At 66.7% G+C, this 57,671-nt stretch carries 43 protein-coding genes (2 of these 43 running past the window's edge); 25 read left to right on the top strand and 18 right to left on the bottom strand.

The genetic code is table 11. The annotated features are described in order from the left end of the window. Both hemH and hrcA read right to left on the bottom strand, forming a co-directional pair. Positions 1 to 1,096, bottom strand: partial view of a ferrochelatase gene (hemH, locus tag D7S86_RS21695; protein ID WP_121089225.1) — the 5' portion only. It extends 11 nt beyond the left edge of the window; 1,096 of the gene's 1,107 nt are visible here — the first part of the coding sequence; its start codon is at positions 1,094 to 1,096; its stop codon lies off the left edge, out of view. A gap of 82 nt (positions 1,097 to 1,178) precedes the next feature. Beyond that, entirely contained in the window at positions 1,179 to 2,198 is a 1,020-nt protein-coding gene (hrcA, locus tag D7S86_RS21690) for a heat-inducible transcriptional repressor HrcA (protein WP_121089223.1), read from the bottom strand. 111 nt (positions 2,199 to 2,309) lie between these two features. On the opposite strand from hrcA, the gene D7S86_RS21685 reads away from it, so the two are divergent. Both D7S86_RS21685 and recN read left to right on the top strand, forming a co-directional pair. After that, positions 2,310 to 3,248, top strand: coding sequence for an NAD kinase (locus D7S86_RS21685; RefSeq protein ID WP_121089221.1), 939 nt, complete (start codon positions 2,310 to 2,312; stop codon positions 3,246 to 3,248). A 274-nt stretch (positions 3,249 to 3,522) separates the two neighbouring features. After that, the gene (gene recN, locus D7S86_RS21680) at positions 3,523 to 5,172 is read left to right on the top strand and encodes a DNA repair protein RecN (RefSeq protein ID WP_121089219.1); all 1,650 of its coding nucleotides are present in this window, start codon (positions 3,523 to 3,525) and stop codon (positions 5,170 to 5,172) included. A gap of 104 nt (positions 5,173 to 5,276) precedes the next feature. Here recN and glnE read toward each other — a convergent pair whose 3' ends face one another. Beyond that, the gene (gene glnE, locus D7S86_RS21675) at positions 5,277 to 8,276 is read right to left on the bottom strand and encodes a bifunctional [glutamate--ammonia ligase]-adenylyl-L-tyrosine phosphorylase/[glutamate--ammonia-ligase] adenylyltransferase (RefSeq protein WP_121089217.1); all 3,000 of its coding nucleotides are present in this window, start codon (positions 8,274 to 8,276) and stop codon (positions 5,277 to 5,279) included. Between the two features lie 146 nt (positions 8,277 to 8,422). Here glnE and D7S86_RS21670 point away from each other — a divergent pair, with 146 nt between their 5' ends. The 4 genes from D7S86_RS21670 (at position 8,423) to aroG (ending at position 16,908) form a co-directional block, all read left to right on the top strand. After that, the gene (locus D7S86_RS21670) at positions 8,423 to 12,814 is read left to right on the top strand and encodes a YhdP family protein (RefSeq protein ID WP_121089214.1); all 4,392 of its coding nucleotides are present in this window, start codon (positions 8,423 to 8,425) and stop codon (positions 12,812 to 12,814) included. Positions 12,815 to 12,895: 81 nt separating this feature from the next. Continuing rightward, entirely contained in the window at positions 12,896 to 13,726 is an 831-nt protein-coding gene (locus tag D7S86_RS21665; protein WP_121089212.1) for a carbon-nitrogen hydrolase family protein, read from the top strand. Positions 13,727 to 13,785: 59 nt separating this feature from the next. Continuing rightward, entirely contained in the window at positions 13,786 to 15,258 is a 1,473-nt protein-coding gene (gene tldD, locus D7S86_RS21660; RefSeq protein WP_121089210.1) for a metalloprotease TldD, read from the top strand. A 576-nt stretch (positions 15,259 to 15,834) separates the two neighbouring features. Then, positions 15,835 to 16,908 (top strand): 3-deoxy-7-phosphoheptulonate synthase AroG, encoded by a 1,074-nt coding sequence (aroG, locus tag D7S86_RS21655; RefSeq protein ID WP_121089208.1) that lies wholly within the window; start codon positions 15,835 to 15,837, stop codon positions 16,906 to 16,908. Between the two features lie 58 nt (positions 16,909 to 16,966). Here the strand turns inward: aroG and D7S86_RS21650 are convergent, their stop codons facing one another. Continuing rightward, the gene (locus D7S86_RS21650; protein WP_121089206.1) at positions 16,967 to 17,518 is read right to left on the bottom strand and encodes a cob(I)yrinic acid a,c-diamide adenosyltransferase; all 552 of its coding nucleotides are present in this window, start codon (positions 17,516 to 17,518) and stop codon (positions 16,967 to 16,969) included. Positions 17,519 to 17,717: 199 nt separating this feature from the next. Here D7S86_RS21650 and D7S86_RS21645 point away from each other — a divergent pair, with 199 nt between their 5' ends. From D7S86_RS21645 to proC, 6 genes are all read left to right on the top strand, one after another. After that, positions 17,718 to 19,145, top strand: coding sequence for an FAD-binding oxidoreductase (locus tag D7S86_RS21645; RefSeq protein ID WP_121089204.1), 1,428 nt, complete (start codon positions 17,718 to 17,720; stop codon positions 19,143 to 19,145). Continuing rightward, positions 19,142 to 20,641 (top strand): FAD-linked oxidase C-terminal domain-containing protein, encoded by a 1,500-nt coding sequence (locus D7S86_RS21640; protein WP_121089202.1) that lies wholly within the window; start codon positions 19,142 to 19,144, stop codon positions 20,639 to 20,641. Before D7S86_RS21645 ends, D7S86_RS21640 begins: the two co-directional genes overlap by 4 nt. Before the next feature lie 3 nt (positions 20,642 to 20,644). Beyond that, entirely contained in the window at positions 20,645 to 21,754 is a 1,110-nt protein-coding gene (glcE, locus tag D7S86_RS21635) for a glycolate oxidase subunit GlcE (protein WP_420813295.1), read from the top strand. Between the two features lie 46 nt (positions 21,755 to 21,800). After that, the gene (glcF, locus tag D7S86_RS21630; RefSeq protein WP_121089200.1) at positions 21,801 to 23,036 is read left to right on the top strand and encodes a glycolate oxidase subunit GlcF; all 1,236 of its coding nucleotides are present in this window, start codon (positions 21,801 to 21,803) and stop codon (positions 23,034 to 23,036) included. Between the two features lie 355 nt (positions 23,037 to 23,391). Further along, entirely contained in the window at positions 23,392 to 24,093 is a 702-nt protein-coding gene (locus D7S86_RS21620) for a YggS family pyridoxal phosphate-dependent enzyme (RefSeq protein WP_121089198.1), read from the top strand. A gap of 300 nt (positions 24,094 to 24,393) precedes the next feature. Further along, positions 24,394 to 25,209, top strand: coding sequence for a pyrroline-5-carboxylate reductase (proC, locus tag D7S86_RS21615; RefSeq protein WP_121089195.1), 816 nt, complete (start codon positions 24,394 to 24,396; stop codon positions 25,207 to 25,209). 82 nt (positions 25,210 to 25,291) lie between these two features. Here the strand turns inward: proC and ubiA are convergent, their stop codons facing one another. From ubiA to recG, 5 genes are all read right to left on the bottom strand, one after another. Beyond that, a complete protein-coding gene (ubiA, locus tag D7S86_RS21610) occupies positions 25,292 to 26,164 on the bottom strand; it encodes a 4-hydroxybenzoate octaprenyltransferase (protein WP_121089193.1) in 873 nt (290 codons plus the stop codon). Positions 26,165 to 26,212: 48 nt separating this feature from the next. Beyond that, the gene (locus tag D7S86_RS21605; RefSeq protein ID WP_121089191.1) at positions 26,213 to 26,707 is read right to left on the bottom strand and encodes a Dps family protein; all 495 of its coding nucleotides are present in this window, start codon (positions 26,705 to 26,707) and stop codon (positions 26,213 to 26,215) included. A 103-nt stretch (positions 26,708 to 26,810) separates the two neighbouring features. After that, positions 26,811 to 27,782, bottom strand: coding sequence for a LysR substrate-binding domain-containing protein (locus D7S86_RS21600; RefSeq protein ID WP_121089189.1), 972 nt, complete (start codon positions 27,780 to 27,782; stop codon positions 26,811 to 26,813). Positions 27,783 to 27,922: 140 nt separating this feature from the next. Further along, positions 27,923 to 28,660, bottom strand: coding sequence for a hypothetical protein (locus D7S86_RS21595; RefSeq protein ID WP_121089187.1), 738 nt, complete (start codon positions 28,658 to 28,660; stop codon positions 27,923 to 27,925). Positions 28,661 to 28,864: 204 nt separating this feature from the next. Beyond that, positions 28,865 to 31,300, bottom strand: coding sequence for an ATP-dependent DNA helicase RecG (gene recG / locus D7S86_RS21590; protein WP_240648344.1), 2,436 nt, complete (start codon positions 31,298 to 31,300; stop codon positions 28,865 to 28,867). A 402-nt stretch (positions 31,301 to 31,702) separates the two neighbouring features. Between recG and queA the strand changes: the two genes are divergently transcribed. Then, on the top strand, positions 31,703 to 32,842 hold the full coding sequence (gene queA, locus D7S86_RS21585) for a tRNA preQ1(34) S-adenosylmethionine ribosyltransferase-isomerase QueA (RefSeq protein WP_121089185.1): 1,140 nt from the start codon (positions 31,703 to 31,705) through the stop codon (positions 32,840 to 32,842). Next, a complete protein-coding gene (tgt, locus tag D7S86_RS21580; protein ID WP_121089183.1) occupies positions 32,835 to 33,965 on the top strand; it encodes a tRNA guanosine(34) transglycosylase Tgt in 1,131 nt (376 codons plus the stop codon). The genes queA and tgt overlap by 8 nt, the downstream gene beginning before the upstream one ends. A gap of 88 nt (positions 33,966 to 34,053) precedes the next feature. On the opposite strand, the gene D7S86_RS21575 is transcribed toward tgt, so the two are convergent. Both D7S86_RS21575 and D7S86_RS21570 read right to left on the bottom strand, forming a co-directional pair. Then, positions 34,054 to 34,770, bottom strand: a complete 717-nt coding sequence (locus tag D7S86_RS21575; RefSeq protein WP_121089181.1) for a hypothetical protein — start codon at positions 34,768 to 34,770, stop codon at positions 34,054 to 34,056. A gap of 131 nt (positions 34,771 to 34,901) precedes the next feature. Next, entirely contained in the window at positions 34,902 to 35,498 is a 597-nt protein-coding gene (locus tag D7S86_RS21570; RefSeq protein ID WP_158602047.1) for a hypothetical protein, read from the bottom strand. 810 nt (positions 35,499 to 36,308) lie between these two features. Here D7S86_RS21570 and yajC point away from each other — a divergent pair. The 3 genes from yajC to secF all read left to right on the top strand — a co-directional run bounded on the left by yajC (position 36,309) and on the right by secF (position 39,685). Then, positions 36,309 to 36,575 (top strand): preprotein translocase subunit YajC, encoded by a 267-nt coding sequence (gene yajC, locus D7S86_RS21565; protein WP_420813298.1) that lies wholly within the window; start codon positions 36,309 to 36,311, stop codon positions 36,573 to 36,575. Between the two features lie 129 nt (positions 36,576 to 36,704). Further along, complete coding sequence (gene secD, locus D7S86_RS21560) at positions 36,705 to 38,720, top strand: protein translocase subunit SecD (protein WP_121089175.1); 2,016 nt, start codon at positions 36,705 to 36,707, stop codon at positions 38,718 to 38,720. A gap of 14 nt (positions 38,721 to 38,734) precedes the next feature. Further along, entirely contained in the window at positions 38,735 to 39,685 is a 951-nt protein-coding gene (secF, locus tag D7S86_RS21555) for a protein translocase subunit SecF (protein WP_121089173.1), read from the top strand. Positions 39,686 to 39,859: 174 nt separating this feature from the next. Here secF and D7S86_RS21550 read toward each other — a convergent pair whose 3' ends face one another. Then, positions 39,860 to 41,266 (bottom strand): MFS transporter, encoded by a 1,407-nt coding sequence (locus tag D7S86_RS21550; RefSeq protein WP_276313526.1) that lies wholly within the window; start codon positions 41,264 to 41,266, stop codon positions 39,860 to 39,862. 255 nt (positions 41,267 to 41,521) lie between these two features. On the opposite strand from D7S86_RS21550, the gene D7S86_RS21545 reads away from it, so the two are divergent. The 4 genes from D7S86_RS21545 to D7S86_RS21530 all read left to right on the top strand — a co-directional run bounded on the left by D7S86_RS21545 (position 41,522) and on the right by D7S86_RS21530 (position 45,378). Continuing rightward, the gene (locus tag D7S86_RS21545; protein ID WP_121089169.1) at positions 41,522 to 42,232 is read left to right on the top strand and encodes a paraquat-inducible protein A; all 711 of its coding nucleotides are present in this window, start codon (positions 41,522 to 41,524) and stop codon (positions 42,230 to 42,232) included. Between the two features lie 140 nt (positions 42,233 to 42,372). Then, on the top strand, positions 42,373 to 42,978 hold the full coding sequence (locus D7S86_RS21540; RefSeq protein WP_240648342.1) for a paraquat-inducible protein A: 606 nt from the start codon (positions 42,373 to 42,375) through the stop codon (positions 42,976 to 42,978). Further along, positions 42,971 to 44,626 (top strand): PqiB family protein, encoded by a 1,656-nt coding sequence (locus tag D7S86_RS21535; protein WP_121089165.1) that lies wholly within the window; start codon positions 42,971 to 42,973, stop codon positions 44,624 to 44,626. Before D7S86_RS21540 ends, D7S86_RS21535 begins: the two co-directional genes overlap by 8 nt. Then, a complete protein-coding gene (locus D7S86_RS21530) occupies positions 44,623 to 45,378 on the top strand; it encodes a PqiC family protein (RefSeq protein WP_121089164.1) in 756 nt (251 codons plus the stop codon). Before D7S86_RS21535 ends, D7S86_RS21530 begins: the two co-directional genes overlap by 4 nt. Positions 45,379 to 45,556: 178 nt before the next feature. Here D7S86_RS21530 and purB read toward each other — a convergent pair whose 3' ends face one another. Beyond that, the gene (gene purB / locus D7S86_RS21525; protein ID WP_121089162.1) at positions 45,557 to 46,942 is read right to left on the bottom strand and encodes an adenylosuccinate lyase; all 1,386 of its coding nucleotides are present in this window, start codon (positions 46,940 to 46,942) and stop codon (positions 45,557 to 45,559) included. 538 nt (positions 46,943 to 47,480) lie between these two features. On the opposite strand from purB, the gene D7S86_RS21520 reads away from it, so the two are divergent. After that, complete coding sequence (locus tag D7S86_RS21520; protein WP_121089160.1) at positions 47,481 to 48,092, top strand: glutathione S-transferase N-terminal domain-containing protein; 612 nt, start codon at positions 47,481 to 47,483, stop codon at positions 48,090 to 48,092. Positions 48,093 to 48,268: 176 nt separating this feature from the next. On the opposite strand, the gene mnmA is transcribed toward D7S86_RS21520, so the two are convergent. Continuing rightward, the gene (mnmA, locus tag D7S86_RS21515; RefSeq protein ID WP_276313531.1) at positions 48,269 to 49,441 is read right to left on the bottom strand and encodes a tRNA 2-thiouridine(34) synthase MnmA; all 1,173 of its coding nucleotides are present in this window, start codon (positions 49,439 to 49,441) and stop codon (positions 48,269 to 48,271) included. A 304-nt stretch (positions 49,442 to 49,745) separates the two neighbouring features. Between mnmA and D7S86_RS21510 the strand changes: the two genes are divergently transcribed. The 3 genes from D7S86_RS21510 to D7S86_RS21500 are packed head-to-tail and all read left to right on the top strand — an operon-like array spanning position 49,746 to position 52,657. Then, the gene (locus D7S86_RS21510; protein ID WP_121089156.1) at positions 49,746 to 50,888 is read left to right on the top strand and encodes a Re/Si-specific NAD(P)(+) transhydrogenase subunit alpha; all 1,143 of its coding nucleotides are present in this window, start codon (positions 49,746 to 49,748) and stop codon (positions 50,886 to 50,888) included. A gap of 18 nt (positions 50,889 to 50,906) precedes the next feature. Further along, the gene (locus D7S86_RS21505; RefSeq protein ID WP_121089154.1) at positions 50,907 to 51,221 is read left to right on the top strand and encodes an NAD(P) transhydrogenase subunit alpha part 2; all 315 of its coding nucleotides are present in this window, start codon (positions 50,907 to 50,909) and stop codon (positions 51,219 to 51,221) included. Next, entirely contained in the window at positions 51,218 to 52,657 is a 1,440-nt protein-coding gene (locus D7S86_RS21500) for an NAD(P)(+) transhydrogenase (Re/Si-specific) subunit beta (protein WP_121089152.1), read from the top strand. Before D7S86_RS21505 ends, D7S86_RS21500 begins: the two co-directional genes overlap by 4 nt. A gap of 43 nt (positions 52,658 to 52,700) precedes the next feature. Here the strand turns inward: D7S86_RS21500 and D7S86_RS21495 are convergent, their stop codons facing one another. The 4 genes from D7S86_RS21495 to D7S86_RS21480 all read right to left on the bottom strand — a co-directional run. Continuing rightward, positions 52,701 to 54,548 carry a S8 family serine peptidase gene (locus D7S86_RS21495; protein ID WP_121089150.1) on the bottom strand — a complete coding sequence of 616 codons (1,848 nt, stop codon included), beginning with the start codon at positions 54,546 to 54,548 and terminating at the stop codon, positions 52,701 to 52,703. A gap of 230 nt (positions 54,549 to 54,778) precedes the next feature. Continuing rightward, positions 54,779 to 56,128 (bottom strand): THUMP domain-containing class I SAM-dependent RNA methyltransferase, encoded by a 1,350-nt coding sequence (locus D7S86_RS21490; RefSeq protein WP_121089147.1) that lies wholly within the window; start codon positions 56,126 to 56,128, stop codon positions 54,779 to 54,781. A 198-nt stretch (positions 56,129 to 56,326) separates the two neighbouring features. Further along, entirely contained in the window at positions 56,327 to 56,842 is a 516-nt protein-coding gene (locus D7S86_RS21485) for a gluconokinase (RefSeq protein ID WP_121089398.1), read from the bottom strand. 101 nt (positions 56,843 to 56,943) lie between these two features. Continuing rightward, positions 56,944 to 57,671: the end of a GntT/GntP/DsdX family permease gene (locus D7S86_RS21480; protein ID WP_121089145.1), read on the bottom strand. Its footprint extends 745 nt past the window's final position; the window shows 728 of its 1,473 coding nt (coding positions 746-1,473); the start codon falls outside the window, past its right edge — the gene reads right to left on this strand; it ends in the stop codon at positions 56,944 to 56,946.

Here is a 57,671-nt window from a genome sequence, read left to right as displayed (position 1 = left end):
CCTGCGCATAATCTTGCGCGGGCGCGCGCCGCTCGTGCGCAGGCGCGGCGCTCGGCTCGATCCAGCCGCCGAGATGCGCGAGCGCGAGATGCCCGAGCGCGTCGATAAACGCGGGCGACGCATTGAGGCACGGCACGCGGTGATAGACCTTGCCGCCTGCCTTCAGAAACGCATCGCGGCCTTCCATGCCGATTTCCTCGATCGTTTCGAGACAATCGGCCGTGAATCCCGGACACATCACGTCGACGCGGCGCACGCCAGCCGCGCCGAGTTCGGCGAGCGTCGGCGCCGTGTAGGGCTGGAGCCATTCCTCGCGTCCGAAGCGCGACTGGAACGTGATGCGGCAACTCGCTTCGTCGAGCCCGAGCGCCTGCGCGAGCAGCGTGCCCGTGAGCTGGCACTGGTTGTGATACGGGTCGCCGAGATTGAGCGTGCGCTTGGGCAGGCCGTGGAAACTCAGGAGCAGACGATCGCCCGCGGCGAAATCGGGCGTGCCGTGCGTGGCCCAGAACTCGCGGAGCTGGGCCACGAGCGCGCCGATATAGCCGGGTGCGTCGGGGTATTGCTTGATCGCGCGGATCTCGGGTTGATTGCGCATGCGGCGCAGCGCGTCGGAGGCTTTGTCGAACGCCGTCGCGACCGTCGAGGCCGCGTACTGCGGATACATCGGCAACAGCAGGATGCGGTCGGCGCCCGCGCGCTTGAGTTGGCCGAGCACGTCGGGAATCGACGGCGAGCCGTAGCGCATCGCATGATCAACGAGGACGGGCACGCCGCGCGCCGCGAACCAGACGCGCAGCGCGTTCGTCTGCTGTTCCGTATAGACGCGCAACGGCGACCCTTCGGGCATCCAGACCGACGCATATTTATGCGCCGACGCGCGGCTGCGCAAGGGCAGGATCGCGCCGTGCAGGATCGGTTGCCAGATCCATGGCGGGATTTCGACGACGCGGGGGTCCGACAGAAATTCGGCGAGATAGCGGCGCACGGCCGATGGCGTCGGCGCGTCGGGCGTGCCGAGATTGATCAGCAGCACCGCGGTGCGCTGAGCCGTCGCGTTCGGGTCCTGGGAAGGCAGTTCGAGATCGAATCGCATCAGTTCGGCTTGCGGAAATCGGGCAAGCGCTCATTGTGCACCGGGATGGCTATGTAAGCGACGATCACGCCGCCCCGATGCGTCAGTGCTGACTCAACGCATTCGACAACAGCCGCGCCGTGATATCGACGATCGGGATCACGCGCTGGTAAGCCATGCGCGTCGGCCCGATGACGCCAAGCGTCCCCACGATCTTGCCGTCGACCTCGTACGGCGCCGTCACGACGCTCATCTCCTCGATCGGCACGAGATTCGACTCGCCGCCGATAAAGATCTGCACGCCTTGCGCATGACTCGACACGTCAAGCAACTGCAACAGACTCGTGCGCTGGTCGAACACGTCGAACAGCTTGCGCAGCCGCGCCATGTCCGACGACAGATCGGCGACCTCGAGCAGATTGCGCTCACCCGAAATCAGCACGGTCTCGCCGGGATCGCTTTCGTCGGTGCTCGCCGCGACGGCCTGCTGCATGAGCACGGTCATGTCGCCGCGCAACTGATCGATCTCGCTGCGCAAACGCCGCCGGACCTCGTCGAAGCTCAAGCCCGCGAAATTGCTGTTGATATAGTTCGACGCCTCGATCAGTTGCGCAGGCGTGTACTCGCGCTGCGTCGCCATGATGCGATTCTGGACGTCACCCTCGGGCGTCACGATGATCAGCAGAATCCGCTTCTCCGAGAGCCGCATGAATTCGATCTGCTTGAACACATGGCTGCGGCGCGGCGTCAGCACGACCCCGGCGAATTGCGACAGATTCGAGAGCACGCTCGCGGCGGCCGCCACGAGCTTCGTCGGCTCGGCCGGCGTCAGGCGCTGCTGGACGTTCTGCTTGACCTGTTCGTCGTCGGACAGCGGCTGCACGGTCAACATCGTGTCGACGAACAACCGGTACGCGCGCGGCGTCGGCACGCGACCCGCCGACGTGTGCGGACTCGACACGAGCCCGAGCTCCTCGAGATCGGACATCACGTTGCGTATCGTCGCGGGCGACAGTTCGAGACCCGAAAACTTCGAAAGCGTGCGCGAGCCGACCGGCTGACCTTCGGCGATATACCGTTCGATCAGGGTCTTGAGCAGGGTTTGGGCGCGAGGATCGAGCATGCGCCGATTGTAACCGGACAGCCGATCGATGCATCCGGTTTAAAAACATCCCTCGCGCACGGCGCCGGCATGCCCCGCGAACGCCCCCGTGCTCGCCCTAGCCTGCGCCCCATGTGCGCCCGCCGGTTCCTATGGTGTAATTCGGGGCATGGAAAAAAGGGGAGACGATTGAAGACTGTCGCGCTGATCGGCCGGGCCAACACGCCGGGCATCGCTGAACCCCTCAAGACGCTGGCGGCATGCATCGCCGGCAAAGGCTATACGGTCGTCTTCGAGGCCGAGACGGGCGCCGACATCGGCCTCGACGGCTACGATCGCCTGACGCCGCCCCAGATCGGCGAACGCGCGGACGTCGCGGTCGTCGTCGGCGGCGACGGCACGATGCTCGGCATCGGCCGCGAACTCGCGCCGTTCGGCACGCCCCTGATCGGCATCAACGCCGGCCGGCTCGGCTTCATCACCGATATCCCGCTCGGCGAAATGCTGACCGTCGTGCCGCAGATGCTCGCGGGCGCATTCGAGCGCGAGGAACGCAAACTGCTCGAATCGCGGATCCGACGCGACGGACAGACGATCTTCCGCGCCGTCGCGCTCAACGACGTCGTCGTCAACCGCTCGGGCTTCTCGGGCATGGCCGAACTCCGCGTCTCGGTCGACGGGCGCTTCATGTACAACCAGCGCTCCGACGGCCTGATCGTGGCAACGCCGACCGGCTCGACCGCCTACGCGCTGTCGTCGCAGGGCCCGATCCTGCATCCGCAACTCGGCGGCATCGTGCTCGTGCCGATCGCACCGCACGCGCTGTCGAATCGGCCGATCGTGCTCCCCGACGACTCGGAAATCGCGATCCAGATCGTCGCGGGCCGCGACGTCAACGTGAACTTCGACATGCAGGCCTTCACCGCGCTCGAACTCAACGACGTCATCGAGGTCCGGCGCGCCACACATACGGTACCGTTCCTGCATCCGGTCGGTCACAGCCACTTCGCGACGCTGCGCAAAAAGCTCCACTGGAACGAATACCCGTCGCACGAAGACGACGACGCCTGAGCCGCAGGCCCCGCGCGAGGTGCATCGCGGCGTTGCGCTGCACGCTTCGCCTCTCCCGCGCTGACGATGACGCCTGAGCGACGACGCCCGAGCCGCGAGCCCCCGCGTGAGGTGCGTCGCCGCGTTTCATCGCGCGCCTCGCCTCCGCGGCCCTGACGGCGGCGCAGGCGTGCGCGGCAGTCCCCGAACACGCGGTTCCGTTTGTCTGTCATGCAGTCTCGGGTACATTCCTGTTTTCGGTTTCCTGCTCGTGCCCCCGGAGCGTCTCTCTGCCATGCTGCGTCACCTTTCGATTCGCGATTTCGTCGTCGTCGATACGCTCGACCTCGAGTTCGATCCCGGCTTCACGGTGTTCTCGGGTGAAACCGGGGCCGGCAAATCGATTCTGATCGACGCGCTCGCCCTGACGCTCGGCGCGCGCGGCGATGCATCGGTCGTGCGGACCGGTCAGGCGCGCGCCGACATCACGGCCGGATTCGCGACCTACGACGCGGTCGATGCATGGCTGGCCGCGCAAGCGCTCGAAGGCGAGCCGGGCACGGTGCTGCTGCGCCGCGTGATCGACGCGGGCGGCCGTTCGCGCGCGTTCATCAACGGCACGGCCGCGACGCTCGCGCAGCTCCGCGATCTCGGCGACATGCTCGTCGAAATCCACGGACAGCACGCGCACCAATTACTGATGCGCGCCGACGCGCAGCGCGACCTGTTCGACACACATGCGGGTCTCGGCGCGCTCGCGGCAGACACCGCGCGTGCATGGCGCGCGGTTCGCGACGCGAACGCGGCGATCGAAGCGGCCGTCTCGCGCGACCGCGAAATCCAGCTCGAACGCGAACGCCTCGCCTGGCAACTCGCCGAACTCGACAAGCTCAAACCGCAACCCGGCGAGTGGGAGGAGATCAACGTCGAGCACCGCCGTCTGTCGAACGCGGCGAATCTGATCGGCGGCGTCCAGGCCGCGCTCGGGGCCTTGTCCGAATCGGATGATGCGATGCTCCATCAGCTCACGGCCGTCATCGCGCGGCTGCGCGACCTCGCCGATCTCGACGCGGGTCTCGCCGATGCGCTCGCGGCGCTCGAACCCGCCGAAATTCAGATCCAGGAAGCCGTCTACTCGCTGAATCACTATGCGCAGCGGCTCGACCTCGACCCCGACCGGCTCGCCGAAGTCGATCAGCGGCTCGACGCGCTGCACTCGGCGGCGCGCAAATTCAGGCTGCAGCCCGAGTCGCTGCCCGACGAGCACACGCAACGCCGCGCCCAGCTCGACGCGCTCGACGCCGCCGCCGATCTCGACGCGCTGCGCGCGGCCGAGGCCGCCGCGCAACGCGCGTATCAGGACGTCGCGAAGCGGCTCTCGAAGGAACGCGCGCGACACGCGAAGGCGCTCGGCGAAGCGGTCACGACCGGCATGCAGGAGCTCTCGATGGCGGGCGGCCAGTTCGAGGTCGCGCTCGTGCCGCAGCCCCAGGGCGGGCCGCACGGTCTCGAACAGATCGAATTCCGCGTCGCGGGTCACGCGGGCGTGCCGCTGCGCCCGCTCGCCAAGGTGGCTTCGGGCGGCGAGCTCGCGCGGATCTCGCTCGCGCTCTCGGTCATCGCGAGCGCCGCGAGCCCCACGCCGACGCTGATCTTCGACGAAGTCGACACGGGCATCGGCGGCGCCGTCGCCGAAGTCGTCGGCCGGCTCCTGCATCAGCTCGGACGCATGCGCCAGGTGCTCTGCGTCACGCATCTGCCGCAGGTCGCGGCGCGCGGCGAATACCACTTCAAGGTCGCGAAGAAGACGGTCGACGCCGGCACGGTGTCGTCGGTCGATCCGCTCGACAAGCCGAGTCGCGTCGAAGAGATCGCGCGGATGCTCGGCGGCGTCGAAATCACGGCGACGACGCGCAAGCACGCGCGCGAAATGCTCGCGGCCTGACACGTTCACGGCCCGCCGATTTGCGGGTCTGCGGGTCTGCGGGTCTGCGGGTCTGCGGGTCTGCGGGTCTGCGGGCGGGTCGCGCACAGCGCGACCCGTCACCCCTACCGCTCGATCCCGATCGCGCCGAGCGGCGCCGGCTCGACGCCCGCGAAGATCCGATCCCAAAGTCCCTCGACCGCGGCCTTCTCGACCTCCACCGTCTCGGCCGGCACGCGCGCGGCGTCCATGCCGTCGAGCCGCATCTTGTGCTGGATCGCACGATACCGCCGGTACGCGTTGCCGACGGCTTCAGCCTCGCTCTCGGGCATCAGACCGAAATGCGCGAGCTCGCGCAGCAACGCGATATTGCCCGTGTTGCGCAGCAATTCCGGATGGCCCGACGCGTGCAGCAGCACGAGGTACTGAACGGTGAACTCGACGTCGACCATGCCGCCGCGATCGTGCTTGAGATCGAACAGCGCGCTGCGGTTCGGATGGCCTTCGTGCACGCGCTCGCGCATCGCGACGATTTCCCGCGCGAGCGGCAACGCCTCGCGATGCTGGGTCAGCACCTGCGTGCGGATGTCCTCGAACATCTCGCCGAGCCGCGGATCGCCGCACGCGAAACGCGCGCGCGAGAGCGCCTGATGCTCCCAAACCCAGGCCGTATTCGAGCCGTCGCCTTCGTGAAGCTGATAGCGGCGAAACGCGTCGAGCGACGTCACGAGCAGCCCCGACGACCCGTTCGGCCGTAGACGCAGATCGACATCGTAGAGCGCGCCCGCGCCCGTGGCCGTCGTGAGCCACGTGATGAGCCGCCGCGCGAACATCGCGTAGATCTCGTCGGCGTTTTCGTCGGGATCGTCGTACAGGAAGATCAGATCGAGATCGGACGCGTAACCGAGCTCCTTGCCCCCGAGCTTGCCGTACGCAATGACGGCGAAACGCGGCGCGTCGCGATGACGGCGCGGCAATTGCCGCCAGACGGCTTCGAGCGTCACCTCGACGACGGCATCGGCCAGTTCGGACAGCAAGTCGCTGATGCGCTCGACCGTGATATGCGCGGCGAGATCGAGCAGCAGGATCCGGAACGTCTCGGCGTGCTGCGCGTGCCGCAGCAGATCGAGTTGCTGTTCGACGCTGTCGGCATGCGCGAGCCGCCGCGCAAGCGACTGCTTGAACACGGTCCAGTCGGACGGCGCGGCAAGCGCCTCGTCGTCGAGCAGTTCGTCGAGCAGTTGCGGATGCTGCTGGAGATAGCCGGCCGCCCACCGCGAGGCGCCGATGACAGACAACACGCGCATCAGCGCGGCCGGATACTCGGCGAGCAGCGCGAGATACGCGCCGCGGCGCGCGACGCTTTCGAGCAGGTCGAGAAAACGCAGCACGATCGCGTCGCAATGATCGGCGGGCAGCGAGGGCGCCGCGTCGAGCACGCGCACGACGAGCAGATCGAAGCGCTCGCGGCTGCGCTCCGACAGGCTCGAATAGCGCGTCGAGCCGCGCACGGCCTGCAGACGCGCGAGCATGCCTTTCGCATCGGCGAAGCCGAGCCGCGCGGCCTGCGTCGCGAGCGCCGAGCCGACCTCGTCGTCGAGCAAGCCTTCGTTCCAGAGGTCGGCGCCCGAGACGAAGGGCTGGGTCTGGGTATTCGCGGTCGAGGCCGGGTCCGAGGTCTGAACGGTCTGCGCCGATTCCGACGCCTTGCCCGATTCACGCGCGTCCTGGGTCGTCATCGCCGACGTCACCGAGGCCGCCGCGGCGCCCGCGGCCGACGCGAATGCCGCGGGCGATGCGTTCGGCGGCACCGTGCCGGCCGGCGTCGATCCGTTGCCGTTCTTGTCCGCGAAGATCCGGTCGAACTGCGCTTCGGCCAGCGCGCGATGCCGGTTGATCTCGTCGAGCAACGACGCATAGTCGACATGACCGAGCGACGCCGCGAGCCGCGCACGCGCATCGGGATCGACGGGCAGCGCATGCGTCTGCGCGTCGTCGGCATACTGGAGCCGGTGCTCGACGCGGCGGAAAAACAAATACGCATCGGACAGCTGCGCGGCGACGGAAGCCGACAACAAGCCGCGCGCAACCGCATGGGCCAGCACCTCGAGCGTCGGCCGCACGCGGAACCCCGCATCCTGGCCGCCGCGAATGAGCTGGAACACCTGCGCCGAGAATTCGATCTCGCGAATGCCGCCGCGCCCGAGCTTGATATCGTCCGCCTTCTCGGGCCGCATCGTCGCGCGCTTGCTCGCTTCCCTGCGGATCTGTTCGTGCAGTGAGCGCAGCGCGCCGATCACGTTGAAGTCGAGATAGCGCCGGTAGACGAACGGCTTGACGAGCCGGTCGAGTTCGCCCGCGAGGTGCGCGCCGCTCGGCTCGTCGATCCGGCTCACGAGCCGTCCCTTGATCCACGCATAGCGCTCCCACTCGCGGCCCTGCACGTAGAAATATTCCTCGAGCATGCCGAGACTCGAAACGAGCGCGCCCGAATCGCCGTTCGGCCGCAGGCGCATGTCGACGCGAAAGACGAAGCCGTCGGCCGTGAGCTCCGACAGCGCGCCGATCAGCCGCCGGCCGAGCCGCGTGAAGTATTCGTGATTCGAAAGCGGCTTGCGCTGGCCGCCGGCCGTCTCCCCTTCCTCTTCGTAGACGAAGATCAGGTCGATATCGGACGAGACGTTGAGCTCGCGGCCGCCGAGCTTGCCCATGCCGACGACGCCGAGCGACAGCGGCGCACCGCTCGTCTGCGCGAGCGGTGCGCCGAACGTCGCGCGCAGATCCGCGTCGATCACGTCGAGCGCGCGCTGGATCGCGATCTCCGCGAGATCGGTCATCGCGCCCGTGACTTCGGCGACATCGGCGGCCCCCGCGAGGTCGCGCTCCATGACGATCAGATAGACCTCGGCGCGCAGACGCCGCAGCGCGCGCTTGAGCGCATCCTCGTCGGGCCATGCGGCCGGCGCCGCTCCGACGCCGAGTTCGGCCAGCCGGTCCTCCATCCACGCACGCGTGACGGGCGCCTCGGCGAGGCCGGGCAGCCGGCTCGCGAAATCCGGATTCGCGTGGAGCACGCGTGTGGCATAGGTCGAAAAGGATACGCAGAGCGGCGGGGTATCGGTCATTGCAAAACGAATAGGTGAACGCGGCCCGGATCGTCCCGGCGCGCGCCGCGAAAAACCGTCGAAGGCCGCAGCGCGGGGCGCACGGGGCCTGTGTTAAAGTGCCAACGACGCCCAGCAAACTACCATACGCATACGACCCCCGCAGCATGTCCGAACGCCCGGAAACGTCCGTCGCCATCGACGAGCCGCGCATCGACAGTTCTCAGCCGGGTGGCAACCGCCTGTTGCGGCGCATTTTCAAGGTGCTGCTTGTCGGCGCCCTCGTGTTGTACTTCGGTGCAACGCTCGCCATTCTGTCGCTCCGGTATGTTGTCCTACCGGATATCGGTTTGGCACGTCCGCGTCTCGAAACGGAACTCTCGCAAGCCCTCCACGCGCAGGTCCGCATCGCGCGCATCTCGGCGCGCTGGACCGGCCTGCAGCCCGGTCTCGATATCGAAGGCCTGACGATCACGAACGCGCGCGGCATCGAAGCGCTCAAGATCCCGCATGCGAACGCGCAACTCGCCTGGGAATCGTTCGTTCGCCTGCAGCTCGTGTTCTCGCGGCTCGTCGTCGATTCGCCCGACGTGCTGATCGAACGCGACGCGCAAGGCGGCCTGTCGATCGGCGGCGTCCATCTCGCGTTCAAGGGCAAGCGCAATCGCGCGTTTCCGAACTGGCTGCTGTCGCAGCGCGCGATCGTGCTGCGCGGCGGCACGCTGCGCTGGCGCGATCAGATGCGCGACGCGCCCGAATTGACGCTCTACGACATCCGCTTCGCGCTCCTCAACGACGGCCGCTCGCATGAAATCGGACTGCAGGCTCAGCCCGACAACTACGTGCTGCACGGCCCGCTCGATTTCCGCGCGAACTTCCGCAGCGCGCTGTTCGGCCAGGTCGGCGACGCGAGCGGCTGGGACGGCACGGCGTACGCGCAGGCCGGCCCGCTCGATCTGCATGTCGCGTCCCAATACATGGCCCTGCCGATTACGGTCGATGCGGGCAGCGTCGGCGGCCGGATCTGGTTCGACTTCAGCGACGGCCGGCTGTCGCAGGCGCGCGGCGCGATCTCGGGCCACACGCTCGCGCTTGAACTCGTCAAGGACCGCCCGGTGCTGAGCCTGCCCGCGGCCGAACTGCACTACGACCTCGAACAGGACAACGAGGGCGCGATCTTCAACGTCCACCAGCTCGCGCTCGAATTCGGCGGCGAGACGCCGCTGAGCGACGGCACGCCGTTGATCCGCCGGCTCGACGTGCAGCGGCTCAGCGCCGCGTATCAGGGTCCGAATCTCGGGCGGCGCGCGCTTGCGACCGCGAGCGGCGCCGAGGCGAGCAAGGCCATCGCCGCGCACGGCGAGCGTTTCAGCATCGACGGCGACGCCATGGACGTCGGGCTGCTCGCGGATATCGCGCGCACGCTGCCCTTGCCCGACCCCGTCGCCGAAGCGCTCGAACGCTTCGAGCCGCGCGGCATCCTGCGCGACTACGCGATCGCGTTCGCGCGCCCCGCGCCGTCGACCGAACAGGCCGAGATGGCCCAACGCAACAACAAGGTCCAGGCCATCGAGCACGTGCGCTTCAAGGCCGCATTCGAAGGGCTCGGCGTCTCGGCGCAGATGCCCAAACCGGGCCTCAACGCGCACCACCATCCGTACAGCGGCCTGCCCGGCTTCAATAATCTGCGCGGCGCGATCGACGCCGACGAAGGCAAGGGCGCGCTCGATCTCGACGCGGCCAACGCCTCGATCACGATCCGCGGTCTGTTCGACGAGCCCGAACTCGACTTCGACCAGCTTGCGGGACGCACGACCTGGTCGATCAAGGACACGGCCGATCCGAACCAGCCCGCGATCGACGTCAAGATCGAACGCCTGCGCTTCGCGAACGACGACGCGCACGGCGCATTGAGCGCCGCCTACCGCAAATCGGCGCCCGGGCGCGGCTGGCTCGATCTCGACGCCGGGCTCGACGAACTGTCGGTCGCGCGCGTGCCGCGCTATCTGCCGACCTCGATCTCCGACAAGCTGCGCGCCTATCTGGGCCACGCGCTCGTCGGCGGCACGGGTCGTCGCGCGACGATCGCGATCCACGGCAACCTCGACGAATTCCCGTACGCGCGGCCCGAACAGCACGGCCAATTCCGGATCGAGGCGCCCTTCACGTCCGCGCGTTTCGATCCGTCGCCTTGGCCCGCCAAACGCACGAGCTTCGGCAAGCTCGAAAGCTGGCCGCCGTTCGAGGACATCGACGGACGCTTCCTGATCGACAACCATCTGCTGCGTTTCGATATCGCCGCGGGCCGGTATCGCGGCATCAAGGTCGATGCGGTCCGCGGCGAGATCGCCGATCTGTCGGACCGGTCGCGCCCGTTGACGATCGAGGGCAACGCGCATGGACCGCTCGGCGACATGCTCGCCTATCTGAACGAGAGTCCGATCCCCGACTCGGTCGATCGCATGACGGAGAAGATCCGCGCAACCGGCGACGCGCGGCTCCTGTTCACGCTCGCGGTGCCGCGCGGCGAGCCCCACGGTCAATTGCAGACCAAGGGCCGCGTGACGCTCGACGGCAACGACCTCACGTATGCGAATCTCCCGACGGTCACGCATCTCGGCGGACCCGTCGATTTCACGGGACGCTCGGTCCACATGAGCGGCGTCGACGGCCAGTTTCTCGGCGGTCCGGTCCATGGAACCGGCGGACTCAACGAAGACGGCAGCGTCGCGGTCGATCTCGAAGGCCGCGTCGGAATCGACGCGCTGCGCTCGCTGGCGAATACACCGCGCGCGAACGGCATCTTCGACCGCCTGAACGGCACCGTGCCCTATACGCTGACCGCGCGCGCCGCGCCGCACACGATCCCGGATCTGAGCGTCAAATCGAATCTCGAAGGCCTCGCGATCGATCTGCCCGCGCCCGCGCACAAGACGCCGGGCGAGACCTGGCCGACCGTCGCGAGCCTGCACCGCGTGTCGGGCGGCCCCGGCACCGATCCGAATCAGAGCGTCTCGCAAATCGATATCACGAGCGGCAAGCTCGCCGCGAGTTATGTCATCCAGGGCGTCGCGCATCCGGTCGCGCTCAAAGGCGCGCTCGGCGTTGACAAGCCCGCGACGCTGCCGTCCGAAGGCGTCGTCGCGGCCGTCGATCTCGCGACGCTCGATCTCGACCAATGGCGCGTCGCGATCAACACGATGCTTCACCCGAACAGCACGCCGACGCGCAACGCGCCGCCGCCTGCCCCGCTGCCCGCGACTGCGAACGGGAACGACAGCGGGACGATCAGCGCAAGCGCGGAAGCCCCGACGGCCGCCTCCGGGGCCGAAGCCGACGGACATCCCGGCGCCGAAGCCGAGGCTGGCATGTCGGCGGGCCAGAGCTTCATGCCGACGCGGATCGCGGCACACGTCGAAACGCTGACGCTGCTCAAGCGGCACTGGGAAAACGTCGTCCTCGGCGCATCGCACGACGGCGACGTCTGGCAAGCCAATCTCGCGTCGAATCAGGTGTCGGGGCACGTTTCATGGCGCGCGCCGGCGCACGGCGCGCATGGCGAACTCGACGCGCGGCTCGCGAAGCTCGAAATCCCGAAGGTCACCGAAAACGACGTCGTCGGCCGCATGCTCGAACGCCAGTCGTCCGAATTCCCCGCGGTCGATCTCCAGGTCGACGACCTCATCGTCTACGGGCGCAGCCTCGGCAAACTGACGGTCAACGCGCGCAATACCAATATCGACGATGAACCCGTCTGGCTGCTCGACCGGCTCGAACTCGACAACCCGGCCGCGACGCTGACGGCGACGGGCAACTGGCGCACGTCGCGGCGCGCGCGGTTCATGTCCCCCGGCGAGGATTTCGACAACGACGACCCCGCGATACCGCGGCGCACCGTGCTCGATTTCAAGCTCGACGTCCATGACGCGGGCGCGTTGCTGACGAACCTCGGCTTGCCGCGCACGATCGAGAACGGCAAGGGCACGCTCGCGGGCAAGGTCGGCTGGCGCAGCGGACCGACGTCGATCAACTATCCGACGCTCAACGGCACGCTGTCGGCGGATCTCAGCGGCGGCACGCTCGTCAAGGTCGATCCCGGCGTCGCGAAGCTGCTCGGGCTGCTGTCGCTGCAGACGCTGCTCAAGGTGCTCACGCTGAACTTCCACGACGTGACGGGCCACGGCCTCGCGTTCGACTCGATCACGGCGACCGGCACGATCCACGACGGCGTCGCGCGCACGGACGACTTCAAGCTCGTCACACAGCCGGCGCGCGCGACGATGACCGGCACGATCAATCTCGTCGATCGCGAGGAGTCGCTGCACGTGAAGGTCATCCCGACGCTCAATTTCGGCGCGGCGTCGGTCGCGGTCGCGATCGTCAATCCGCTGCTCGGGCTGGCGACGTTCGCGGGCCAGTACCTGCTGTCCGAATCGATTTCGAACACGTTCGCGCGCGATTACGAAGTCACGGGCCCGTGGCACAAGCCCAAGATCGAGCGGATCCATCCCGATGGGGGTAAGATGGCCCAACCGGTCACCGAGGAAAGCGCGAACTGATGCGCCTCGCGCGCCTCACGTGCCGCGCCGTGCGGTTTTCCCCGCCGTCAGGCGGCACGCGGCGTCGCTGAAGCTGCCCACATGAACGATTCGATCGAAACCGCCTTGCATCCGTACCGCGTTGCAGCAATCCAGATGGTCAGCACGCCGAGCGTCGAGCGCAATCTCGCCGACGCGGCGGTCCTTATCGAGCAGGCGGCGCGCGAGGGCGCGCGGCTCGTGCTGCTGCCCGAATACTTCTGCTTCATGGGCCGCGCGGACACGGACAAGGTCGCGCTGCGCGAACCGGCCGGCGACGGACCGATCCAGACCTTCCTCAAGGACATCGCGCGACGGCTCGAAATCTGGGTCGTCGGCGGCACGCTGCCCGTCGCGGCGCCCGAGCCCGAACGCGTGCTCAACGCGACCTTCGTGTTCGATCCGCAAGGCCGCGAGGTCGTCCGCTACGACAAGATTCACCTGTTCAACTTCGTCAAGGGCGCCGAGGCCTTCGACGAGGCGCGCACGATCCGTCCGGGCACCGAGGTCCGCGGGTTCGACGCGCCGTTCGGCCGCGTCGGGCTGTCGGTCTGCTACGACCTGCGGTTCCCCGAACTCTATCGGGCGCTCGGCGATTGCACGCTGATCGTCGTGCCCTCCGCGTTCACCTACACGACGGGACACGCCCATTGGGAGATGCTGCTGCGCGCGCGCGCAGTCGAAAACCAGTGTTACGTGCTGGCCGCCGCGCAAGGCGGCAAGCATGAGAACGGCAGACGCACATGGGGTCACAGCATGCTGATCGATCCCTGGGGCACGATCGTCGCACAACGCGACGAAGGGCCCGGCGTGGTCGCCGCAGACATCGATCCCGCGCGGATCGCCGAGGTCCGGCAGAGTCTGCCGGCGCTGCGGCACCGCGTGCTCGCCTAGGCCGCGCGCGGCGCGCGACGGCGGATCGCCGAATTCAAGAACGTTAACTTTTGCTGCGCATGAAGATCATCGAACCCGGAATCCAGAATCTCGCCCTTGCCAAGGACGTCCTGCTCACGCCGTATGGACTCGACGAAGGGCTGCTGCTGCGCACGCTCGGCGAGATCTTCACGCACCGCGTCGACTACGCCGATCTCTACTTCCAGGCGACGCGCAGCGAAGCATGGAGTCTCGAGGAAGGCATCGTGAAGTCGGGCAGTTTCTCGATCGACCAGGGCGTCGGCGTGCGCGCCGTCGCCGGCGACCGGACAGCGTTCGCGTATTCCGACGACCTGTCGGCCGACGCGCTGCGCCAGGCCGCGCTCGCGACGCGCGCGATCGGCCGCGAGGGCGGTTCGGGCAAGACGCGCGTCAAGGTCGCGAACACGCTGCGCGGCGTCGCCGGACGCGATCTGTATCTGCGCGCCGACCCGCTCGCGTCGCTCGACGCGACGCAAAAAGTCGCGCTGCTCGAACGCGTCGAGGCCATCGCGCGCAAGCGCGACCCGCGCATCAAGCAGGTCATGGCGGGGCTCGCGGGCGAATACGATGTCGTGCTCGTCGCGCGCAGCGACGGCGCGCTGGCCGCGGACGTGCGCCCGCTCGTGCGCCTGTCGGTGACGGTCATCGCCGAACAGAACGGCCGCCGCGAAATCGGCAGCGGCGGCGGCGGCGGCCGTTACGACTACGGCTACTTCACCGACGATCTGCTCGAACGCTATGTCGACGACGCGGTGCGCGGCGCGCTCGTCAATCTCGAAGCGCGTCCGGCACCGGCCGGCGGCATGACCGTCGTGCTCGGTCCTGGCTGGCCCGGCGTGCTGCTGCACGAGGCGATCGGCCACGGTCTCGAAGGCGATTTCAACCGCAAGGGATCGTCGGCGTTCGCGGGACGCGTCGGCGAACGCGTCGCGGCGCCCGGCGTCACGGTCGTCGACGACGGCACGCTGCCGAATCGCCGCGGCTCGCTGAACATCGACGACGAAGGCAATCCGACGCAATGCACGACGCTCATCGAGGACGGCGTGCTCAAGGGCTATATCCAGGACTCGCTGAACGCGCGGCTCATGAAGGTGCCGGTCACGGGCAACGCGCGCCGCGAGTCGTATGCGGCGCTGCCGATGCCGCGCATGACGAACACCTATATGCTCGGCGGCGACAAGGATCCGCAGGAAATCATCGCGTCGGTCAAGAACGGCCTCTACGCGGTCAATTTCGGCGGCGGACAGGTCGACATCACGAACGGCAAGTTCGTGTTCTCGGCGTCCGAGGCGTACATGATCGAGAACGGCAAGATCACCTATCCGGTCAAGGGCGCGACGCTGATCGGCAACGGTCCCGAGTCGCTCAAGTTCGTGAGCATGATCGGCAACGACATGGCGCTCGACACGGGCGTCGGCGTCTGCGGCAAGGAAGGCCAGAGCGTGCCCGTCGGCGTCGGACAGCCGACGCTGCGCATCGATCAGATGACGGTCGGCGGCACCGCGCAGTAACGCGGCCGGTCCGCATGGACGGTACATCCGGCCGGTACGTGCGGCCGGATGTGCAGTCCATTCGTGCGGACGCCCCTCGAACACCCACGCGGAATCGCTGCATGCGCACGGGGCCGGTTTCCCCTCGGTGACCCGCGTTCGCGGGACCGCGCGAGTCCGTGTTCTCCCGCGCACGCGCGGGTTCCCGGCGCCCGGGCCCGCAGCGCCGAACCGTTTGAAGCCCGCCGAACCTCATCGCAAATTTCGTGCATCGATCCGCAATAAATTGCAGATTTATCGCATTTTAGTGTTGCGATACTTGCATTCCGCGCTTGCCATCGGTATAAAGCGGGATCTGCTTCATTTTTAGCCGCCTTCGATTCCATGTTCGCCAGCCGCTTTTACTTTTGGTTTTATGCGTTTCTCGCACCGCTGGCGGATGGAGAGGGTCGCTGCTGAACTGAAAGCAACCGAAACCGAAAAAACCGCCAGCCGAGTCTGGCGGTTTTTTTATGCCCGAATTTTCCCAACACTCACTTAAACGAATCTGTCAGCGGTGCCTGCATCGCGGATCCGATGGCAAGCCAGGAGAACACAATGATTCCGCACAATACCGATGACGTTCGCATCCGCGAATTGAAAGAACTCACGCCCCCTTCGCATCTGATTCGGGAACTGCCGTGCCGCGACGAATCGGCCGAGCTCATCTATCAGACGCGCAATGCGATTCATCGCATTCTCCACGGCATGGACGATCGCCTCGTCGTGATCGTCGGGCCGTGCTCGATTCACGATCCGAAAGCGGCGCTCGACTACGCGGCGCGCCTCTCGGCGCTGCGCAAGACGCTCGCGGGCGAGCTCGAGATCGTCATGCGCGTCTATTTCGAAAAGCCGCGCACGACGGTCGGCTGGAAGGGACTCATCAACGACCCGCATCTCGACAACAGCTTCAAGATCAACGAAGGCCTGCGCACCGCGCGCGAATTGCTCGCCGGGATCAACGAACTCGGCCTGCCCGCGGCAACCGAATACCTCGACATGATCAGCCCGCAATACATCGCGGATCTGATTTCGTGGGGTGCGATCGGCGCGCGCACGACGGAGTCGCAGGTCCATCGCGAACTCGCATCCGGACTCTCGTGCCCGGTCGGATTCAAGAACGGCACCGACGGCAACGTGCGGATCGCCGTCGATGCGATCAAGGCCGCGTCGCAGCCCCACCACTTCTTGTCGGTCACGAAGGGCGGCCATTCGGCGATCGTCTCGACGTCGGGCAATGAGGATTGCCACGTGATTCTGCGCGGCGGCAAGGCACCGAACTATGACGCCGCGAGCGTCGACGCCGCGTGCGCCGACATCGGAAAAGCGGGCCTCGCGGCGCGCCTGATGATCGATGCGAGCCACGCGAACAGCCAGAAGAAGCACGAGAACCAGATCCCCGTCTGCGCCGACATCGGCCGGCAGGTCGCGGGCGGCGACGATCGCATCATCGGCGTCATGATCGAGTCGCACCTCGTCGCGGGCCGCCAGGATCTGACCCAGGGTTGCGCGTTGACCTACGGTCAGAGCATCACCGACGCGTGCATTTCGTGGGACGAGACCGTGCCCGTGCTCGAAGGGCTTGCCGACGCCGTGCGTCAGCGCCGCGTCAAGAGCGGTCGCGGCAACTAAGCCGGGGCCGGGCGAGACGGCGACGCAGACCTGCGCCGCCGATCGCCGGCCGCATGGGTCAACGCCGGTGTTCGTTGAGCCAGAGCACGTCGGTGCCGCCCGCCGCGCGATTGAGCACGCGCGCGAGCACGAACAGCAGATCGGACAACCGGTTCAGGTAGTGACGCGCATGTGCCTCGACGGCCGCCTGCGCGCCGAGGATCACGACCGAGCGCTCGGCGCGCCGGCAGACCGTGCGGCTCACGTGCGCGAGCGCCGCCGTACGCGATCCGCCCGGCAGGATGAACTCGGCAAGCGGCGGCAACGTCGCATTGAACTGTTCGAGCCAGGCATCGAGTTGTTCGACCTGCGCGTCGCGGAGCACCACTTGGCCCGGCATGCAGAGTTCGCCGCCCAGATCGAACAGATCGTGCTGGATGCGTGTCAGCGCCGCGCGCACTTCATCGGGCAAGGTCTCGCAGAGCAGCACGCCGAGCGTCGAATTCAATTCATCGACGTCGCCGATCGCCGCGATGCGCGCGTCCGCCTTGCTCACGCGCGAGCCGTCGCCAAGTCCCGTCGAACCGTCGTCGCCGACCCGCGTCGCGATCTTGCTCAACCGATTTCCCATCCTCCACCCCCTCCCGAATCCGTCACGCCCATGCATCACGCCGATGCGCGTGCATTATAGAACCCGCATCGTAGGCGCCCGCGATTCGCATTCGGCAGTAGAATCGTTTGAACCGGGCATGCACATGCATGCACAACAACGAAATCGCGTTCACGCGATCACACTGTCCCGTTGAAGCTCAACACGGGAGGAGGCAGCAGTGAATCACCCCGCACCACCCGCATCGGTGGGACGCGTCGCCCTGCCCGCGGCGTTGCTCGAAGCGTTGCGAGACCTGTACGGCGACCGCCTGTCGGTAGCCGAAGCCGTTCGCGCCCACCATGGCCGCGATGAATCGGCATTCGATCCGCACCTGCCCGACGCCGTCGTATTCGCGGAGCGAACGCACGAAATCGCCCGGACCCTCGCGCTTTGTGCACAGCACCAGATTCCCGTGATCCCGTACGGCGTGGGCTCGTCGCTCGAAGGTCACGTGCTCGCGGTCCGAGGCGGCATCTCGATCGATCTGTCGCGCATGAACCGGATCGTCTCGATCGATGCCGACGATCTCATCGCGACCGTCGAACCCGGCGTCACGCGCAAGCAGCTCAACGACGCGCTGCGCGGCACCGGCCTGTTCTTTCCGATCGATCCGGGCGCCGACGCGAGCCTCGGCGGCATGTGCGCGACGCGCGCCTCGGGCACCAATGCCGTGCGCTACGGCTCGATGCGCGAAAACGTGCTCGGCCTCGAAGTCGCGCTCGCCGACGGCCGCGTGATCCGGACCGGCACGCGCGCGCGCAAATCATCGGCCGGTTACGACCTCACGCGCTTGTTCGTCGGCTCCGAAGGCACGCTCGGCGTGATCAGCGAAGTCACCGTGCGCCTGCACCCGTTGCCCGAAGCCGTGTCCGCGGCGCGCTGCACGTTCGGCGGCATGGTCGACGCGGTCAATGCCGTGATCCAGACGATCCAGCTCGGCGTGCCGATCGCACGCGCCGAATTCGTCGATGCGCTCGCCGCGCGCTCGCTGAACCAGTATTCGCACCTGACGCTCAAGGAGGCGCCGCAGCTGTTCTTCGAATTTCACGGCTCCGAAGCGAGCGTCGCCGAGCAGGCCAAGGTCGTCGAACAGATCGTCGCGGACCACGGCGGCGAACAATTCGAGTGGGCGACCCAGCCCGAGGATCGCTCGCGCCTCTGGAACGCGCGCCATCATGCGTACTTCGCGATGCTCCAGCTCAAACCCGGCAGCCGCGCGATCACGACCGACGTCTGCGTGCCGATCTCACGGCTCGCCGAATGCATCGCCGGCACCGAGATCGATATCGCGGCGTCGGACTTGCCCTGCCCGATCGTCGGGCACGTCGGCGACGGCAATTTCCACGTCGCGATCCTCGTCGACCCGAACCGTCCCGAGGAATTCGACGAAGCCGAGCGGCTCAATGCGCTCATCGTGCGCCGCGCGCTCGCGCTCGGCGGCACGTGCACGGGCGAGCACGGCGTCGGCCTGCACAAGATCGGCTTCATGCGCGAGGAGCACGGCGAGGACGCGCTCGACGTCATGCGCGCGATCAAGCACGCACTCGATCCGTCGAACCTGTTGAATCCGGGCAAGATGTTCACCCCCGAGCGCACGCCATCATGACCCACCTGAGCGCCGGTGAACTGAGCCCCGTCGCCTTCGAGGCGCGCCAGCGCGAACTCGTCGCGGCGCTCTCGAACGTCGTGCCGCCGCGCGTGCTGCTGCATCGAAGCGAGGACACGATCCCCTACGAATGCGACGGCCTCGCGGCCTACCGGCGCGTGCCGCTCGCGGTCGCTTTGCCCGAGAACGAGATCCAGGTCCAGCGGATCCTGCAGGTCTGCCACCGGCTCAACGTGCCGGTCGTGCCGCGCGGCGCGGGCACCGGCTTGTCGGGCGGCGCGATGCCGATCGCCGACGGGCTCGTTCTGTCGCTCGCGCGCCTGCGCAACATCGTCGAGGTCGATCCGTACGCGCGGACGGTCACGGTTCAGCCGGGCGTGCGCAACGCGCAGATCTCGGAAGTCGCGGCGCCGTTCGGCCTCTACTACGCGCCGGATCCGTCGTCGCAGATCGCCTGCACGATCGGCGGCAACGTCGCCGAAAACTCGGGCGGCGTCCATTGCCTCAAGTACGGCCTGACCGTGCACAACGTGCTGCGCGTGCGCGCGGTGACGATGGACGGCCAGATCGTCGAATTCGGCTCGCTCGCGCCCGACGCGCCCGGGCTCGATCTGCTCGCCGTGCTGATCGGCAGTGAAGGCATGTTCGCCATCGTCACCGAGGTCACGGTCAAGCTGATCCCGAAGCCGCAGACCGCGCAGGTCATCATGGCGAGCTTCGACGACGTCGAGAAAGGCGGCGAGGCCGTCGCGGCGATCATCGCGGCGGGCCTGATTCCCGCGGGCCTCGAAATGATGGACAAACCCGCGACGCGCGCCGTCGAGGAATTCGTCGAGGCCGGCTACGACACCGACGCGGCGGCGATTCTGCTCTGCGAATCGGACGGCACGCCCGAGGAAGTCGCCGAGGAGATCGAGCGGATGACGGCTGTCCTCCGCGCGCACGGCGCGACGCGCATTCAGGTCTCGCGCTCCGAACCCGAGCGCTTGCGCTTCTGGTCGGGCCGCAAGAATGCGTTCCCGGCCGCGGGCCGCGTCTCGCCCGATTACTACTGCATGGACGGCACGATTCCCCGGCGCAGCATCGGCGTGCTGCTCAAGCGGATCGCCGAGTTGGAGGCGAAGTATCAATTGCGCTGCATGAACGTGTTCCATGCGGGCGACGGCAATATGCATCCGCTGATCCTGTTCAACGGCAACGATCTCGACGAATGGCATCGCGCCGAGGCGTTCGGCTGCGACATCCTCGAATGCTGCGTCGAACTCGGCGGCACGATCACGGGCGAACATGGCGTGGGGATCGAGAAAATCAATTCGATGTGCGTGCAGTTCTCGCCCGAGGAGCGCGATGCGTTCTTCGGCGTCAAGCGCGCCTTCGATCCCGAAGGGCTGCTGAATCCCGACAAGGGCATCCCCACGCGCGCACGCTGCGCCGACTACGGCAAGATGCACATCGTGCGCGGCCAGATGCCGTTTGCCGATTTGCCGAGGTTCTGATCGATGGAACGTTCACGGATCCCGGAAGCCAATGTGATCGACGCGTTTCGCTCGCAGATCACCGCAGCGACGGCGCAACGCCGGCCGCTGCGCATCCGCGGCGGCGGCACGAAGGACTGGTACGGGCAATCGCTCACGGGCGACGTGCTCGATACGCGCGCCTATTCCGGCATCATCGAGTACGACCCCGCCGAACTCGTGATCACGGCGCGCTGCGGCACGCCGCTCGCCGAGATCGAGCAGGTGCTCGCCGGCCGTCAGCAGATGCTCGCCTTCGAACCGCCGCATTTCACGCATCTCGGCGACGGCGGTCTCGCGACGATCGGCGGCGTCGTCGCCGCGGGACTCGCGGGTCCCCGCCGGCCCTTCGCGGGCGCGATCCGCGACTTCGTGCTCGGCGCGTCGATCCTCGACGGAAACGGTCAACGCTTGAACTTCGGCGGCCGCGTCATGAAAAACGTCGCGGGCTATGACGTCGCGCGGCTCATGGCGGGCTCGCTCGGCACGCTCGGCCTGATTCTCGACGTCTCGCTCAAGGTGCTGCCCGTCGCGGTCGCCGAGACCACGCTCAAGTTCGAATGCAATGCGAGCGATGCGGTGCGCAAGATCAACGAATGGGCGGGACGTCCGCTGCCGATCTCGGCGACGGCCTGGCGCAACGGCGTCATGGCGATCCGGCTTTCGGGCGCCGAAGCCGCGATCAAGTCCGCTCGAACCACCCTCGGCGGCGAAGCCGTCGACGCCGTCGAAGCCACGCGGTTCTGGGACGGCTTGCGCGAGCAGACCGACCCGTACTTCACCGATATCCCCGACGGCTGCGGTCTATGGCGTATCGCGGTGCCGCCGATCGCGGAGCCCGCGCCGCTGCAGGGACAACGTCTGATGGAATGGGGGTGCGCGCAGCGCTGGTGGGTCACCGACATCGATCCGCAGCAACTGCGCGTGAACGCCTACCAGGGCGGCGGCCATGCGACGCTGTTCCGCGGCGGCGACAAGCGGCTCGGGGTCTTCACGCCGCTCGCGCCCCCGTTGATGGCGATTCATCGGCGGCTCAAGCAACAGTTCGATCCCGCGAGCATCTTCAACCGGGGCCGCCTCTACCCTGACTTCTGACGCCGCGCGCGTGCGGCGCCTGCCAAGCAACCCAGACCGATCCTTCATGCAAACGAACCTTGCCGAATTCATGCGCTCGACGCCCGACGGCGACGAAGCCGAACGGATCCTGCGCAAGTGCGTGCATTGCGGCTTCTGCACCGCAACGTGTCCGACGTACCAGCTCCTCGGCGACGAGCTCGACGGGCCGCGCGGGCGGATCTATCTGATCAAGCAAATGGTCGAGGGCGCGCCGGTCACGCGCAGCACCCAGCAGCATCTCGATCGATGCCTGACGTGCCGCAGTTGCGAATCGACCTGTCCGTCGGGCGTGCAATACGGACGGCTCGTCGAAATCGGGCGCAAGCACGTCGAGCAGACGGTGCCGCGTACGCTCGCGCAGCGCGTGCTGCGGCGCGCGCTCGCAACCGTGCTGCCGCAGCCGACGCTGTTCGCGCCGATGTATCTCGTCGGACTCCGGTTTCGCCGCGTGCTGCCGCGCAAGCTCCGCGACAAGCTGCCCGCGCGCCGAGCGGCCGGCGTACGGCCCACGCGCTCGCATCCGCGCAAGATGTTGATGCTCGACGGCTGCGTGCAGCCTTCGATGATGCCCAATATCAATACGGCGACCGCGCGCGTATTCGACGCGCTCGGCGTGCAGCTCGTCAGCGCGCCGTCCGCGGGCTGCTGCGGCGCGTTGCGCCTGCATCTGAGCTACGAGGACGAGGCGCTCGAAGACATGCGCCGCAATATCGACGCGTGGTGGCCGCATATCGAGGCGGGCGTCGAGGCGATCGTCATGAACGCGTCGGGATGCGGCGCGACCGTACGCGAGTACGGACACCTGCTGCGCAACGATCCGCTCTATGCCGCCAAGGCGCGCCGCATCAGCGAACTCACGCGCGATGTCTGCGAAATCCTGCCGGGATTCGAGACCGAACTCGCCGAACGCGCGACCGAGCGCGGCGCGCGGCGCGATCTCCATGTCGTCGCCTACCATCCGCCGTGTACGCTCCAGCATGGCCAGCAGGTCCGCGGCAGCGTCGAGAACCTGCTCGCCGGCCTCGGCGTCGAAGTCCGCCTGCCTGCCGACAGCCATCTGTGCTGCGGATCCGCCGGCACCTATTCGATCCTCCAGCCGGGCCTGTCCTACCGCTTGCGCGATCAGAAGCTCGGCAAGCTCGCCGCGACCGAACCGCAAGCGATCGTTTCGGGCAATATCGGGTGTCTCGCCCATCTGCAAAGCGGCACGTCGAAGCCCGTCATGCACTGGATCGAACTCGTCGATCGCATGATCAGCTAGCGAGGCCGCGACGCCGCGCCCGTGCCCGCGTGTCGGGCGCATGGGTCATGTCGGTCGTATCTGGCGTATCTGGCGTATCTGGCGTATCTGGCGTATCTGGCGTATCTGGCGTATCTGGCGTATCTGGCGTATCTGGCGTATCTGGCGTATCTGGCGTATCCGGCGTATCCGGCGTATCCGGCGTATCCGGCGTATCCGGCGTATCCGGCGTATCCGGTGCGACGCGGCGGATACCCGACGGTTCGCACCAAGACGCGGACACGATCCGTCCTTAAGCGCCCCGTATAATTCGCCGTTATTGCCTGTATCGCCGACCAGGGGCCGACCGGCGCCCGCGTTTTCTCGCCGCATTTCCATGTCTGACATCGCAGTCCGCCTTGACACCGTCCGCCGCCGCATCGGACTCGCCGCCGCCGATGCGCACCGCAGTGCGTCGTCGGTCGAACTCATGGCGGTATCGAAGACCTTCCCCGCCGAGGCGATCCGGGATGCTCACCGGCATGGACAACGGATCTTCGGCGAAAGCTATCTGCAAGAAGCGCTCGCCAAGATCGAGGCGCTCGCCGATCTGAGGCCCGCGATCGAATGGCATTTCATCGGTCCCGTCCAAAGCAACAAGACGCGCCCGATCGCCGAACACTTCGACTGGGTCCACTCGGTGGATCGGCTCAAGATCGCCGAGCGCCTGTCGGCGCAGCGACCCGAGCATCTCGCGCCGCTCAACGTCTGTATCCAGGTCAATATCAGCGGCGAAGCGACCAAAAGCGGGCTTGCGGCCGACGCCGTCCCCGAGGTCGCGCGCGCCGTCGCCGCGCTCCCGAGACTGCGGCTGCGCGGACTCATGGCGATTCCCGAACCCGCGCAGACGCTTGAAGCGCAACGCATGCCGCACCGTGCGTTGCGCGCGTTGTTCGATGTCCTGCGCAACGACGGCCTCGCGCTCGACACGCTGTCGATCGGCATGTCCGACGATCTCGAAGCCGCGATTCTCGAAGGCGCGACGATCGTGCGCGTGGGGACGGCCGTGTTCGGCACGCGCGACTATGCAAGCCACTGAGCGCCCCGCAGAGCGCCCGCTTCAGCGAGCCATCGGGTGGCCCGCCGCGCCGCGCGCCATGGCGTCTCGCACGATCCGCCGCGGCCGCCATCCGGACCGCGAGCGGAAAAACACGCCGCATCGACGTCGTCACGATCGATCCGAAGCCGGCGGTCCGCGTGCAGGAATGCCACGGATCGCACGCGAAACTTCCTTCTATTGCGCTCCGACAGCACAATCGCGGGCGGACACAATGCAGCACCGGTCCGGCGTCCCCGGACGGAATTCCTCTTACGCACACTCACGCAGACACGTTCGACCATGAAAATTGCATTCATCGGTGGCGGCAACATGGCGTCCGCCCTGATCGGCGGCTTGATCAAGCAAGGCACCGCGGCAGCCTATATCTACGCGATCGACCCGATCGCCGAGACGCGCGAGCGCCTCGAGAAGGCGTTCCGGATCGTCACCGCCGATGCACCGACAGGCAAACTCGCCGACTACGATGCGATCGTGCTCGCGGTCAAACCGCAGACGCTCAAGGAAGCCGCGGAGGCAATCCGCCCGTTCATCGCCGAACGTCAGTTGATCATCAGCATCGCGGCCGGCGTGCGCTCCGGCGATGTCGCGCGCTGGCTCGGCGGCCATACGCGGATCGTGCGTGCGATGCCGAATACGCCGGCGCTCGTCGGGCTCGGCGTCACGGGACTGCTCGCCGCGCCGACCGTCAATCAGGACGGGCGCGAGCTCGCCGAGCAGGTGCTCGAGGCCGTCGGAGAAGTGGTCTGGTGCAACAGCGAGACAGAGATCGACAGCATCACGGCGCTCTCCGGCAGCGGACCCGCCTATGTCTTCTACTTCATGGAAGCGCTCGCGAAGGCGGCGCAGAATCTCGGCTTCCCGGCCGACGAGGCGCGCCGCCTCGCCGTGGGGACCTTCACGGGCGCCGCGCAACTCGCCGCGCAGTCCGACGAACCGCTGAGCCTGCTGCGCGAGCGCGTGACGTCCAAGGGCGGCACGACGGCGGCGGCGATCGCCTCGTTCATGGAATCGGGTATCGCCGAAGCGATCGTCAAAGGCACGTCAGCGGCCCGTGATCGCGCCTTCGAGATGGGCGAAGAATTCGGCCGCAGCTAAGACTGGCCAAACCGACGGGCGAACCGCGACGGGCGGACCGCGGCGCTCGATGCCGCGCGCCGCCCTGCCCCCTACGCGTCCCTTACGACAACGCGTAATGCGCGGCGATGCCCGCGAACAGGATGCCGCCGAGCCAGTTGTTATGGCGAAACGCGGCAAAACAGCCCTTCGGATCGCGCGTCCGGATCATCCGGTAGTGCATGATCACGCAGACGACTGCCCCCGCGAGACCGATCCAGTACGGCCACGTGTAGTGCAACGCCACGCCGATGCCCGCGTAGATCGCGCAGACCGCCGCATAGCAGAGCATGATCGCGAGCACGTCGAACCGGCCGAACGTGATCGCCGAGGTCCGGATGCCGATCTTGAGATCGTCCTCGCGATCGACCATCGCATATTCGGTGTCGTACGCGATCGACCAGAAGACATTCGCGGCGAGCATGAGCCATGCAAGCGGCGGCACCGCGTTCTGGACGGCCGCGAAGCCCATCGGAATGCCGAAGCCGAACGCGATGCCCAGATACGCCTGCGGGATCGCGAAAAACCGTTTCATGAACGGATAGGTGCCCGCGACGAACAGCGCGACGACCGACAACTGCTTCGTCAGGCCGTTGAGCGGCTGGATCAGCAGAAACGCGATCAGCGAGAGCACGATCGCGATGGTGATCGCTTCCCATGCGTGAATACGGCCCGAGGTCAGCGGACGTTGCGCGGTGCGCCGCACGTGCAGATCGAAATCGCGGTCGGCGTAATCGTTGATCGCGCAGCCGGCCGAGCGCATGAGCACCGTGCCGACGATGAAGATGACGAGCACGCCCGGCGTCGGATGTCCGTGCGCGGCGATCCACAGCGCGTTGAGCGTCGGCCAGAGCAGCAGCAAGCTGCCGATCGGCTTGTCCATCCGGATCAGCCGCAGATACTGCGGGAGCCGGGACGTCAGGGAAGCAGAACTCATGATGCGCTACGCCCCGCTTGCACGGGGCGTCGATACGTTAGAACAGGGTCAGGCGACGAGCAGCGAGCGCAGCATCCACGCGGTCTTCTCGTGCGTCTGCATGCGCTGGGTCAGCAAGTCGGCGCTCGGTTCGTCGGCTGCCGCGTCGGTCTCGGGGAAGGTCGCGCGCGCGGTCCGCGTCACGGCCTCGTGACCCTCGACGAGCTGGCGGATCATGTCTTCGGCCGACGGCACGCCGTCCGCTTCGGGAATCGACGACAGCTTCGCGAACTCCTTGTACGTACCCGGCGCCGGGAAGCCCAGCGCGCGAATGCGTTCGGCGATCGAATCGACGGCCAGCGCGAGTTCGTTGTACTGCCCCTCGAACATCAGGTGCAGCGTGTTGAACATCGGGCCCGTGACGTTCCAGTGGAAATTGTGCGTCTTCAGATAGAGCGTGTACGTATCGGCGAGCAGGCGGCTCAGGCCGTCCGCAATCTTCTTGCGGTCCTTGTCGCTGATACCGATATTGATCGAAGGGCTGCTTGCTTCTTTCTTGGCCATGCGGACTCCTCGGGGAACGGAAAACGGCGTGATCTTCAAGAGTGTAGCCGAAGCACCCGCGCCATCGGACCGCATGACGCAGGGTGCTTGATCGTCGTCAGACTCAGTTGACGTTCGCCGGCAAATCGAGACGCTTCACACCGGGGATTTGACACGCCATGACGGCGTCGAAAATGGCGTCGATGGCCTTCTGGCGCGTGAAGCTCTTGCGCCAGACGAGCACGACGCGGCGGTCGGGAACCGGCTCGCGGAACGGCACATAGCGCAGCAGCCCCGCATCGGTATTGGCGGCGGCGATATCGATCATCGCGCCGGCCTGGGGCAGCGACGTGCGCGGCAGCACCGTGATGCCGACGCCGCTCGCGACCATATGGCGGATCGTTTCGAGCGACGAGCCTTCGAACGTCTTCTGGATGCCGTCCGAGTTCTGCGAAAAACGCATGAGCTCGGGGCACACGCCGATCACATGGTCCCGGAAACAGTGGCCCGAGCCGAGCAGCAGCATCGTCTCCTGCTTGAGATCGTCGGCGTCGATCGCGTCGCGCGTTTCCCAGCGATGGCCGGCCGGCACCGCGACGACGAACGGTTCGTCGTACAGCGGCCGCACCATGAGTCCGGTCTCGGGAAACGGCAGCGCCAGGATCGCGGCGTCGATCTCGCCCTGCTTGAGCAGTTCGATGAGCTTGAGCGTGTAGTTTTCCTGAAGCATCAGCGGCATCTGCGGCACCGCGTCGATCATCTGCTTGACGAGCGTCGGCAGCAAATAGGGTCCGATCGTGTAGATCACGCCGAGCCGCAGCGATCCGATCAGCGGGTCTTTGCCCTGCTTCGCGATTTCCTTGATCGCGAGCGTCTGTTCGAGCACGCGCTGCGCTTGCGCGACGATCTGCTCGCCGACGGGCGTCACACTGACTTCACTCGTGCCGCGCTCGAAGATCTGAACATTGAGTTCGTCTTCGAGTTTCTTGATCGCAACGGACAGCGTCGGCTGGCTCACGAAGCAGGCCTCGGCCGCACGACCGAAGTGCCGTTCGCGGGCGACGGCCACGATATATTTGAGTTCCGTTAAAGTCATTGATTATCAACAAGGCGCTTCGATAGGTTTTCCCTCTTATACACCTTGCGGATGGCTTCGCCAAGAAGGCGCTCACATAAATCGGCGCCGACGTCGCGAGGACAGGGCCAAGCCGAGTCCTCGCGCCGGGTTTCGCCGCGTCACGTGCGCGCGCGTGACGTATTACGGTATTTGACCGTGCGGAATTCGATACGGCCCGACTCGATCGGGAAGACCTCGACGGTCACGGTTTTCTGACCCGCGACCTGTCCTTCGCGCACCGTCAGCGCAATCGTGCCGTCATCGCCCGCTTCGAGGACCTTGGTCGAACAGCCGATCCCCGCGAAAGTACGCATGACGAATTTGCACTTCCCGTCCGCAATAAGCTCGAGGTTGTACGGCTCCGACGATTGCGGCAGCTCCACGCGAATCCGGTAAAGCGTGCCGCGTTCGCCGCGCATCAGGATCGACTCCGAGGTCCCGATATCGCGCCGGCAAAATGTCAAATCGGTCTGCGTCTTGATCGGATAGGTTCGAAATCGCGCCCCGACGAACTGGGGCGCGCCGACGAAGCGATCTTGGGGATCCGCGTCCGGGCGGCGCGTCAAATAGCATTGGCCGGTCGCCGATAAATCGGTCCGGTGCGGCTCGCCCGTCACGCACGCACGTGTCTCGCGCCGCCAACGCGCGCCGTAGGCATCGAACGTGACATTTCGCATGCCACGGGCCGTCGAAAGCGTGCGTGCGAGGCCCTCCGCCTCGGCCTCCGAGAGATTGCCGAAGCGGCGCTCATCGACCGTGCGCGCCGACGCGGCGGCGGTTCTCGGCGACGGCGCCTGAGCGACCGGGTGGGATCGTTGGGACCATGTGGCCGTCGCCACCCGCGGATTCAGCATCATCGTGACACTCCTAAACCGATTTGAAGAGACGCGACCCGATCGAAGCGACGTCGCGTGCGCTTCGCGCTCGATGGCGGCAACGGTGCCGCTGCAACCACACGCTTCAAGCATCGAGTGAATACGCGTCGCGAGCTTAGTCAGCACGGACACTCGACATTTTCAAATTCCGAATCGGTCAATCGATCTCCAGGTGAGGCGTGCGCCTCACGCCTTCAGAAAATGTTCGCGCCCGCCAAGCCAGCGGTCGAGATGCGCTTGAGCGGCGGCGGGGAAATCACTGAGCAGACGCGTTGCCGCACTGCGCGCCGGCTCGATCATCCAGCCGTCTTCGTTGATATCCGCAAAGCGCAGCATGGCGGCGCCCGATTGCCGCGCGCCGAGAAATTCGCCGGGCCCGCGGATCTCGAGGTCGCGCCGCGCGATCTCGAAGCCGTCGGCCGTCTCGCGCATCGTCGACAGCCGCGCGCGCGCCGTCAACGACAGCGGATTCGCATACACGAGCACGCAGACCGAGGCCGCGGTCCCGCGACCCACGCGTCCGCGCAATTGATGAAGCTGCGCGAGGCCGAAACGCTCGGCGTGTTCGATGACCATCAGCGACGCATTCGGCACATCGACGCCGACTTCGATCACCGTCGTCGCGACGAGCAATTGAATGCGGTTATCGATAAACCCCGACATGACGGCCGCCTTGTCGGCGGGCGCGAGCTTGCCGTGCACGAGGCCGACCGCGAGTTCGGGCAGCGCGGCGACGAGCGTCGCATGCGTATCGACGGCCGTCTGAAGCTGCAGCGCCTCGCTTTCCTCGATCAACGGGCACACCCAGTAGACCTGCCGGCCGCCGAGCGCCGCCTGCCGCACGCGCGCGATGACCTCGTCGCGCCGCGCGTCCGAGACGAGCTTGGTCAGCACGGGCGTGCGGCCCGGCGGCAGCTCGTCGAGCGTCGAAACATCGAGATCCGCGTAGTACGTCATCGCGAGCGTCCGCGGGATCGGCGTCGCGCTCATCATGAGTTGGTGGGGCTGGAATGCGTCAGAATCCGCGTCCGGGTCGGCGTCCCGACGCGTCGCGGTCCGCGGATCGGGCGACGCGTGCCGCTTATCGGAACCGACCGCCGTTGCGCGCGCCTCGTCCGAGCGCGCGTGACCGGTATCGTCCGCGTTCGAGGCGCGCGCTCCTTTCGCCTTGCTCCTCAGGGCCAGCCGTTGCGCGACGCCGAATCGATGTTGTTCGTCGACGATGACCAATCCGAGTCGTGCGAAATCCACGGTGTCCTGCACGAGCGCATGCGTGCCGATGATCAGTTGCGCGGTCCCGTTCGCGGCGGCCTCGACCGCCGCGCGCTTCTCGCGCGCCTTGAGGCTGCCCGCGAGCCACGCGACCTGAACGCCGAGCGGTTCGAGCCAGCTTCGCAGCTTGCGCGCATGCTGTTCCGCGAGGATTTCCGTCGGGGCCATCAGCGCAGCCTGGTAACCCGCGTCGATCGCCTGCGCGGCCGCGAGCGCGGCGACGATCGTCTTGCCGCTGCCGACGTCGCCCTGAAGCAGTCGCTGCATCGGATGCGCGGCCTCGAGTTCGGCGCCGATCTCGCGCCAGACGCGCTGCTGCGCCTCGGTCAGTGCGAACGGCAGCGCGCGCTCGAAGCGCGCGACGAGCGAATCGGGCGCGTCCTGGCGGCGCGCCAGCAGCGGCGCGGACCGCGCGCGCCGCGCCGCGTGTGCGCGCTGCAGCGACAGTTGTTGCGCGAGCAGCTCCTCGAACTTGATCCGCAGCCACGCGGGATGCGATCCGTCCATCAGCGCGTGCTCGTTCTCCGCGGTACCCGGATGGTGAAGCATGCGGACTGCCTGCGCGAGCGGCGGCACGTTCATCGGATCGAGGTAGGCGGCGGCGATCGCGGCGGGCAGCAGCTCCGGCAAGGACGTATGTTCGAGCGCCCGGTCGATCGCCTTGCGCAGATAGGCCTGCGGCACGCCGGCCGTACTCGGGTAGACCGGCGTCAGCGATTGCGGCAACGGATCGCCTTCAGCGACGACGCGATAGGCCGGATGGACCATTTCCATACCGAAAAATCCGCCGCGCACATCGCCGCGCGCACGCACGCGCGTCCCGACGGCGAGCTGTTTGGTCTGACTGCCGTAGAAATTGAGAAACCGCAGCGTGAGTTCGCCGCGTGCGTCGTCGACGATCTTGACGACCATCTGGCGGCGCGGCCGGAACGCGATCTCGTTGTCGACGACGACGCCTTCGACCTGGGCCGATTGCCCCGGAAGCAGGTCGTCGATCGGCACAATGGCGGTTTCGTCCTCGTAGCGCATCGGCAGATGCAGAACGAGATCGATATCGCGCGATAGCCCCATGCGCGCAAGCTTGTCGGCCGTCGTCTCGGGTTTGCGAGGGACTTTGGCTGCTTTAGGGGCTTTAGGGGCCTTGGCTGCCTTGGCCGCTTTCGGGGCTTCAGGTGCCTTGGGCCCGTCCTCCGCCTTGGGGGTCTTCGGCGCGTTCTCAGCGGCTTTCGCTCCGCGCCCGATGGCGCGTGCCGACCCTTCCGGCCGTGCCGACGGCGCCGCATCCCCAGGCTCGGGATGCATCTCGGACAGCGAATCGGCAGTGGCGGTCGGCAGTTTGGGCACGGGCATCGAGACGAATTCACGCAAACCGAGATCCTGCCCGTGCCGGGCATGCACTGGCAAGGGTCCGCGCGAGGCCCGATTCTAATCCGACACACGCGCTCGCCGGATCGACACGTTCTCCACGTGCGGTCATCAACGCGCCGCCCTGTTCGTCGCCTTGCCGCCTCCGCTCCAACGCCCGCTCACCGTCGCCGCGCTCGTCTACATCGCCTTCGTGCCTCCCTTCCACGCCGCCTTCGCCGCCCCCCTTCGCCGCCCCCCTTCGCCGCCCCCCTTCGCCGCCCCTTCGACGCGCCTTCACGACCGCTTCCCGCGCCCTTCCTGCGTACGCGCGTCGCGCATCGTTACAATGTCGGTTTTCCGCACGATCCCCCCGCCCGACCGAGTGTCCGGCGCACGCGCCATTGCATGTACACGCTTTCCGATTTCGACTTTGATCTTCCGCCCGACCTCATCGCGCAGACCGCGCTTGCCGATCGCACGGCGAGCCGGCTGCTTGAAGTGACGCACGGGGGTACCGACGCGGGTACCGGCGCGGCGATAGACACAGGCCTCGCCGCAAACCCCGGCACAGGAACGGGCATCGATCCGACCCTGATCGACCGGCACTTCTCCGAACTCCTCGCGTGCGTATCGCCCGGCGACCTGCTCGTCTTCAACGATACGAAGGTGCTCAAGGCGCGCTTTCACGGCCACAAGGCCAGCGGCGGCAAGATCGAAGTCCTCATCGAACGCCTGACCGGTCCGCGCACGGCGCTCGCGCAGATCCGCGCGAGCAAGAGCCCCGGCGAAGGCACGACGATCCGTCTCGCCGATGCATTCGACGTCACGATCGGCCCGCGCGTCGAGCCGTTTTTCACGCTGCACTTCCCCGACGACTGCCTGACGCTGATCGAGCAATACGGCCGCCTGCCGCTGCCACCGTACATCACGCACGAAGCCGACGCGCTCGACGAAACGCGCTATCAGACGGTCTACGCGGCGAATCCGGGCGCGGTCGCCGCGCCCACCGCGGGTCTGCACTTCGATGCGACGCTGCTCGACGCGCTCGACGCCGCGGGCGTGCGGCGCGCGACGCTGACGCTGCACGTCGGCGCGGGCACGTTTCAGCCCGTGCGCACCGAAAAGCTTGCCGATCACACGATGCACACCGAGTGGTACGACATCCCGGCGTCGCTCGTCGACGAGATCGCCGCAACGCGCGCGTGCGGCGGCCGCGTGATCGCGGTCGGCACGACGTCGATGCGCGCGCTCGAAGCCGCCGCGCGCGACGCGATCCGGGCCGGCGCGGCGCCGGGCACGCTGCGCGCGGGCAGCGCCGAGACCGATATCTTCATCACGCCGGGCTATACGTTCAACATCGTGGACCGGCTCGTCACGAACTTCCATTTGCCCAAGTCGACCTTGCTCATGCTCGTGTCGGCCTTCGCCGGTTACGAGACGATCCGCGCGGCCTACCGCCACGCGATCGCGCAGCGCTACCGGTTCTTCAGCTACGGCGACGCGATGCTGCTCACGCGCGCCGCCCCGATCCCCGACCATGCTTAAATTCGACCTTCTGACGACCGACGGCCACGCGCGTCGCGGCCGCCTGACGCTCAATCACGGCGTCATCGAGACGCCGATCTTCATGCCCGTGGGCACCTACGGCACCGTCAAGGCGATGACGCCGCGCGATCTCGACGAGATCGGCGCGCAGATCATCCTCGGCAATACGTTTCACCTCTGGCTGCGGCCCGGCAACGAGATCATGGCCGCGCACGGCGGCCTGCACGGCTTCATGGGCTGGAACAAGCCGATCCTCACGGACTCGGGCGGCTTCCAGGTCTTCAGCCTCGGCGAGCTGCGCAAGATCAGCGAGGAAGGCGTGACGTTTGCGTCGCCGATCAACGGCGACCGTCTGTTCCTGTCGCCCGAAGTCTCGATGCAGATCCAGCGCGTGCTCAATTCGGACATCGTCATGCAGTTCGACGAGTGCACGCCGTACGCGACGGACGGCGTACCGACGAACCACAAGGACGCGGCCGACTCGATGCGCATGTCGATGCGCTGGGCGAAGCGCTCGATCGACGAATTCCGCCGGCTCGAGAACCCGAACGCGCTGTTCGGCATCGTCCAGGGCGGCATGTACGAGGATCTGCGCGACGAATCGCTCGCGGGCCTCGCCGATATCGGCTTCGACGGTCTCGCGATCGGCGGCCTCTCGGTCGGCGAACCGAAGGAAGACATGATGCGCGTGCTTTCGCACATCGGTCCGAAACTGCCCGCGCAGAAGCCGCACTATCTGATGGGCGTCGGCACGCCCGAAGATCTCGTCGAAAGCGTCGCGCTCGGCGTCGACATGCTCGACTGCGTGATGCCCACGCGCAATGCGCGCAACGGCTGGCTGTTCACGCGTTTCGGCGACGTCAAGATCAAGAACGCGTCGCACAAGGCCAGCCTGCGGCCGCTCGACGAATCGTGCGCATGCTACACATGCCGGAACTTCACGCGCAGCTATCTGCATCATCTGCATCGCGTCGGTGAAATCCTCGGCGCGCAGCTCAACACGATTCATAACCTCCACTACTACCTCGAACTCATGAGCGAGGTCCGCAAGGCGATCGAGGACCACGCGTTCGAGGCGTTCCGCGTGAAATTCCACGCGGAACGCGCACGCGGCGCAACGTAGCGGATCGACGCGCCGAACCCGACGGGCGCGTCGATCCCGGCCGACGGCGCCGACGGGCTTCGTGCGACGCCGTCAGCCAGGGCCCGCCTCAGCGATAACAGGTCTTGAAGTCGATCGGGTCGTTGGCCCCCTCGGGGTCGAACCGCAAGTCCAAGAACTGCCGCCCGACCGGGCGGTCCCGCGGGTCAAGCGTGACGCGACACAAGTGCACCTCCGTCACCGGCAGGCCCAAAGCGAGGCACCGGATTTTCGAATGCGTGACGCCCAGGATGCGCATGCTGAAGCCCGCGCTACGCGACGCCGCGATGGACAGTGCCGTCGCTGTTTTCGACACCGCAATGCGAATCCGGCTCTCGCGACCTTCGTTCATATTCAGCTTGCGAAACCCCGTCGCGCGACGACAGCGCAACTCGCCGTCTTGTCGCGTCACCTCGCGATGAAACTCCGACAGCTTGATTCGAATCGCTTCGCCGCGGCTGGCCCGCCCCGCTTTTAACTCGGCGGGGGCCGACCGCGCCGGGCGCGCCCCGTGTTCGATCGGCTCCCCATCGCCACTCGCCTGCTCCGGCGACATGTCGAAGGCCTTGGCGTAGTCGGCATAGCTCATCGTTTCGATGCGCCCGCTCGCCAGCGTACGCGTGAGGATGTCCGTATCGCGTTTCGACAGGTTCGACATCGGCGCGTCGGCGGAGGGGATCGAATGGATTCCCGTCACGTTCAACCCATCGAGCGGGGGACTGACGGCATGACCCGGGGACGTCTGGATACGCGCAGCGGAATAGGGCGTGATGGACTGGATCGGCATGATTGACCTCGTGATTGATCAGCTTCCGCGCACTATGAGCCGCAACGGACATACGCGTATTGCACAAAACATCGCAAGGGCGCGTGTTCTGACACGTCGGGGGCGCGTTCGAGCGCATCGACGCGCCGAGCCTATCTGCCGGCAGGCATCCGCGCGCCCAAGGACGCCCCCGCGAAGTCGGACGCCTTGATGCTCAGCGCGACCCGTTGAAACGACCGGACCTTCTCGAGCGTGGCGATACGCACGACCAGCGTGCCCTCGGTGGCGAGCGCCGCCGCGCGCAGATCGACGACGCACGCCTTGCTCGTTCCGTTATCGAGTCCCACACGCTCGCAGACAGGCACCACGCTGCCGTCGACCCGGTGCACGGAGAGCGCCGCCCCGCCGGTCCCGCCCGCGAGAGACACGAACAAATAGGCCGTATCGCGCGGCAGTTCCGCGCAATATTCGATCGGCCGCTCGCCGCGCCTGCCGTGCAACCCTCGCACGTAGGCGCCCGATGCAAGCGTACGCGCCGACAAACGCAACGGCCGACCCGCTGCCGGCGAGGTGTACAGATCGTCCGCCCGCGCATCCGCTTCGAGCAACCCGGGCCTGGCGATCGGACACGCGATCGGCGACGGTGCCGCCTCGATTTGCGATCGCGCGCCACGCACGATCTGTTCGAAGCTCAGACCGCGCCGAACCTGGTCGGATATCGTCGCGGCCAATTGCAGATCGGAACGCACCTCGAAGGGCCTCGCTTCGTCGGCCCGACGTGCGCGCCGAGACACGCCGCCGAGCGACGTCGCAAACCGCGGCGCCGGCGTGCGTGGCGCCCCGATCGTCGCGCGCGTGGGCGGCACGAGGCCACCCTGCGCGATCGACGGCATGACGGATGTCGTGAAGGAACCGGAGGATATCGACGAATTGAACGACGCAAGCATGGCGGTGCCTTTTTGATCGAATCGCCTTGCATCGTCGATGCCCGACCGGGCATCGCGCGGCAGACCGCGAGACGCGGTGCGCACGGAGCACGGACGGCAAGGCGGCGGCCGCGCTCCGTGACCGATCAGACCCGAAGTCCGCGCTCGGATCGGCCACGATCCGGCGCGATCCACGTGTTCGACGCGCGAACGAGACGCGTCCGAAGACGCTCAAGCGCCCATCGCACCGATGAGGCGCTGCTCGACGCGGCCGGGCGGTCGCATTCGTGCGGGACGCATCCCAAACCCACCCGGAGGCCGCCCCGGTGCCACACCCCGATGTCAGGCCCCAACGCCTCACCCCGACGCCAAGCCCCGACGCCCCGCCCCGCGCGATGCGGCGCGGCGCAACCGGTCTCCGAACGCGCCGCGTCAATGGACGGCCGCACCCGCGCAACGCCCCCGAGAACCCGAGCGGCGGCCGGGTTTCACATGAGTCCCGCGCTCAAATCGCGGCGCGGCGGCAGTGGTAGAATGCCTGGCTAATTCCAGCTTCAGTCGACGGAGACCTTAGTGTTTATTTCCAACGCATATGCGCAGTCCCTGGGTGGCGGCGGCGCAGAATCGAGCCTCATGACGTTCCTGCCGTTGCTGCTGATGTTCGCGGTGCTCTACTTCATCATGATTCGACCCCAGATGAAGCGGCAAAAGGAAGTCCGGAACATGTTGGCCGCCATGACCAAGGGCGATGAAGTCATCACGAACGGCGGTGTGGTCGGGAAGGTGTCGAAGGTCGGCGAAGCCTATGTGGGCGTCGAAATCGCCGATGGCGTCGAAATCACCGTCCAGAAGACGGCTGTGACGACGATCCTGCCCAAGGGCACGATCAAGTCGCTCTGAGCGACGCACCGATCGAGACCGGCCTCAAGAGTCGACGACGTGAAATGACCGGCGGTCGCGCCTTGCGCGGCCGCCCGCGTTTTCAGCCCCGGCCCCCCACCGCCCTGATATTTTTCGTTGGGCCATCCCATGAATCGTTATCCCCTCTGGAAGTACATCGTCATGCTGGTGGCGCTTGCCATCGGCCTGCTCTACACGCTGCCCAACTTCTTCGGTGAAGCCCCGGCGGTGCAGGTGTCGAGCGGCAAGGCGACCGCGAAGGTCGACGCCTCCGTGATGCAGAAGGTCGAGGACGCGCTCTCGGCGAGCCAGATCCACGCCGACGACATCACGTTCGACAACAGCTCGACCTCGGCGAACATCCGTGTGCGTCTGGCCACGACGGACGAACAACTCCACGCACGCGACGTGCTCGCGAAGGCGCTCAACGCCGATCCGAACGATCCGACCTATGTCGTCGCGCTGAACCTGCAAAGCAAGTCGCCGAAGTGGCTCACGGGCATGCACGCGTTGCCGATGTATCTCGGCCTCGATCTGCGCGGCGGCGTCCACTTCCTGCTCCAGGTCGACATGGACGGCGCGCTCGCGAAGCGCCTCGAAGCCGATGCGACCGACGCGCGCAACGCGCTGCGCGACAAGGAAATCCGCGACGGCGGCGTGAACCGCGTCGATCAATCGATCGTCATCGATTTCGCCGATGCGGCGACGGCCGATCAGGCCCGCGCGCTGCTCGCCGACCGTCTGACCGAGCTCCAGTGGAATACGCGTGCATCGGCCAACGGCGCGCAGCTCGTCGGCACGTTCTCGCCGGCCGCGATCAAGACCGTCCAGGACAACGCGCTCAAGCAGAACATGTCGACGCTGCATAACCGCGTCAATGAACTCGGCGTCGCCGAACCCGTGATCCAGCAGCAGGGCCCCGAGCGCATCGTCGTCGAGCTGCCCGGCGTGCAGGACACGGCGAAGGCCAAGAGCATCATCGGCCGGACCGCGACGCTCGAAGCGCGCCTCGCCGATCCGAACGGCCTGCGTCCGTCGCCGACCGATCCGGTCCCGCCGGGCGACCAGCTGTTCACGCAAGGCAACAGCGCACCGGTCCTGCTGCGCAAGCAGGTCATCTTCACGGGCGACCAGATCACCGACGCGGGCGCGACGTTCGACGAGCACCAGCGCCCGGCCGTCAAGATCCGGCTCAACTCGGCCGGCGGCCGGATCCTGCGCGATATCTCGCGCGACAACATCGGCAAGCCGATGGCGATCGTGCTGTTCGAACGCGGCTCCGGCGAAGTGCTGACCGTCGCGACGATCCAGTCCGAACTCGGCGAGAACTTCCAGATCACGGGCGCCGCCTCGACCGAAGCCGCGAACGACCTCGCGCTGCTGCTGCGCGCCGGCTCGCTCGCCGCGCCGATGAACATCATCGAGGAACGCACGATCGGCCCGAGCCTCGGCGCGGACAATATCCGCAAGGGCTTCGATTCGGTTCAGTACGGCTTCGCCGCGATCGCGATCTTCATGATCGCGTACTACCTGCTGTTCGGCGCGTTCTCGGTGATCGCGCTGTCGGTCAACCTGCTGCTGCTCGTCGCCGTGCTGTCGATGCTCCAGGCGACGCTGACGCTGCCGGGTATCGCGGCCATCGCGCTCGCGCTCGGGATGGCGATCGATTCGAACGTGCTGATCAACGAGCGCATCCGTGAAGAACTCCGGCGCGGCGCCGCGCCGCAGACGGCGATCTCCGAAGGCTTCCGGCATGCGTGGGGCACGATTCTCGACTCGAACGTGACGACGCTGATCGCGGGTCTCGCGCTGCTCGCGTTCGGCTCGGGTCCCGTGCGCGGTTTCGCGATCGTGCACTGCATCGGCATCCTGACCTCGATGTTCTCGGCCGTGTTCTTCTCGCGCGGCCTCGTGAACCTCTGGTACGGCGGCAAGAAGCGCCTCAAGTCGCTCGCGATCGGCCAGGTCTGGCGTCCGGGCGGCGCGACGGCGTCGATCGATCTCATCGATGACGACGGCGTCGAAGTCGCCGACGAAGTCATCGACGCGCCGACCCCGCCCGCCCGTCCTTCCGGCCTCGCGGCGAAAGCCGCGGCGGGTGCGAAGACGACCGGCGCGAAGCGCGCGCCGACCGCCAAGCGCTGAACTGGAGCTTCATCATGGAATTTTTCCGCATCCGTAAAGACATTCCGTTCATGCGCCACGCGCTGGTGTTCAACGTCGTCTCGTTGATCACCTTCCTCGCGGCCGTGTTCTTCCTGATTCACCGCGGCCTGCACCTGTCGATCGAGTTCACGGGCGGTACCGTGGTCGAGGTCCAGTACCCGCACGTCGCGCAGACCGATCCGATCCGCGGCACGCTCGACAAGCTCGGCTACACCGACGCGCAGGTCGCGAACTTCGGCGCGTCGAACAGCGTGATCATCCGGCTGCCGCTGCGTAACGGCCTGTCGTCGGCGCAGGAAAGCGACCAGGTCATGGCCGCGCTCCAGCAGCAGGATCCGGGCGCGAAGCTTCAGAGCGTCGAGTTCGTCGGACCGCAGGTCGGCAAGGAACTCGCGACGAACGGCTTGCTCGCGCTCGCCTGCGTCGTGATCGGCATCGTGATCTACCTGTCGTTCCGCTTCGAATGGAAATACGCGGTCGCGGGCGTCATCGCGAACCTGCACGACGTCGTGATCATCCTGGGCTTCTTCGCGTTCTTCCAGTGGGAGTTCTCGCTGTCGGTGCTCGCCGCCGTGCTCGCGGTGCTCGGCTACTCGGTCAACGAATCGGTCGTCATCTTCGACCGGATTCGCGAGACGTTCCGCCGCCAGCGCAAGATGAGCGTGACCGAAGTCATCAATCACGCGATCACGAGCACGATGTCGCGCACGATCATCACGCACGGTTCGACGCAGATGATGGTGCTCTCGATGTTCCTGTTCGGCGGTCCGTCGCTGCACTACTTCGCGCTCGCGCTGACGATCGGGATTCTGTTCGGGATCTATTCGTCGGTCTTCGTGGCCGCCGCGCTCGCGATGTGGCTCGGCGTGCGTCGTGAGGATCTGCTCAAGCAGTCGGTGGCCAAACACGATCCGAACGATCCGAACGCGGGAGCGCAAGTCTGAGTCGACGAATCGGATGCGCTGCATCCGAGGACCGCATCGGATGACCGAATCCGACGACTGATTTTCAGGGTCTCAGACCGCACAAGGGCCGAGTCCGTATTGCACGGAACTCGGCCCTTTTCGTTTGCGTCGCGATGTTTGAACGAGGTTGGCGACGTTGGCCACGTGGCCTCGCTAAGCCGACCGGCCCGAGATCTCGGCGCCCGCGTCCGCGGGCAGTTGCCGCAGGAAGCGCAGCGAACACAGCGAGAGCACGCCGATGAACACGAACGCGGGCCGGAAGTCCGATGCGACGAGCGTCGTATGACCCTGCAACGCGCTCGACGCCTGCAGCGCGAACGCCCCGATCGTCACGCCCATGCCGAGCGAAAGCTGCTGGACCGCGCTCGAGATGCTCGACGCCTGGCTGACGTCGGTGTGATCGATATCCGCGTACGAAATCGCGTTGAGGCTCGTGAACTGCAACGAACGAAACACGCCGCCGATCAGCAGCGTCAGCGCGATCGCACCATGCGGCGTACTCGCCGAGAACAGCGCGATCGCCATCAGCGACGCCGACGCGAACGCGATATTACCGACCAGCACCGCGCGAAATCCGAAGCGCCTGAGCACCTTGCGCGACAGCGTCTTCATGCACATCGAGCCCGCGGCGGCCGTGCAGGTCAGCAAGCCCGACTCGAACGGCGTCAGTCCGAATCCGAGCTGCAGGAACAACGGCAGCAGGAACGGCAACGCGCCGATTCCCGCGCGGAACAATGATCCGCCGAGCACGCCGATGCGAAACGTCTGAATCTTGAACAGTTCGAGCCTGAGCAACGGATGCGTCGCGCGCCGTGCATGCACGAAGTACGCGCCGAGCGCGAGCACGCCGACGACGATGCAGAGCGCCGATGCGCGGCCCGATACGAGATGCCGTCCGGCCGTCGCGAGACCCAGCATCGTCGCGCTGAGGCCGACCGCGGAGAACGCGAAGCCCGGCCAGTCGAGCGGCGGCGGCGCATCGCTGCGCAGATCGTCGATAAAGCGCGTCGCGAGCCAGATGCCGACGACGCTGATCGGCACGTTGATGAAGAAAATCCAGCGCCAATGCAGATAGGTCGTGATGAGTCCGCCGAGCGGCGGCCCGACGATCGGTCCGATCAGCGCGGGAATGGTGAGGTAGTTGAGCGCCTGGACGAGTTCGACCTTCGACACGCTGCGCAGGATCACCGTGCGGCCGACCGGCACCATCATGGCCCCGCCCATGCCCTGCACGAAGCGCGCGACGACGAATGCGCCGAGCGAGCCCGACAGCCCGCAGAGCACCGAACCCCCGACGAACACCGCGATCGCGGCGCGAAAGATCGTGCGTGAGCCGAACCGGTCGGCCATCCACCCCGAAATCGGAATGAATACCGCGAGACTCACGAGGTAGGATGTGAGCGCGAGCTTCAGCGCAATCGGGCTTTCATGCAGATCGGCCGCGATCATCGGCAGCGATGTCGCGATCACGGTCGCATCCATCTGCTCCATGAACAGCGCGCACGCCACGATCAGCGGAATCAGAACCGTACGGGGCAGCAAGGGCGCGCGATTCGGCAAGGCGAGACTCGAACTCGTGAAGGAAGGGCCAGCGGTCCCGAGGCGCCCACACGACGGCGCGCCGGTCGATCCGCAGCACATTAATCTTTGACGCAGCAACGAACGGCGTCCAGTATAGGCCGAAACGCGTGCCGGTGCGTGCGTGCCGAACGACCGTATGACGCGGTGTCATGGGTGTTTGGTACCATGGCGCGTGCTACCGAAGGCGCCCGTGTCATCGTTCCCAACCGATCGCCAGTCCGATCGACGAATTGCATGGACCAAGACAACTACGTCGCGTGTGAAGTCTGCGACGCGCTACATCACAAGCAGCACCTGATCGGCGTCGCATCCGCGCGCTGCACGCGATGCGGCTCGACGCTCTATCGGCACGTCGGCCTGCGTTCGGCCGACCGCGAGCTCGCGGTCGCGTTCGCGGCGCTCATCACGTTCGTGATCGCGAACGCGTTTCCGATCGTCGAACTCGAAACGAACGGACTGACGACGCGCACGACGCTCATCGGCGCGGTCATCAATCTGTTGAACGGCGACCGCACGCTGATCGCGGCCATGGTCGCGCTCGCGACGATCGTCTTTCCGGCCATCGAACTGATGGCGCTCATCTATCTGTTGTTGCCGCTGCGTCTCGGTCACAAGCCCGCGGGATTCGATCGCGTGCTGCGCACGGTTCAGGCCGTGCGGCCCTGGGGCATGATCGAAGTGTTCATGCTCGGCGTACTGATCACGGTCGTCAAAATGACGAGCATCGCGCGCGTGATCCCGGAAATCGCGATGTTCGCGTTCGGCGCGCTGACGTTCCTGAGCGCCTCGCTCGTGACGTTCGATCCGCGCGATCTCTGGGACCTCGCCGATGACACGATCGTGCGGCTGGCCGCGCTGCGCGCGAACGCCGCGCGCGATGCCACGGCATCGACGCCGGCCGCAGCCGTCCCCTCCTCCCGCGACGCGACCACGAGGCCCTCATGAATACGCCCGCGACGCCCGATCGATCGCCGACGCCCGAGGCAGCGACGTCCTCGACATCCCCGGCATCCACGCACCCGGCGCCCTCGCCCTCTCCGCAGGCGCCCGAATACGCGACCTATCTGACCGCGCGCCGCTGCGGCATGATTTCGTGCCATTCGTGCGGCCTGCTGAACCGGCACGTGCCCGGCGCCGAACGCGAAACGTGCCGCCGTTGCGGCGCGACGCTGCACTCGCGCAGACCCGACAGCCTGACGCGGACGTGGGCGCTGCTCATCTCCGCGGCGATCATGTATCTGCCGGCGAACCTGCTGCCCGTCATGCACACGTCGTCGCTGTTCGGCGACGAGGACGACACGATCATGAGCGGCATCGTCTATTTCTGGACCTCGGGCTCGTGGCCGCTCGCGATCATCGTGTTCATCGCGAGCTTCATGGTGCCGATGCTCAAGCTCGTCGTGCTCGCCCTCCTCGCGGGCACCGCGCAAGCGGGTGCGCGCTGGCGGCCGATGCAACGCACGCGCCTCTATCGGATCGTCGAGTTCATCGGCCGATGGTCGATGCTCGACGTCTTCGTGGTGACGCTGACCGTCGCGCTCGTCCATTTCCAGTCGCTCGCGACGATCTACGCGGGGCCGGGCGCCATCGCGTTCGGTCTCGTCGTGGTGCTCACGATGCTCGCTTCTCAACAGTTCGATCCGCGTCTGATCTGGGACACCATCGAAAACTCAGGACAACACCATGACTAACGGCGAACGGCCCGAACCGCCTGACTCAGACGATCCGCTGCCGTTGGCCGGCGATATTCCGACGCCCATCGTCCAGCGCCGCAGGCGCTGGCTGCCGTCGCTCGTCTGGCTGATCCCGCTGCTCGCGGCCGTGATCGGCATCACGCTCGCGATCAAGACCGTCGCCGACCGCGGTCCGACGATCACGATCAGCTTCCTGACCGCCGAAGGCATCGATGCGGGCAAGACGACGGTCAAGTACAAGAACGTCAACATCGGCGAGGTCAAGCGCATCACGCTCGCGCCCGATCGCTCGCATGTGCTCATCGAGGTCGAGCTCACGAAGCAGGCCGAGAATTTCGCGGTCGCCGACACGCGCTTCTGGGTCGTGCGTCCGCGCGTCGCCGCAAGCGGCATCTCCGGGCTGTCGACCTTGCTCTCGGGGTCGTATATCGGCGTCGACGCGGGCCGCTCGCACGACGAGCGCCGCGAATTCGTCGGCCTCGAACAGCCGCCGGCCGTCACGGGCGACCAGAAGGGCCGCCAGTTCGTGTTACGCGGCGACTCGCTCGGCTCGCTCGATATCGGCTCGCCCGTGTTCTACCGGCGCATCACGGTCGGCCAGGTCGTCGGCTACGACCTCAATCGCGACGGCAGCGGCGTGACCGTGCGCGTGTTCGTCAACGCGCCGTACGACCAGTACGTGCGCAGCAATACGCGCTTCTGGCAGGCGAGCGGCATCGACGTACGGCTCGACGCGAACGGCATCAAGCTCGATACGCAATCGCTCGCCGCGATCCTCGCGGGCGGCGTCGCGTTCGAAAGTCCGCAGGGCCAGCCGCCCGGCGACCCGATGGGCGAGAACACGTCGTACCGTCTCGCGACCGACGAGCCCGATGCGATGCGCGATCCCGACGGCATTCCGACGCGCGTGATCATGCGCTTCAACCAGTCGCTGCGCGGCCTCACGCCGGGCGCGCCGGTCGACTTCCGCGGCATCACGCTCGGACGTGTCGTCTCGATCGGCGTCGAGTACGACCGCGCGAGCAAGACGATCCAGATGCCCGTCGCCGTCGACATCTACCCGACGCGGCTCGGCTCGGGCTTCAACGCGGGCGCCCAACCGGGCACCGAAGCCGGGCGCTCGCGTCTGTCGGCGATGGTCAAGCACGGCCTGCGCGCGCAGCTCCGCAGCGGCAATCTGCTGACGGGCCAGCTCTATATCGCGCTCGACTTCTTCCCGCACGTCGAGCAGGCGCAGCTCGACTTCTCGAAGGATCCGGTCGAACTGCCGACGACGCCGAGCACGCTCGACGAACTCCAGCAGCAGGTCGCCGATATCGCGACGAAGCTCAACAAGATCCCGTTCGACCAGATCGGCAACAACCTCAACGACACGCTCAAGAACGCGAATCTGCTGTTCGGCCAGTTGAACACCGAACTCGCGCCCGAAGCGAAGGCGACGCTCGAAGAAGCGCAGAAGACGTTCCGTTCGGCGAACCAGGTGCTCCAGGCGGATTCGCCGCTCCAATCCGACGTGACGCATGCGATCCAGGAACTGAACCGCACGATGCAATCGCTCAACCAGCTTGCCGACTATCTCGAGCGGCATCCTGAATCGTTGCTGCGCGGCAAGCCGCAGGATCCCTCCGAGGACACCAAACCATGATGCCGATTCAAACAATAAAAGCCCTCGCCGCGCGGCGCGCCCACCGTCTCGCCGCGCCGCTCTGCGCGGCCGTGGCGGCGGCTTCGCTGATCGCGGGCTGCGCATCGACGCCGCCCGATCACTTCTACACGCTGCGCGGACGCGACGCGGCGACGCTCTACAAGCCGTCGGCGGCCGAGGCCGCGCCGTTCTACATCGAGGTCGGCGACGCCACCGTGCCTGACGAGGTCGCGCGCGCGCAGATGGTCGTCGATCTCGGCGACGGCCGCGTCAACGTCGCCGAACACCAGCGCTGGATCGCGCCGCTGCAGACGGAGATCTCGGCGGCCGTGTCGGAATATCTGACGCGCTCGCTGCATACGATCGACGTCTATCGCGCGGCCTATCCGGCCAAGCAGCCGGTCTACCGGATCGGCCTGACCGTGCGGCGCTTCATCTCGGTGCCCGGCTCGGCCACGTCGATCGACATGGTCTGGACCGTGCGGCGCACGGATGCGCAGAACCAGTCCGACCTGCCGGTCATGACGTGTCGTTCGGTCGTCAACGAAACGATCGGAGCGGGATACGATGCGATCGCGCAAGGCCATCGGCGCGCGCTCGATCAGATCGCGGCGGATATCGGCGGCGTGATCACGCAACTCGGCGACGTGCCCGGCACGCCGCCGTCGGCGGCGAAGGCCGTCGTGCCCACGGGCAAGACGCAGAAGCCCATCGCACAGGCCCCGGCAGTGCCGATGCCGACGTGCCCGTAACGGTCTAGGCGCGCCAGCGCGTCCGGCGGAAAAACCAAAGGGCCCCCGCGGCACTGCATGCCGCGGGGGCCCTTCTCGTTTCAACGGTCTTAATGTCTCGGCGCCCTTACGTCTCGGCGCCCTTACACCCTTATGTCTCTACGTCCTTGCGCCTCGGCGCTTCAACGTCTCGGACGTCTCAGATCCGGTTCGCGAGCTCGGTCGCCTTGCCGATGTACGAACCCGGCGTCATCTCGAGCAGGCGTTGCTTCGCTTCGTCGGGAATCGCAAGGCCGCGCACGAACGTCTGCAGCGCTTCGCGCGTGATGCCCTTGCCGCGCGTGAGTTCCTTGAGCTGCTCGTACGGGTTTTCGATGCCGTAGCGGCGCATGACGGTCTGTACCGGCTCGGCCAACACTTCCCAGCAATTGTCGAGATCTTCAGCGAGACGCTGCGGATTGACTTCGAGCTTGTCGAGGCCGCGCAGGCACGCGTCGTAGGCGAGCAGCGAATAGCCGAACGCGACGCCGATGTTGCGCAGCACGGTCGAGTCCGTCAGGTCGCGCTGCCAGCGCGACACGGGCAGCTTGTCCGCGAGATGGCGCAGCAGCGCGTTCGCGAGACCGAGGTTGCCCTCCGAGTTCTCGAAGTCGATCGGGTTGACCTTGTGCGGCATCGTCGACGAGCCGATCTCGCCGGCCTTCAGGCGCTGCTTGAAATAGCCGAGCGAAATGTAACCCCAGACGTCGCGGTTCAAGTCGAGCAGCACGGTGTTCGCGCGCGACACCGCGTCGAACAGTTCGGCCATGTAGTCGTGCGGTTCGATCTGGATCGTGTACGGGTTGAACGTGAGACCCAGACGCTGCTCGACGACGTCGCGCGAAAACGCTTCCCAGTCGAGTTCGGGATACGCGCTCAGATGCGCGTTGTAGTTGCCCACGGCGCCGTTCATCTTGCCGAGCAGCTGTACCGACGCGATCCGCTCGATCGCGCGCGCGAGACGCGCGGCGACGTTGGCGAGTTCCTTGCCGAGCGTCGTCGGGCTCGCGGGCTGACCGTGCGTGCGCGAGAGCATCGACAGCGCCGCGTGATCCTTCGCGAGCGCGACAAGCTTGTCGTGGAGCTTGCGCAGCGCGGGCAGCATCACGTGTTCGCGCGCGCCCTTGAGCATGAGGCCGTGCGACGTGTTGTTGATGTCTTCGGACGTGCACGCGAAATGGATGAACTCGCTCGCGCGTTCGAGTTCGGCCTGGCCCTTGACCGACTCCTTGAGCCAGTACTCGACGGCCTTGACGTCGTGGTTCGTCACGCGCTCGATGTCCTTGATGCGCGCCGCATCGGCCGTCGAGAAGCGCTCGACGAGCGCGAGCAGATGCTGCTCGGCCGCCGCCGAGAAGCGCGGCACTTCGGGCAGACCCGCGTGCGACAGCGCGATGAGCCAGTTGATCTCGACCTGGACGCGGTGGCGCATGAAGGCGGCTTCGGACAGCCAGTCGCGCAGCGCTTCGGTCTTCGACGCATAACGGCCGTCGAGGGGCGAAAGCGCCGTCAGGGCGGTCAGGGAATCGGGGCGGAGTTCGGACATGATCGGCTTGGGCAAAGGAACCGCGCGACGCTCGCGACGCGCATCGCGGGGGCGATGTCGGGCGCAAACGCACACGGATCGGTACGTCGGGAAGGAGCCCGCGATTTTACCATCGTCGACGCATGAGGCCCGCGCGGCCGCCGCCGACGATCCCCGATCATCGCGGAATCATCCGTCAATCAGCCCGGATCGACGCTTGCCCCGCTCGGATCGCCCCCCGCCAATCTCAGATCATTCCCGACTATCCACGGATCGTCGCAGACCACTCTCGGATTATCCCCAGCCGTCACAGGGCATCACCGCCACACGGGCACGGATCCGGCCGCCGCACCGCGATCCGCGTGCGTGCCCGGCCGGCCCGCGCGCGTCTGTTCGCATGCACACGGTACGGCGCCCTGCGCGCCATCCGTGACGCCGCATGCCGCGCAGCCCGATCCGGCTGCCCGCATGGCGAGCGGCCATGGTGTAATCCTGAAGCCGCATCGAAGCGTTAATGGCGAGCCGCTTATACTCCCCGTGGTTAATTTGAAGGGCAAAGATGAAACTCATCGGTTCGCTGACCAGCCCATTCGTCCGCAAGGTACGCGTGGTCATGGCTGAAAAGAAGATCGACTATCAACTCGTGCTCGAAGACGTCTGGTCCGCCGACACCCAGATCGATACGTACAACCCGCTCGGCAAGGTGCCGTGCCTCGTCATGGAGGACGGCGAGGCCGTGTTCGACTCGCGCGTGATCTGCGAATACGTCGACACGATGACGCCCGTGGGCAAGCTGATTCCGCCCGGCGGCCGCGAGCGCGCCGAAGTCCGCTGCTGGGAGGCGCTCGGCGACGGCGTCAACGAAGCGGCCGTGCTGATCCGTCAGGAATATATGCTGCGCGACGCGTCCGAACGCAGCGCGCGCTGGATCGCGCGTCAGACGCGCAAGGTCGAGCACGGACTCGAAGCGATGTCGAAGGGACTCGGAGAGAAGGCGTGGTGCGCGTCGAATCACCAGACGCTCGCCGATATCGCGATCGGCTGCGCGCTCGGCTATCTGGACTTCAGAATGCCCGAGATCGCATGGCGCGACACGCATCCGAATCTGGCCAAGCACTTCGACAAACTCATGCAGCGTCCGTCGTTCGCCGACACCGTGCCGCACGACTAGGCGGCGTCACCCTCGGAGCCCGGCTTGGGCCTTGAGCCTTGGGCCCTGAGCTTGAGCTTTTGAGCCTTGTGCCCTGAGCCTTGTACTCCGAGCCTCGAGCCCTGAATCAAGGCCCGCGTGTCGAACCCGGGCCTCGGCCCGTGCGGCCCCCTCGAAGCCCGCGATCCGATTCCGGATCAGGCGGCCACCGCGGCGTGCGTGCCCGAGCGATCGGACGCCGGTACCGCGTGCTCGATGATGCCGCCCCCGAGGCACACGTCGCCGTCGTAGAGCACGGCCGACTGGCCCGGCGTGACGGCCCACTGGGGATCCGCGAAATCGAGCGAGAACGCATGGGCCGCGCCGACGCGCGCGACGGTGCATGCCGCATCGGATTGCCGGTAGCGCGTCTTCGCGGCGATCTTCGCGCCCGGCGCGGGCGGCTCGCCCGCGACCCAGCTCGCGTCGATCGCGTCGAGCGAAGGCGCCGCGAGCCACGGATGATCGTGACCCTGCACGACATAGAGCGTGTTCGTCTCAACGACCTTGCGCGCGACGAACCACGGCTCGCCGCTGCCGTCGCGGCTGCCGCCGAGGCCGATGCCCTTGCGTTGCCCGAGCGTGTAGAACGCAAGCCCGATATGCTCGCCGACGCGCTTGCCGTCGTCGGTCAGCATCGGCCCCGGCTGAGTCGGCAGATACCGGTTGAGGAACTCGCGAAACGGCCGCTCGCCGATAAAACAGATTCCGGTCGAGTCCTTCTTCTTCGCGTTGGGCAGGCCGATCTCGGCCGCGATGCGCCGGACTTCGGTCTTCGGGATCTCGCCGAGCGGGAACATCGCGCGCGCGAGCTGCGACTGCGTCAGACGATGGAGGAAGTAGCTCTGGTCCTTCGTCAGGTCCTTCGCCTTGAGCAGTTCGACACGCCCGTCGTCCGCGCGGCGCACGCGCGCGTAGTGGCCCGTCGCGATCGTGTCGGCGCCGAGCGCGATCGCATGGTCGAGAAAAGCCTTGAACTTGATTTCGGCGTTGCAGAGCACGTCGGGGTTCGGCGTGCGGCCGGCCGAATATTCGCGCAGGAATTCCGCGAACACGCGGTCCTTGTATTCGGCCGCAAAATTGACCGCCTCGACATCGATACCGATCAGATCGGCCACCGACACGACATCGATCCAGTCCTGCCGCGTCGAGCAGTACTCGCCGTCGTCGTCGTCCTCCCAGTTCTTCATGAACAGGCCCACGACGTCATACCCTTGTTCCTTGAGCAGCCAGGCCGTCACCGACGAGTCGACGCCGCCCGACATGCCCACCACCACCTTTTGCTTCGCCATAAGTTCGACCGTTTCCCGGAGCGTCGGCGATGCAGGGATGCGCCGGTCGCGTCTCGGGAAATTCCTTCAGGATTCAATGACTTCGCATTCTACCGGGAAGGCTCGCGGCGCGCTTGGACGCGTGCGGCCCGACGCACGGAACGCCCGCGTCCGCGCATACCGCTTTCGGTAGAGTCTGCCGATCGGCGCGCGCCGCGCGACGCCGGGGCGAGCCCCGACAGTTTTTCGACGCAATGTCGGTTAAAGTCGTGCCCACGTCAGTCACAGTCGTACCAGCCTCGGTTTCATCTCCCGGACGGTGCGTGTCGCGCCCCGTCCGGTCCACGAACAAGGGGGTAACGTAATGCGCATTGGCATACCCGCCGAAGTGCGGGAGGGAGAAACGCGTGTCGCGGCGACGCCGGAAACGGTCAAACGCCTCGCCAGCGCGTCACACCAGGTACTCGTCCAGGCAGGCGCCGGGGCCCACGCGTTCTTCACCGACGACGCGTTCCGCGCCGCCGGCGCCGAGATCGTCGATGCGTCCGCCGCGTTCGGCGCGGACATCGTGCTCAAGGTTCGCGCGCCGAGCGACGCCGAACTGCCGTATATGAAACCGGGCACGGTGCTGATCGGCATGCTCGATCCGTTCGACACCGAGCAGGCCGATCGTCTCGCCGCGGCGCGGCTCACCGCGTTCGCGCTCGAATCCGCGCCGCGTACGACGCGCGCGCAAAGTCTCGACGTCCTGTCGTCTCAGGCCAATATCGCGGGCTATCGCGCGGTGCTCATGGCGGCGGCCCTCTATCAACGCTTCATGCCGATGCTCATGACCGCGGCGGGCACCGTCAAGGCGGCGCGCGTCGTCGTGCTCGGCGCGGGCGTCGCGGGTCTGCAGGCGATCGCGACCGCGAAGCGGCTCGGGGCCGTCATCGAAGCGTCGGACGTGCGTCCCGCGGTCAAGGAGCAGATCGAATCGCTCGGCGCGAAGTTCATCGACGTGCCCTATGAGACGGCCGAAGAAGAGGAAGCCGCCCAGGGCGTCGGCGGCTATGCGCGGCCGATGCCGCCCGCGTGGCTCAAGCGGCAGGCCGCGGCCGTCCACGAACGGCTCAAGCAGGCCGACATCGTGATCTCGACCGCGCTGATCCCGGGGCGCGCCGCGCCGACGCTCATCGACGAAGAGACTGTCAAGGCCATGAAGCCGGGCTCGGTCATCGTCGATCTCGCGGCGGGCCGCGGCATCGAGCAGCCGCACGGGCGCGGCGGCAACTGTCCGCTGACCGAGGCCGACAAGACCGTCGTGCGGCACGGCGTGCAGATCGTCGGGCATACGAACCTGCCCGCGACCGTCGCGGCCGATGCGTCGTCGCTCTATGCGCGCAATCTGCTCGACTTCCTCAAGCTGATCGTCGACAAGGACGGCCGGCTCACGATCGACCTCGACGACGACATCGTCGCCGCCACCCTGCTTGCGCGTGACGGCGAGCGCGCCCGCAAGGCTTAACGGGGAGAACAAGACACCATGGAACTGGTCAACCACCTGATCGTGTTCGTGCTGGCCGTCTACGTCGGCTATCACGTCGTCTGGACCGTGACACCCGCGCTGCACACGCCGCTGATGGCCGTGACGAACGCGATCTCGGCGATCGTGATCGTCGGCGCGATGCTCGCGGCGGCGCTCACGGTGAGCCCCGCCGGCAAAGTGTTCGGCACGATCGCCGTGCTGCTCGCGGCAATCAACGTGTTCGGCGGCTTTCTCGTCACGCGGCGCATGCTCGAAATGTTCCGCAAGAAGACACCGAAGAAGGACGCCGCGAACACGGAGGGCGCGCGATGAGCTACGAAGTCGTCACCCTCCTCTATCTCGTCGCGTCGGTCTGTTTCATCCAGGCGCTCAAGGGCCTCTCGCATCCGACGACGGCGCGGCGCGGCAATGTGTTCGGCATGAGCGGCATGACGATCGCCGTGCTCACGACGCTCGCGCTCATCTATAACCGCGCGGTCGAGATGCAGGTGCCGCTCGGCACGGGTCTCGCGCTGCTGTTCGGCGCGCTCGTGGTCGGCGGCGCGATCGGCGCCTATGTCGCGAACCGCGTCGAGATGACGAAGATGCCCGAACTCGTCGCGGCGATGCACTCGCTGATCGGGCTCGCGGCTGTCTGTATCGCGTATGCGGTCGTCTCGGAGCCGTCGGCGTTCGGGCTCGCGCCGGTCGGCGACCCGACCGTGCCGCACGGCAATCGCGTCGAGTTGTTCATCGGCACGTTCGTCGGCGCGATCACGTTCTCGGGCTCGGTCATCGCGTTCGGCAAGCTCTCGGGCAAATACAAGTTCCGGCTGTTCCAGGGCGCGCCGGTCGTCTATGCGGGCCAACATCTGATCAATCTGCTGCTGGCGATCGCGATGATCGGCTTCGGCGTGATCTTCGTGCTCTCGCAGTTGTGGCTGCCGTTCATCCTCATGACGCTCGTCGCGTTCGCGCTCGGCGTGCTGATCATCATCCCGATCGGCGGCGCGGACATGCCGGTCGTCGTGTCGATGCTCAACTCGTACTCGGGCTGGGCGGCGGCCGGCATCGGCTTCTCGCTGAACAATTCGATGCTGATCGTCGCGGGTTCGCTCGTCGGCTCGTCGGGCGCGATCCTCTCGTACATCATGTGCAAGGCGATGAACCGCTCGTTCTTCAACGTGATCCTAGGCGGCTTCGGCGGCGAGGCGTCGGCGGGCACCGGCGCGGCGACCGAGCAGCGTCCGGTCAAGTCGGGATCGGCCGACGATGCGGCGTTCATGCTCGGCAATGCCGAGAGCGTCGTCATCGTGCCCGGCTACGGGCTCGCGGTGGCGCGCGCGCAGCACGCGCTCAAGGAGCTGACGGACAAGCTCGTCGAGAAAGGCGTCGAGGTCAAATACGCGATCCATCCGGTCGCGGGACGCATGCCCGGACACATGAACGTGCTGCTCGCCGAGGCCGAGGTCCCGTACGACCAGGTGTTCGAGATGGAGGACATCAACGCCGAGTTCGGGCAGACCGACGTCGTGCTCGTGCTCGGCGCGAACGACGTCGTGAACCCGGCCGCGAAGGATCCGAAGTCGCCGATCGCGGGCATGCCGATCCTCGAGGCCTACAAGGCGGCGACCGTCATCGTGAACAAGCGCTCGATGGCGTCGGGCTATGCGGGCCTCGACAACGAACTGTTCTATATGGACAAGACGATGATGGTGTTCGGCGACGCGAAGAAGGTCGTCGAGGACATGGTCAAGGCCGTCGAATAAGCCACGCGCGCCGAACAGTCTCATCCACACGGACTGCGCGCGATCACGCGTCGCCCATCACGCGGATGGCCCAGCCCAGGAGCGAGGGTTGCGCCGCCGCGTCGTTCGGATCGAGCGGATTCGCAAAGCCCGTGTTAACGACACGCAAGGTCCACGCGCCGTCCATACGCTCCGACATGAACGCGTTCGAGGCGAAGACCACCTCGCCCGACAACTCCGGCGTGTCGAGCATTGTGTACGGCGTGAGCAGCACGCTGCGCGTGCCCGACGGCGAGGTCAGCTCGATCGCGAGATCCGAGAAGTTGACCTTGTCGAGCGCCACGCGCACCTGAACGAATTCGACCAGCCCCGACTGCGGCACGCGGATCGTATCCGAGGCGCCCGCGGCTTTGCCGCGAGGAATCGCGACGCGCCGCGCGGGATCCGTCGCCTGGAGCCGCGCCAGCCCGACCCACTCGGTGCTCGGCATCGGGCCGCTCAAATGGCGCGGCCAATTCCGCGCCACGTCGACGGCGCGTTGCGCATCGACGAGCCCATATCCGTATGCGTTGTGAAACCAGAGGCCCGCGCCGTTGCGCGTCCATCCGGGCTCGGCGACATAAGCACTCCGATCGGCGAGCAGCACGCTCAAGGGCGCGCTCTGCGCATCGACGCGCCGCGATGTGCGCGCGAGAATCACACGGATATCGCGCCAAGTCAGCGCGGGATTCGCTTCCAGCATCAGTGCGATGACGCCGGCGACGCTCGGCACGGCCGACGACGTGCCGCTCGAAATGGAGAGGTAGTTGCAGCGCGCGTTGAGCGCGCCGAACAACAAGGTGCCGGGCGTCTCGAAATCGGTGAGGTGCTCGACCTCGACCGTCGGTGTGTGCGCGACGACGCCGCGCTCGCACCCCGAGATGTCGGTCGTGATCCATCGCAGCGGCGCCGAGCCTGCCGGGGTCGGTGCGTCGTCGCCGCCCAGTCCCGCGACGAGTACATTGGCTCCCGTGTTTGAAAAACTCGAGCGTTTGCCTGTCGCGTTGACCGAACTCACGACGATCGTCTGCGGCAACAGACGCGCGACCGAAAACGCGGCATGACCGCACGTGAGGCCAACATACTTCGCGCGCGGGCATCGCACGTCGCCCATGCCGTCGAACTCGTTACCGGACGGCTTGACGACGACGGCGCCTCGACCGCCGCGCAAACCCGGCAATTGCGCAAGTGCGCGCACTTCGCTGTCGCTTTCGAACTCGTGGAATTCCGGCAAGCCGATGAACATCTCGTACGACGCCGAAAACACATCCGTATTGCGGCTGAACGGCGCGCCGCCGTAGGTCTGCATCAACGCCCGCTCATCGGGCCGCTCGCCCCCCGCGAGCAATTGCGCGGCGCCCAGCGTCGCGCCGGGGGCCACACCCCGTCCACCGACACCATTGCGGGCCACGGCGGCGACGATACCGGCCATTGCCGTACCGTGCGAAACGCCATCGTCCGAGCCGACATCGGTCGCCGAGGCGTCGTTCGTATTGGTGAAACTATGCAGCATCGAGCGGTCGACATTCGCCGCGAGATCCTCGTGGCGCGCGTCGAGACCGCCGTCGACGATCATGACGCGAACCCCCTTGCCCGTGATGCCTTGCCGGTAGACGGGCACGACGTTCAAATCGATGCCGCGCGTGTACGGTCCGGGCAGAAACAGATTGCCGCGGTTCAGCAACGGCCACTGGAACGGGAACAACGGATCCGCTTCGCGTTCCGGCGGGCGCTGCGCCTGCGTCCCGAAATTCACGCTCTTCGGCTTCAACACGTTGTAAAGCATGAGCGGCTCGGCGCTCGCGACAGCTGCGAAGGACCCGGCGCCGATCGCGCACAACACGATACCGGCCGAAAAAGAGAATGGGGACATGGACGCGCTCCGAGGGTCAGCCAACACGCTCACCCTAGCGGCTCGTCAATCAGGCCTCTGCCGTAAACCGGCCATACCGGCATCGCAAAACCATCGTGCGCTTACGGATTTCGCGGCGAATGCGGTCGTGAAACACCGCGAGATCCGTGAAACGCGCCCGTGATCCGACGCGCCGGACGCGCTCGACGACGCCTCACTCACCGCGTCGTCGCATGTGCGGCGACAGCGGATCAGTGATCCGCGGCCGCACCATCCTGCGCGTCGCCGTCGCGGCGACGCACGGGGCCCGCGACGACGTCGAAACGGAACAGCCGGCATTCGAGCGCGCCGTTATAAAGCGGCGTCTTCGTCGACTCGCGCAGGCGCAATTGGCCCGGCAGTCCGCGGTCCGACGTCAGCATGAACGCGCGCCAGCCCGCGAAGTGCTGCTTGAGCGCGCTACCGAATGCGAGGAAGAACTCGGCGCCAAGCTCGTCGGCATGCGCGCGTTCGAAGCCGCGCGGCGCATCGTCATCGTCGCCGCGCGCGTTGCCGCCATACCCGCCGCGCTCGCCTCGCACGCCGCGTTCGCTGCGCGCGGTCGGCCGCGCTTCGCCGCGCGGTCCGCGGCCGCGGACTTCGATACGCTCGCCGTACGGCGGATTCGCGACGAGAATGCCCGGCGCGGCGCTCGGCGCGATCATGTTGCGCGCGTCGAGCTGCTTGAGCGACAGCGTCGGCACGCCCGCGCGCGCGAGATTCGCACGCGCCTTCTCGAGCATGTCGCCCGAAATATCGCTGCCGAAGATCGGCAGATCGCGCACGTTCGCACCGCGCGCGGCGCGCGCCTTGTCCATCGCGGCGACCTTGAGCGTCTGCCACGCGGTGATGTCGTAGCTCTTGAGCTTCTCGAAACCGAAGCGGCGCTGCACGCCGGGCGCGACGCCAAGCGCTTGCTGAACCGCCTCGGCGAGGAAGGTGCCGCTGCCGCACATCGGATCGTAGAGCGGCGTGTCGGGCGTCCAGCCCGTCAGGCGCAGGATGCCGGCCGCGAGATTCTCGCGCAGCGGCGCCGCGCCCTTGTCGAGCCGCCAGCCGCGCTTGAACAGCGGCTCGCCCGAGGTGTCGAGATAGAGCGTGCAATCGGTCGCGGTGACGAACACGAAGATCCGCACATCGGGCTCGGCCGTATCGATATTCGGACGCGCGCCCGTCTTGTCGCGCAAGCGGTCGCAGACCGCGTCCTTGACCTTGAGCGTCGTGAATTCAAGGCTGCGCAGCGGCGACTTGATCGCCGTCACGTCGATGCGCAGCGTCTGGTTCGCCGTGAACCAGCGCTCCCACGGCTGTTCGAGCGCGAACGCGAAGATATCGTGCTCGTTGCGGTAGGGGCGCGCGGCGATCTTGAGCAGGACGCGACTCGCGATCCGCGAATGCAGATTCGCGGCCATCGCCGCGCTCCACTCGCCCGAGAAATGCACGCCGCCCGGCACGTCGGCGCCGACCGTGATTGCCGCATGCGCGCCCAGATCACGCAGCTCGGCCGCAAGCGCCGCTTCGAGCCCGCGTGGGCAGGGTGCGAAAAATTCAAAGGAAGACATCGGCAAATCCGGCGCGGAAGGACAAGGCGCCATTGTACGCGGCGCACGCTTGCCTGACGGGGGCGATTGGACCGGAGCGCGTCAGCCGCGTCGCTTGGAGCGCCTCGCTCAAGGGACCTTGCTCAAGGCGGCGGCTCGCAGCTCGGCGCATGCAGGCCGAGACGCACCGACGACGACCCTCGCAGCGCAAACCGCGACTCAGCCGCCTTCGCCACCCTGGCCATGACGGACGGCCTTCTCGACGATCTCGTCGACGAGATGCGCGACGTCCTGGTCGATATCGACGACAACTGCCTCATGCGGCCCCGGCGGTTCGAGCGTATCGAGCTGACTCTGCAGCAGCGAGGGGTCGAAGAAGTGTCCCTTGCGGCCCGCGAGCCGGCGTTCGAGCACCTCGCGCGTGCCCTGCAGATAGACGAAGATCACGTCCTTGTCGCCCGCGCGAAGGATCTCGCGATACGAGGCCTTGAGCGCCGAGCACGCATAGACGTAATCGACGCCCTGCGCGCGCCGCTGTTCGATATCGGCGCGGATCGCGCGCAGCCAGGGCCAGCGATCGTCATCGGTCAACGCGATGCCCGCGTGCATCTTCTGCTTGTTGGCGTCGCTATGAAACGAATCGGCATCGGCAAAACCGCAGCCGAGCCGGGCCGCGAGCTGCTCGCCGACCGTCGTCTTGCCGCTGCCCGATACCCCCATCGCGATCAAAATCATCGTGACTCCTTGTTGCATCCTATCCAGTCGGTCGGCCCACCGTGGCGACCTTAAACCGGTCGATTAAAACACGTCGGACCGATTTGCATCCAGGCAGAGGCTCAGAACACCGAAGCGAGCCCGAGCGTCAGAACGAGTCCCATGACCGAAATGATCGTTTCGCAGAGCGACCAGGTCTTGAAGGTCTGCGAGATCGTCATGCCGAAGTATTCCTTGACGAGCCAGAACCCCGCGTCGTTGACATGCGAGAAGATCAGCGAGCCCGCACCCGTCGACAGCACGAGCAATTCGGGCCGCACGGCCGCGGTCGCCGACGTCGCGAGCGGCGCGACGATGCCGCAGGCCGTCGTCATCGCGACGGTCGCCGACCCCGTGGCGAGCCGGATCAGCGCCGCGACGAGCCAGCCGAGCACGAGCGGCGAGAGACTCAGCGACGACGACGAGTCGATGATCTGCTGCGAGATGCCGGTCTCGCGAAGAATCGCGCCGAAGCCGCCGCCCGCGCCGATCACGAGCACGATGCCGGCGATCGGTCCGAGGCTCTCATTGACGAATTTGAGAATCTGCTCGCGATCGAACCCGCGCGCGCCGCCGAACGTCCAGAAACTGACGAGCACGGCGACGAGCAACGCGACGACCGAATTGCCGAGCAGTTTGACGATATCGTTCGCGAGCGAGTGCGCGGGCGTGAACAGGTCGGCCCAACTGCCGATCAGCATCAGCGCGACGGGCAGCAGCACGGTGAACAGCGTGATGCCGAAGCTCGGCAGATCGCGCGGATACGGATGGCTGTCGCGCGCGACGGCGACTCGTACGGTGTCGCCGCCCG

Origin of the sequence: Pararobbsia silviterrae (assembly GCF_003628125.1) — a bacterium.
Lineage (GTDB): Bacteria > Pseudomonadota > Gammaproteobacteria > Burkholderiales > Burkholderiaceae > Pararobbsia > Pararobbsia silviterrae.
This window is presented reverse-complemented; position numbering and strand designations above follow the sequence as displayed.

Bases quoted from the DNA above. Each gene is read 5' to 3' on its own strand.
- hrcA (WP_121089223.1), bottom strand. From the start codon at position 2,198: ATGCTCGATCCTCGCGCCCAAACCCTGCTCAAGACCCTGATCGAACGG.
- D7S86_RS21685 (WP_121089221.1), top strand. From the start codon at position 2,310: ATGTGCGCCCGCCGGTTCCTATGGTGTAATTCGGGGCATGGAAAAAAG.
- recN (WP_121089219.1), top strand. From the start codon at position 3,523: ATGCTGCGTCACCTTTCGATTCGCGATTTCGTCGTCGTCGATACGCTC.
- glnE (WP_121089217.1), bottom strand. From the start codon at position 8,276: ATGACCGATACCCCGCCGCTCTGCGTATCCTTTTCGACCTATGCCACA.
- D7S86_RS21670 (WP_121089214.1), top strand. From the start codon at position 8,423: ATGTCCGAACGCCCGGAAACGTCCGTCGCCATCGACGAGCCGCGCATC.
- D7S86_RS21665 (WP_121089212.1), top strand. From the start codon at position 12,896: ATGAACGATTCGATCGAAACCGCCTTGCATCCGTACCGCGTTGCAGCA.
- tldD (WP_121089210.1), top strand. From the start codon at position 13,786: ATGAAGATCATCGAACCCGGAATCCAGAATCTCGCCCTTGCCAAGGAC.
- aroG (WP_121089208.1), top strand. From the start codon at position 15,835: ATGATTCCGCACAATACCGATGACGTTCGCATCCGCGAATTGAAAGAA.
- D7S86_RS21650 (WP_121089206.1), bottom strand. From the start codon at position 17,518: ATGGGAAATCGGTTGAGCAAGATCGCGACGCGGGTCGGCGACGACGGT.
- D7S86_RS21640 (WP_121089202.1), top strand. From the start codon at position 19,142: ATGACCCACCTGAGCGCCGGTGAACTGAGCCCCGTCGCCTTCGAGGCG.
- glcE (WP_420813295.1), top strand. From the start codon at position 20,645: ATGGAACGTTCACGGATCCCGGAAGCCAATGTGATCGACGCGTTTCGC.
- glcF (WP_121089200.1), top strand. From the start codon at position 21,801: ATGCAAACGAACCTTGCCGAATTCATGCGCTCGACGCCCGACGGCGAC.
- D7S86_RS21620 (WP_121089198.1), top strand. From the start codon at position 23,392: ATGTCTGACATCGCAGTCCGCCTTGACACCGTCCGCCGCCGCATCGGA.
- proC (WP_121089195.1), top strand. From the start codon at position 24,394: ATGAAAATTGCATTCATCGGTGGCGGCAACATGGCGTCCGCCCTGATC.
- ubiA (WP_121089193.1), bottom strand. From the start codon at position 26,164: ATGAGTTCTGCTTCCCTGACGTCCCGGCTCCCGCAGTATCTGCGGCTG.
- D7S86_RS21605 (WP_121089191.1), bottom strand. From the start codon at position 26,707: ATGGCCAAGAAAGAAGCAAGCAGCCCTTCGATCAATATCGGTATCAGC.
- D7S86_RS21600 (WP_121089189.1), bottom strand. From the start codon at position 27,782: ATGACTTTAACGGAACTCAAATATATCGTGGCCGTCGCCCGCGAACGG.
- D7S86_RS21595 (WP_121089187.1), bottom strand. From the start codon at position 28,660: ATGATGCTGAATCCGCGGGTGGCGACGGCCACATGGTCCCAACGATCC.
- recG (WP_240648344.1), bottom strand. From the start codon at position 31,300: ATGCCCGTGCCCAAACTGCCGACCGCCACTGCCGATTCGCTGTCCGAG.
- queA (WP_121089185.1), top strand. From the start codon at position 31,703: ATGTACACGCTTTCCGATTTCGACTTTGATCTTCCGCCCGACCTCATC.
- tgt (WP_121089183.1), top strand. From the start codon at position 32,835: ATGCTTAAATTCGACCTTCTGACGACCGACGGCCACGCGCGTCGCGGC.
- D7S86_RS21575 (WP_121089181.1), bottom strand. From the start codon at position 34,770: ATGCCGATCCAGTCCATCACGCCCTATTCCGCTGCGCGTATCCAGACG.
- yajC (WP_420813298.1), top strand. From the start codon at position 36,309: ATGACGTTCCTGCCGTTGCTGCTGATGTTCGCGGTGCTCTACTTCATC.
- secD (WP_121089175.1), top strand. From the start codon at position 36,705: ATGAATCGTTATCCCCTCTGGAAGTACATCGTCATGCTGGTGGCGCTT.
- secF (WP_121089173.1), top strand. From the start codon at position 38,735: ATGGAATTTTTCCGCATCCGTAAAGACATTCCGTTCATGCGCCACGCG.
- D7S86_RS21545 (WP_121089169.1), top strand. From the start codon at position 41,522: ATGGACCAAGACAACTACGTCGCGTGTGAAGTCTGCGACGCGCTACAT.
- D7S86_RS21540 (WP_240648342.1), top strand. From the start codon at position 42,373: ATGATTTCGTGCCATTCGTGCGGCCTGCTGAACCGGCACGTGCCCGGC.
- D7S86_RS21535 (WP_121089165.1), top strand. From the start codon at position 42,971: ATGACTAACGGCGAACGGCCCGAACCGCCTGACTCAGACGATCCGCTG.
- D7S86_RS21530 (WP_121089164.1), top strand. From the start codon at position 44,623: ATGATGCCGATTCAAACAATAAAAGCCCTCGCCGCGCGGCGCGCCCAC.
- purB (WP_121089162.1), bottom strand. From the start codon at position 46,942: ATGTCCGAACTCCGCCCCGATTCCCTGACCGCCCTGACGGCGCTTTCG.
- D7S86_RS21520 (WP_121089160.1), top strand. From the start codon at position 47,481: ATGAAACTCATCGGTTCGCTGACCAGCCCATTCGTCCGCAAGGTACGC.
- D7S86_RS21510 (WP_121089156.1), top strand. From the start codon at position 49,746: ATGCGCATTGGCATACCCGCCGAAGTGCGGGAGGGAGAAACGCGTGTC.
- D7S86_RS21505 (WP_121089154.1), top strand. From the start codon at position 50,907: ATGGAACTGGTCAACCACCTGATCGTGTTCGTGCTGGCCGTCTACGTC.
- D7S86_RS21500 (WP_121089152.1), top strand. From the start codon at position 51,218: ATGAGCTACGAAGTCGTCACCCTCCTCTATCTCGTCGCGTCGGTCTGT.
- D7S86_RS21495 (WP_121089150.1), bottom strand. From the start codon at position 54,548: ATGTCCCCATTCTCTTTTTCGGCCGGTATCGTGTTGTGCGCGATCGGC.
- D7S86_RS21490 (WP_121089147.1), bottom strand. From the start codon at position 56,128: ATGTCTTCCTTTGAATTTTTCGCACCCTGCCCACGCGGGCTCGAAGCG.
- D7S86_RS21485 (WP_121089398.1), bottom strand. From the start codon at position 56,842: ATGATTTTGATCGCGATGGGGGTATCGGGCAGCGGCAAGACGACGGTC.